This is a genomic window from Lonsdalea populi (genome assembly GCF_015999465.1).
Taxonomy (GTDB): Bacteria; Pseudomonadota; Gammaproteobacteria; order Enterobacterales; family Enterobacteriaceae; genus Lonsdalea; species Lonsdalea populi.
Map to the genome: position 1 here is coordinate 1,672,039 of NZ_CP065534.1, position 57,671 is coordinate 1,729,709.

Genomic DNA, 57,671 nt, shown 5'->3' on the forward strand with positions numbered 1-57,671 from the left:
AAAAAGGCGCGCAAGGTGCTGGATGCGCTGATCGAGGCCAACCAAGGATATTGGCCGGCGTTGGCCTGATGGCTGACGCGAACAAGAGGATTATGGCGTGAAGAGAGGACGCAGCGGCGCGTCGAGGGTAAAGGTATAGCGCCGCTGATTGTAATAAACGTTGGAAAGCTCGAAGGGCCGCTCGTCAGCGAAAAAAGCGACGACGTTCGCGCGCAGCACCGGTTCGTCCCGTGCCAGCCCGAGAGCTTCCAGCACATCGACGGAGGGTAGCTCGGCGAAAATCTGTTTATGGCTGCCGACGGCGTCGTAGCCTTTGGATTTAAGGTAGGCGTACTTGGACTGATTCAGATCATGCTCGCTCAGGTCGGGAAACAGGGACTGAATCATCCAGGATTGTTCATACACAAACGGCGTGCCGTCAATCAACCGCAGGCGCACCATGTAGTGAACCGGCGTCTCTTGGTCTATGAGCAGGGCATGAGCCACCTCGGCGGTGGCGGGTTGCTGAGAAAAATTGAGCAGTTGGTTGACTATCTTGCGCTGCGTGCTGTTGGCGACTTCGCTGGAGGTCAGATGCTGGTCCAGCGGCAGTTGTACTTTTACCCGGGTATCCGGCTGAGCGACGAAGGTGCCGCGTCCGCGAAAGCGTTCAACCAGTCCCTGTCGAACCAGATAATCGACGGCTTTGCGCGCCGTCATCCGTGAAACCTGATATTGCTGACATATTTCCGCTTCGGTGGGGAGCGGGTCGCCGGGTTTCAGCGTGTTGTCATGGATTTGACGGGTCAGGATCTGCTCGATTTGCAGATAAAAAGGAACAAAGGAATGTTTATCAATCATCTTTATTCTTCCTCCATTGGTTTCAGCAGGTTAGATAGTATCGGGGGATAGTTATCTATACAAGCTTCCGCCTTTTTCCTCCACGTTCACGATATACCGCAGAGAACCGTGATTTGAATTTGGGCATCATGCTTATAAAATGGTGCGAGTTAAGAGACCCATTCCGCTCACGCTGCGATCAGCGTTACCCCTCGGCGGCCTCATTCATTGGAAATACTTGTGCGGGGCGATATTCAAGGGCGTAGCGAGGGCTTCGCTCGGAATAAAAACCATGCGCGCGTCATGTCCGCTATCCTCTGTCGGCACACGGAACGAAGCGGTGCTTTAGGCTAATCAGTCAATAACAAACAGACGTCCGGCGCGATTCAAACGGCAGCGGTTTCCCTCCGCGCCCAACTTTTAGGAATGATGAAAATCGATATCAAACAACTTATTTATCTGTGCAACCTGGAAAAGGCTCGCCACTTCGGCCGTGCTGCCGAAGCCAGTTTTGTCAGCCAGCCTACGCTCTCTATGCGACTCAAGAATCTGGAACGTGAGCTGGGACTGTCGCTTATCAATCGCGGCAATAATTTCGATGGATTCACGGCGGAAGGCGAGCGCGTGCTGGCGTGGGCGCGCGAGATGGTGGCGGGTTATCAAGGGCTGAAGCTGGAAGTCGACGCGCTGAAACGGGGCACGAGCGGGCTGTTACGCATCGGCGCCGTCCCACAGTGTGGTATCGCAGTGCCGCAGATGCTGGCCGCAGTGCGCCATATCTATCCTGAATTGGCTTTCCAGGTATCGCTGTTTAGCGCGGATCGGCTTTTGGAGGCGCTGCAGGCGCATAACGTAGATGCCGGGATCGGCTTTTTTAAATCTGCAATGCTCGAAGAACCGCGTTTTCAGGTGATCTCGTTAGGCACGCCGCATATGGCTCTGTTGTTTAATCCGCAGCACTTTCCTTCGTTGCTGGGCGATAAGCCGCTCTCTCTGGCCGAAGTCGCCGAACTGCCGCTGTGTCTCACGGACACCGAACGCTATTTACGCGGGTATCTGGATTTGCTCTGGCAGGACGCAGAGGTGACGCCGAAAGTGGTGGTGGAAAGCGACTCGGTTTTGCAACTCATTCAAAGCGTATTCGTCGGTCTGGGGTGCGGCATTGTGCCTCAAGGCAGCTTGTTGCCGGAAATGACGCCGGGGCTCGCATGGCGTAGCCTGACAATACCTTTGATGCCGCGCACTACGGCCGTGGTCGTCGCCGGACAGGGGAAGGCAACGGCACTGGCCCAGCATTTTTTTAACGTGGCGACAGCGTGGTTAGCGCGACAAAACGCGGGAGGTAACGACGAAGCGACAAACGACGAGTGAGGCATGAAGGGGGAGGGAGAGAAAAAGAAAACAAGCGAGCCCGCAGGCTCGCTTACTCGAGGGATCAATCCAGCTCCAGCTCGTTCATCGCAGCGATGTTGAAACCGCCGTCGACATGCAGAACTTCACCGGAGATCCCGGCAGCCAGATCGGAACACAGGAAGGCGGCGGAGTTGCCGACATCTTCGATGGTCACCACGCGGCGGATCGGCGTCACGGCTTCGCAGTGAGACAGCATCTTTTTAAAGTTCTTGATGCCGGATGCCGCCAGGGTACGGATCGGACCTGCGGAGATCGCGTTTACGCGCACGCCCTGAGCGCCCATGGCGTTCGCCATATAACGCACATTGGCTTCCAGGGACGCTTTCGCCAGACCCATCACATTATAGTTCGGGATGGCGCGCTCTGCGCCCAGGTAGGACAGCGTGACCAGCGCGGAATTTGGGTTCAGCATTTTGCGGCAGGCTTTCGCCATGGCGACGAAGCTGTAGGAGCTGATGTCGTGAGAGATAGCGAATCCTTCACGCGTCACGGCATCAACATAGTCGCCGTCCAACTGGTCGCCCGGCGCGAAGGCGATTGAGTGCACGAAACCATCAAAGTTCGGCCACACTTTCGCCAGTTCGGTGAACAGTGCTTCGATGCTGGCATCTTCCGCAACGTCACACGGCAGAACGATGTCAGAACCGAGCTCGCTGGCAAAACCTTCTACGCGAGACTTCAGCTTGTCGTTCTGATAAGTGAACGCCAGTTCGGCGCCTTCGCGTTGCATCGCCTGTGCGATACCGAATGCGATGGAGCGGTTACTGGCAACGCCCGTTACCAGAATGCGCTTACCATTAAGAAAACCCATAGCAGTATCCTTGTGATCATTATTGCTGCGATCGCCGTTAAAGCATGATTGATTAAGGGGGCGACCGGTGTGAATAAACCGGGCGATTCTAGCATGAGTGATGCCAGATGTAATACTTTGGTCATCACCGCTGCGTCATGCCCGGACGGGATAAGTTAAAGAACGCCGCCGTCGCTTCTCCAGGCGTCGGCGCTCAGTGCTTCGCCGAAATGGCTGGCGATCAGACGCTTGGTTAAATCGTGCAGCGGCGCTGCCAAAACGTCCGCGGTACTCCCGCGCTCGACGACTTCGCCGTTATGCATGACCAGAATCTGATCGCTGATGTGTTTCATCATCCCCAGGTGCTGGGTCACGTAGATGTAGGAGATACCGTGTTTTTCCTGCAACTCCAGCATCAGGTTGATGATTTGCGAACGCATGGACATATCCAGCGCCGCCAGCGCTTCGTCAGCCACAATGACTTTCGGTTGCAGAATGAGCGCTCGCGCCAGCCCAACGCGTTGCTTCTGGCCCGGTGCCAGCGCGTGCGGGTAATAGGAGGCGTGGTCGGCGCGCAGACCCACCTGGCGCAGCGCCAGATAGACGGCTTGTTCCCGCTCTTCGGGACCGAGTTGCGTATTCAGCCGCAGCGGCAGTTCCAGCAACTGACCAATCCGCTGACGTGGATTCAGCGCGTTGCCGGCATCCTGAAAAATCATGCGAATACGCTGGCTGCGGTAGCCGTAATCGCCGTATTCGAGCGGATGGTCGTCAATCACCAACTGACCTGAGGTAGGCGGGAGCACGCCCGCCAGCATTTTCGCCAGGGTCGACTTCCCGGAACCGTTCTCGCCGATAATCGCCAGCGTTTGCCGCTCGCGCAGGGTAAAACTCACCGACTTGACCGCCTCGACGTGCTGCCGACGGAACAGGCCGGTGCGGTAGCGGAACGTCTTGGTGAGATTGCGAGCTTCGAGCAGGGTCTCCACCATCAGGATTCCTCCATATTGAGCGGGAAGTGGCAGGCGTACCAATGGTTTTTCGCCACGATCAGCGGCGGCGTGATCATGCACTCGCGCTGCGAATAAGGGCAGCGCGGGCCGAGACGGCACCCGACAGGCAGATGCTCCAGCGACGGGATCGCGCCGGGCAGCGTATTCAACCGGCTCTTGTGAGGGAGCGCGCGGCCGAAGTCCGGCATCGCGCGGATCAACGCCTGCGTATAGGGATGATGCGGGGTGCTGATCAGCTCGCCGCTGAGCGCGCTTTCGACGGTCTGACCGCAGTACAGCACGTTGATGCGGTTAGCCCATTTACTCATGGTTTGCAGGTCATGGCTGATCAGCAGAATCGTGGTGTTGTTATTTTGATTAAGCCGCGACAGCAGGCGGAAGATCTGTGCCTGCGTGGTGGCTTCCATCGCGTTGGTTGGCTCATCGGCGATCAGCAGCCGGGGCTGATTGGCCAGCGCGATGGCGATCATGACTTTCTGGCACTCCCCCTCGGTCAGCTCATAGGGGTAACTGCGCATGATGTCCTTATGGTCCTTGATCCCCACGCGGTGCATCAGCGCGACGGCGCGGCGTTTACGCCAGTTGAAGCGCTGCCACCAGCGTCCTTTATAGGTCCAGCCTGGAATAGACTGAAGCAATTGACGCCCGATTTTGGCGGAAGGATCGAGACACGACTGCGGCTCCTGAAAGATCATCGATAGATTGTGACCCACCAGCTTGCGTCGTTGTCTGGGCGTGAGCTTTAGCATGTCGATGTTGTCGAAGCGGAAACGGTCGGCGGTCACGCGCCAGTTGTCTTTGGTGATGCCGCAGATTGCCTTGGCGATCAGGCTTTTCCCCGACCCGGATTCCCCTACCAAACCGCGGATTTCTCCTTCGTTCAGGCTGATGCTGACGCGATCGACGGCCTTGACCGGCCCTTCGGCGGTCATGAATTCGATGGTCAGATTACGAATGTCCAGTAACGGCATGTCTTTTTTCCACCACTATTCGGTTTGTGCCAGCAGAGAACGGCGCAGGCCATCCCCCAGCAGGTTGACGATCAGTACGCTCAGGGTAATGGCGCCCCCAGGCAACATGACGATCCAGGGCGCGGCGTAAACCAGTTCCAGCGAATTTCCCAATAGCGTTCCCCACTCGGTCGTCGGCAACTGCGCGCCCAGATTGAGAAAGCCCAGCGCGGCAATATCCAGGACGGCGATCGACAGGGCGCGGGTGAATTCGCTGACCAGCAGCGGCAAAATATTGGGCAGCACGGCATACCAGATGATATAGCGCGTGGACGCGCCATCCAGGCGCGAGGCGATGACGTACTCTTTTTCCAACTCGTCATGCACGGCCGTATAAATGGTGCGCACCATCCTCGGCAACAGCGCTAAACACACGGCGAGCATGGCGTGTTCAAGCTTTGGTCCGATAAAGGCGATGACCACAATCGCGAGCAGCAAAGAGGGGATAGACAGTAGGGTGTCCAGAATATGGTTCAGCACGGCGGAGCGCAGTCCGTGGGTCACCCCCGCCAGCAGACCGACCAAAATGCCAAACAGCGCCGCGCATAGCGTGACCAGCAGCGCAGAGCCAATGGTAGGAGCCGCACCGCTCAGCAGTCGGCTCAGCAGATCGCGGCCTAAATCGTCCGTTCCCAGGAAGAAGGATACCTCGCCATAGTGCGACCACGACGGCGGCAACAGCTGGTAGCCGAGGAACTGCTGGTCTACGGCGTAAGGGGCAAGGTTGTTGCCGAACAGACATAGCGCGATCAGCATCAGAAAGCCATAAAACCCAATCATGGCCAGGTGGTCCTGTTTGAACATGGTCCAGGTATCGCGCCAGCGGCTGGGCTGGTGCTTTTCGCGGTAAATGTTATCGGAGAGCATACCATTCCTTATTTTTCAATGGGTTGGTCATCGCACCCCAGATATCGGACAGCACGCCGATGGAGGACACCATCATACCGATCACCATGACGCCCGCCGAAATTGCAGCGTAGTCCTGCTGGCGAATGGCGTTCACCAGCCAACGCCCGGCGCCCGGCCAACTGAACACCACTTCGGTTATCATCGCCAGCGTCAGCATGGCGGAAAACTGCAGCCCCAGTTTAGGAATGATGGGCGGCAGCGCGTTGTGCAGCAAATGACGGCGAATGATGGTCGTGCGCGACAGCCCGCGCGTGTAGGCCGCCTTGATGTAGCTTTTGCTGATAATTTCGGTGGTGCTTATCCGCATCAGCCGGAACACCTCGGTCGTCGGGGCGACGGACAGCACCGTCACCGGCAGAATCAGGTGGCGAACGGCGCTCATCATCATCTCGTCCCGGTAGGGGGACTTCGCCAGCCAGGCGTCTATCAGCGAGAATCCGGTGACGCGCGGCACCTGATAGAGCAGATCGAAGCGGCCGGAGACCGGGAGCCAGCCCAGGTGCAGCGAGAAGAACAGGGTCATCAGCAGCGCCAGCCAGTAGACTGGCAGCGAGAACCCCAGCAGCGCCAGACCGCTCAAAATCTTGTCCTGCGTTTTGTTTTGCAGGATGCCCGCGGTGATCCCCAGCACGATACCGATGACCAGCGCCAGCGAAAAGGCCAGAACGCACAGCTCTATGGTGGCGGGCAGCACTTCTTTTAGCTGTTCGCTGACCGGCTGTCCGTTGATACTGGACAGCCCGAAGTTCCATTGGAATAGGCCGACGAAATAAAAGCGGTAGGCATCAAACAGGGCCACGCCGCGCAGCGGCGCGTGGGGGGTGAAATAGAGCAGGCTGAAGCCGACCAGCGACAGCAGAAACAGCGTCACCAACAGCAATAGCAGGCGGCGCAAGGCATAGATAATCACGGCTCGACTCCTTCCATTGGCGGCGGTTCAGGCCGTTCCGGCGGCGCAGGCCGTGGCGCATCGCTTTCGCGGTAGACGCCGGCGAAAGAGGTATTACCGAAGGGGCTAAGTACCAATCCTTTCATATCATAACGATAGGCCTGCATACGCAGGGAGGACGCCAGCGGCAGCACCGGCAATTGTTCCGCCAGAATCTGGTGCGCCTGCTGGTAATAATCAATGCGCTTGGAGAGCTGTTGCGAGGCGAGCGCGTCTTGCAGCACCTGATCGAATCGGCTATCGCACCAGTGGGCATAGTTGGTTTGCGAGCGGATGGCGGCGCAGCTTAACAGCGGGCGGAACACGCTATCCGGATCATTGCTGTCGGTGGCCCAGCCCGCGAGGGTCAGGTCGTGATTCATTTCCATCAGACGCGCTTCCTGAAAGCGCCCCTCGACCGGTATCAGCGTCACTTCCACCCCCACCTGAGCCAGATCGGCCTGAATCAGCTCGGCGGTTTTCACCGGACTGGGGTTGTAGGACTGTGACGTACTGGGCACCCACAGCTGAAGGTGCAAACGATTCACGCCCAATTCCTGAAGCATCCGCCGTGACTTCTCAGGGTTGTAGGCGGTGATCTGCGCCTCGCTGTCATAGGCCCATGAGGCGCGGGGCAGAATGGATGCGGCGGTTTCCGCCGTACCGTAATAAATCGACTGCATCAGGCGGTCATTGTTGATCGCCAGCGCCAGCGCATGGCGGACGCGCGGGTTGTCCAGGGGCGGTTTGCGCACATTGAACGCCAGATAGGCGACGTTCATGCCCGGACGCAGCGACAGACGCAGGCGTGGATCGTTACGCAGGATGCTAAGCTGGCTGGCGGCCGGATAAGCCAGAACATCGCACTCGCCGGTCAAGAGTTTGGACAGGCGGCCGGTGCCGCCCGCGCCGAGGTCGAACACAACCTGTTCCATACGCGGCTGGCCACGCCAGTAGTCGTCATTGCGCTGTAAACGCACAAATTGCCCGTAGCGGTATTCGTTCAGCCTGTAAGGGCCGGTGCCGACCGGCAGACGGTCGATCAGCTCCTCTTTATCCTGTCGTTGCAACAGCTGGGCATACTCCGCGGACAGGATGGGCGCATAGTGCGTCGCCAGATGCCACAGGAACGAGGCGTCCGGCTTGTTCAGGCGGATCTCGATGGCATAGTCGCCGATTTTACGAATACTCTGCACCGTATCGGCGAACTGCAGACTGTCGAAATAGGGATATTCGCCGCCGTTGATGTCGTGAAACGGGTGATGGACATCCAGCATTCGCTGGAAGCTGAACAGCACATCGTCCGCGGTCATGACGCGGGTCGGGGCAAACCACGCGGTGTGCTGAAACGGCACGTCGCGGCGGAGTGTGAAGCGATAGGTTGCGCCGTTATCCAGAACTTCCCATCGTTGGGCCAGCTCGGGAACCAGTCGATAGGTATAAGGATCGACGCCCAGCAGGCGATCGTACAGCTGGGCGGCGAGGGTATCCACCATCACGCCGCTGCGCGCCATCTGCGGATTGAACGTCGTCAGTTCATCGTTGACGCAATAGACAAAGCCGCTGTTGCGGATATCTTCCGGTGGCGTCGGGCTTGATGTGGGCGGCAACGGTGCAGCCAGCGCGGAACCTGTCAGGCAGGCCAGCGCGAGCGCAAGAGTGTATTTTCCAGACATACGGGAGTTTTCAGGCAATATGCGATAGACAGAGTGTAACGCACTCTGCGTCGCGTCCCAATTTCTTGTCGCCAAACGTTGCCTTTTTCACCATCGAACGAGCCTGCCATCTCAAGCGGCAGTCACGGATTCAGATCTCATTAACCGTAATGGCGTGTTTTTTCAGCAGCCCGCGCAGCTGGTGGTAGGTCAGCCCCAGTAGTTCGGCGGCCTTGCGCTGATTGAAGCGCGACTGGGCCAGCGCCTGCTGCAACAGCTGGCGCTCTTGCTGACTCAGCCAGCCTCGCATATCCAGCGGCAGCGCGGGCCGCGTATCTGGCGCGGCGTCCTGGACTGACGGAGCCGCCGTCGGTTGAAACGGGTTGATGATGATATGGTCCAACGGTTCGCTGCTGGTGCCGTGGCGATAGACGGAGCGCTCCACCACATTTTTGAGCTCGCGGACGTTGCCGGGCCAGCTATATTCGAGCAGGGTGCGCTGCGCCCGCGCGGTCAGACCGGGGAAGAGTGGCAGTCCCAGCTCCCGGCACATCTGCACGGCAAAATGGTCCGCCAGCAGCATGATGTCCTGCTGACGCTGGCGTAGCGGCGGAAGCTGCACCACGTCGAATGCGAGGCGGTCCAGCAGGTCGGCGCGAAATTTTCCCTGTGCCGCCAGCGCGGGCAAATCATCGTTGGTGGCGCACACCAGCCGCACGTCGACCTGCAACGATTGCCCGCCGCCCACGCGTTCCAGCACGCCATATTCAATGACGCGCAGCAGCTTTTCCTGCACCAGCATTGGCGCGGTCGCCAGCTCATCCAAAAAAAGCGTGCCGCTATCGGCGCGTTCGAAACGGCCGAGATGCCGCTTTTGAGCACCGGTGAATGCCCCGGCTTCATGGCCGAACAGCTCCGAATCCAACAGGTTTTCATTCAAGGCGGCGCAGTTAAGTGAAATAAACGGCCCCTGCCAGCGGGGTGACAGGTAGTGCAGGCGGCTGGCGATCAGTTCTTTGCCGGTGCCGCGCTCGCCGATGACTAATACCGGTTTGTTGAGCTGCGCGAGCTGGGATACCTGTTCCAGCATTTCGAGGAAGCTGTTGGCTTCCCCCAGCAGCGAATCTTGTTCGTAAGCCACGAAATCACCTTGTCATATTGACTAACTGTTAGCGAATTTAATCAGCATAGCAGCCGGGTATAATGACGTAAAAAAGAATAATACTTTTAAATTCAGCTGATTATTCTATTTTGCGACATTGGCATGGAGATTGAATTACCTCATGGAGATAACGTGACCCGATACGCCGGGGCGGATCCACCAGGCGTACCAAGACGCCGGAAATCATTAAGAGGATAACACTATGGGTATTTTTTCTCGTTTTGCCGACATCGTGAACGCCAACATCACCTCCTTGCTGGACAAGGCGGAAGATCCCCAGAAGCTGGTTCGGCTCATGATTCAGGAAATGGAAGACACGCTGGTCGAAGTGCGCTCCACCTCAGCGCGAGCGCTGGCGGAGAAAAAACAGCTGGCGCGCCGCATTTCTCAGGCCCACGCTCAGCAGGCGGAGTGGCAGGAAAAAGCCGAACTGGCGCTGCGTAAAGATAAAGAAGATCTGGCCCGTGCCGCTTTGATTGAGAAGCAGAAGCTGACCGATCTCATCGTCGTGCTGGAGCAGGAAGCGGAGAACGTGGATGAAACGCTGGAGCGCATGAAGCGTGAAATCGGCGAGCTGGAAAATAAACTGACCGAAACCCGTGCGCGTCAGAAAGCGCTGACGCTGCGCCATCAGGCCGCCAGTTCTTCGCGCGATATTCGCCGTCAGTTGGATAGCGGCAAGCTGGATGAGGCGCTAGCGCGCTTCGAGCAGTTCGAGCGTCGCATCGACTCCATTGAAGCCGAAGGGGAAAGCGTGGGTCTGGGTAAACAGAAAACGCTGGACCAGCAGTTCACTGAACTTAAAGCGAACGATGAAATTGACGCGCAACTGGCGGCGTTGAAAGCTAAAGTAAAACCTGCGGAGTAACCGCTACGGGCCGCCACCACCGGCGGCCTGAGATACGCACCATAATTATTAAGGAGAGAAAATGGGCGCTCTGGTTCTGACGATGATACCGCTGACCATTTTTCTGCTATTCGTCGCTCCGCTTTGGCTTTGGCTGCATTACAGTCAGCGAAAAAACCGTGCTCAGTTGGGGACGGCGGATATGCAGCGGCTGCATACATTGACGCAAGACGCGCAGCGTATGCGTGAACGTATTGAAACGCTGGAAGAGATTCTGGATGCGAAACATCCAGACTGGAGGCAATCCTGATGAGACTGAACCGGGGTTTTAAAAAGCTGTATCTGATGCCGGAAGAGGGCATGATCAAAGGCGTCTGCGCCGGGCTGGCTCACTATTTCGATGTGCCGGTGAAACTGATCCGTCTGATTGCCGTGCTGTCGATCTTTTTTGGCCTGTTCTTCTTTACCGTGGTGGCTTACATCGTGCTGAGTTTTATACTGGAGCCGGCGCCGCCTGCCGCCTACGGGACGCCGGACGCTTCTCCCAACCAACTGTTGGATCAGGCGGACGCGCAGCTGATGGAGAGCGAGCGCCGTCTGCGCGATATCGAGCGTTACATCACCTCAGACACTTACGGCGTGCGCAGCCAGTTCCGCCAGATGTAATCCCCTCCGCCACGGTCAAGCCTGCGCCGACACCGTGGCACGTCTGTTACCCCGACACGTGCGCTTTCGCATTTTGCCGTCGGGCACCATAATAGCGTTTACCCACCATCACCCTCTGAAACGACACACAGGGAAAGGAGAGTCATGGCAAACCCCCTAAATCGACTGCAGCAGGACATCGGCGCGCTGGTGAATCGCGGCGTTGATCGTCATCTGCGTCTGGCCGTCACCGGCCTGAGCCGCAGCGGCAAAACCGCGTTCATCACGGCGCTGGTTAATCAACTGTTGTCGGTGCACAACGGCGCGCGTTTACCGCTATTCACGCCCGTCCGGGAGAACCGGCTGCTGGGCGCGCGGCGCATCCCGCAGCGGGATTTGGGCGTACCGCGCTTCGCTTACGACGAAGGCATGGCCTCGTTGTACGGCGAGCCGCCCGACTGGCCGACGCCGACGCGCGGCGTCAGCGAGATCCGGCTGGCGCTGCGCTACCGATCTAATGATTCGCTGCTGCGGCATTTCAAAGACAACGCCACGCTGTATCTGGAAATCGTCGACTATCCGGGGGAATGGCTGTTGGACCTGCCGATGCTGGAGCAGCGCTATCTGGACTGGTCTCACCAAATGAGCGGCTTGTTGCAGGGAGAACGGCTGACGTGGGCACAGCCCTGGCTGTCGCTGTGCGAACAGCTGGACCCGCTGGCACCGGCGGATGAAAACCAGTTGGCGGCGGTGGCGCAGGCCTACACGGATTATCTGCTGCATTGCAAACGGGAAGGCCTGCACTTTATTCAGCCGGGCCGGCTGGTATTGCCCGGCGACCTGGCGGGGGCGCCGGTACTGCAATTTTTCCCCTGGCCGCTGAAGCGCGATGGGCAGGAGTCCGCGCTGGCGCAGGCTGACGCATCGACCAATATCGGTATGTTGCGTCAGCGTTTTGACTACTACTGTCAGCATGTGGTGAAAGGGTTTTATAAGCAGCACTTTGTTCGCTTCGACCGCCAGATTGTGCTGGTGGACTGCCTGCAGCCGCTCAACAGCGGCGTACAGGCTTTTAACGATATGCGTCTGGCGCTGACGCAACTGATGCAAAGCTTTCACTACGGCAAACGTACACTGTTTCGCCGCTTGTTCTCTCCCTGCATCGACAAGCTGATGTTTGCTGCGACCAAGGCGGATCACATCACCACCGATCAGCACGCTAATCTTGTGTCGCTGCTGCAGCAGTTGGTACAGGACGCCTGGCAAAACGCGGCGTTTGAGGGCATCAGCATGGAATGCGCCGGGATCGCCTCCGTTCAGGCGACGCAAAGCGGTTTGGTCGACCACCAAGGGCAGAAGATCCCGGCGCTGAAAGGCCATCGATTAAGCGATGGCAAGCCGTTGACGGTCTATCCCGGCGACGTGCCGTCACGTCTGCCGGGACCGGCGTTCTGGCGCGAGCAAGGTTTCCATTTCGATGCGTTTCGACCGCCGGAAATGAACATTGATACACCGCTGCCGCATATTCGCCTGGATACGGTGATGGACTATTTACTGGGGGACAAAATGCGATGACCGAACCGCTGAAATCACGCATGAGTTTTGAAGAGGAACCGCCGATGGACTTACCGCCGACGCTGCGTCCCAACGTGACTTTCGACGAGCTGGCCGCCCGGCAATTCACGCCCACGCTGGCGGAGATCGAGCCAGAAGACGGCGTAGCGGAAGCCGCCGTGAGCGGCGCGTTGCGCCCACGCCGCAGCCTGTGGCGACGCATGGCTATGGTCGGCGTCGCGCTGTTCGGCGCCAGCGCCCTCGCCCAGGGCATCCAGTCGCTCCATCAGGCGTGGCTGAATCAGGACTGGATTTCTCTCGGAGGGATTGCTGCCGGAACGCTGATCGTCGGCGCGGGCGTCGGGTCGTTGGCGATGGAGTGGCGTCGTTTGTACCGCCTGCGTCAGCGGGCGGAGGCGCGCGACCGCGCCGCCGAGTTATTGCACAGCCACGGGATGGGCGCGGGACGTGCGTTTTGCGAGCATCTGGCGCGGCAGGCGGGGCTGGACCATGGACACCCGGCGATGCAGCGCTGGCTCGCCTCGCTGCATGAAACGCACAACGATCGGGAGGTGGTGGCGCTGTACGCAGAGCTGGTGCAGCCGGTGTTGGACGTTCAGGCGCGACGTGAAATCAGCCGCTCGGCGGCCGAGTCCGCTCTGATGGTCGCCGTCAGCCCGCTGGCGCTGGTCGATATGGTCTTCATCGCCTGGCGTAACCTGCGGCTGGTCAATCGCATCGCCGGTCTGTACGGCATTGAGCTGGGCTATTTCAGCCGGGTTCGCCTGTTTCGTCTGGTGCTGCTCAACGTCGCTTTCGCCGGCGCGTCTGAACTGGTGCGTGAAATCGGTATGGACTGGATATCGCAGGACCTCGCAGCCCGTCTGTCCGCGCGCGCCGCGCAGGGAATGGGGGCGGGACTCCTGACGGCACGTCTCGGCATCAAGGCGATGGAGCTGTGTCGTCCGCTGCCGTGGCTGGACGATAAGCCGCGTCTGGGGGATTTTCGTCGCGAGCTGGTAGGGCAGTTGAAATCAACGCTCGCCGCGAAAAAATAATTCGTCTGACTCTATGTCGCCTACGGCGATCGCAGCAGGGGAAAAGCGTATATTGCACTCACGATGACACTCGGCCGGCCTTTTCATGTGATGCCACTATGCGTAATGATCGACTGCGATTGCCGCTTCTGATTCTGTTCGCTTTGCTTGCTCTTGCGCTCAATCTGCGCAGTCCGCTGACCGCGATTGCGCCGGTCATCGACCAGATCCGCGCCGATTTATCCATCAATGTAACCGTGGCGGGGCTGCTGACCTCAATTCCCGTGCTGTGCTTCGGCCTGCTGACGCCGTTGGCTTCGATACTGATCTCCCGCATCGGCATAGAAAGGGCGATTATGGCGTCGCTGATTGGCGCGGCGCTGGGGACGTTGCTGCGACCACTGGGCGGCGTCACGCTGGCGTTGGTGGGGACGCTGGCGATTGGCGCGTCACTGACCGTTGGCAATATCGTCTGCCTGATGGTGATCGCCCGGGACTTTAATCAGCGCCGCAATATGGCCACCGGACTTTATACGGCGGCCATAAATGTCGGCACCATGCTGACCTCCGCGCTGACCGCGCCGTTAGCACTGCTGCTTGGCTGGCGGGTCGCGCTGGGAATCTGGTGCGTGTTGGCAATATTGGCGCTGGCCGTCTGGGGGAGTGTCATTCAGCGCAAACGCGGCGCGCGTCAGACCGAGGATGACGCACCGGCCGCACTCAAGGTTCAGATGAGCCTGTCGCCGTCGCCATCGCTAGCGTTCTGGCGTCAGCCCATTCTGTGGTATCTGGTGACGGCTTTCACCGTCCATCTCTTTATTTATTACGGTATGACCGCCTGGCTGCCGGCCTATCTGACGCAAGAAGCGGGAATGAGCCTCGCCGAGGCCGGGCTTGTCGCCTCAGTCTTCCAAATCATGGCGCTGATCGGTTCGTTCGGCGTACCGATGGCGGCCTCGCTATGGCGTGTGCCGCGGACGCTATTGCTGACGGTCGTCGGCGTATTCTGGATGCTGACGCCGGCGGGCATGTATTACTGCCCGCATCAATGGCCGATCTGGTCGTTGGCTAGCGGCATCGCGCAGGGCGGCGGGTTTACCGTCATTTTCATGTTGATCATGGATCACGCCCGCGATCTGGATGAAAACCGCCGCTTCTCCTCGGCCGTACAGGGCGTGGGCTATACGCTGGCATCGGTCGGACCGCTGGTCACCGGTGGGCTTCATACATTGTGCGGTAACTGGGCCGTCAGTTTCCTGCTGCTTTCCGCACTCGCCATTCTGATGCAGGCGATGGGCATCGCTATCGGTCTGATGAAGCGGAGCGCGGCGCCCCAGGCCGAAAATCGTGCGTCAGACTAAAGTGTCAACTTTTGCTGACACTCTACTTCATCCGACGACGGCGAATAGGGTATCATTTGGTCTTTATCCCCCGCGCGCCTGATGAAGAAGGTAAGTTGATGCGTCTGGAAGTTTTTTGTAAAGACCGTATGGGCCTGACCCGTGAACTGTTGGATCTGCTGGTGCGGCGCAACATCGATCTGCGCGGCATCGAAATTGCCGCTGCCGGACGAATTTATCTCCATGTTGATTTGCTGCGCGTCGAGGATTTTCAGGCGCTGATGGGGGAAATCCGTCGGACGGACGGCGTCAGCGATGTCCGTACCGTGGCTTTCATGCCGTCCGAACGCGAGCACCGCGCGTTGAAAGCGCTGCTGGAATCCATGCCCGAAGCCGTTTTTTCCGTCGATCTGAAAGGTCACGTCGAAATGATGAACGCGGCGGCGTTGACGTTGTTCGGGCAGACGGCGGAAAAGGTGCCTCAGTTAAACATCAGCCAGCTGATCGGCCGCTACGCTTTCAACCGCTGGTTGGAGCAGGGCACTAAACCGGAAACGGAGCGGGTCGTAGTCTGCGGCCGGGATTTCCTGCTGGAGGTCACGGCGGTCTATCTGGATGACGTTAGCGGGGAACGGGTCGTCTCGGGGGCGTTGGTGATGCTTAAATCCACCGCGAGAATGGGACATCAGTTACAAAACCTGTCTGCGAACGATGACCGCGTTTTCGACAAAGTCGTGGCCGTCAGTCCGACGATGCGTCAGGTGATGGAGCGGGCGCGTAAGCTGGCGCCGCTGGATGCGCCGCTGCTGATTGTTGGCGAAACCGGCACTGGTAAGGACATGCTGGCGCGCGCCTGCCATCTGCGCAGCCACCGTTCAGGACAGCCGTTTTTGGCCCTTAACTGCGCGGCATTGCCGGACGACGTGATGGAAAGCGAGCTTTACGGTCATGCGCCTGGCGCTTATCCGAACGCGCTGGAAGGCAAAAAAGGCTTTTTTGAGCAGGCAAACGGCGGATCGGTGCTGCTGGATGAAGTCGGCGAGATGTCGCCGCAAATGCAAACCAAGCTGCTGCGTTTCCTTAACGACGGCACGTTTCGCCGCGTGGGGGAAGAGCATGAGCTGCACGTCGACGTGCGGGTAATTTGCGCCACGCAGAAAAACCTGCTGGAACTGGTGCAGCGCGGCCAGTTCCGGGAAGATCTTTATTATCGCCTGAACGTGTTGACGTTGGAGCTGCCGCCGTTGCGGGCGTGTCCGGAAGACGTCATGCCGCTGGTTGAATTGTTCGTCGCGCGTTTTGCGGATGAACAGGGAATGCGTCATCCGCGCATTGCCCCCGAAGTCCGGCAACTTCTGCCCCAGTACGGCTGGCCGGGCAACGTGCGGCAGCTGAAAAATGTGATTTATCGGGCGCTGACCCAGTTGGAAGGCGACGCGCTGACGTTACAGGATATCGACTTGCCCGCGTTCTCCTCTGCGCTGGCGCACAGTGAAACGCTGCTGGAAGGTTCACTGGATGACATCACCAAACGGTTTGAACGCTCCGTTCTGACTCGGCTCTACCAGAGCTATCCCAGCACGCGTAAGCTGGCTAAGCGACTGGGCGTCTCTCATACCGCTATCGCCAACAAGCTGCGCGAGTACGGGTTGAGCGCCCGTAAAGCACCGAGCGACGAAGAGTCATCGTCTTAAATACCCAGCCCTGGCGGTAGTCCGTTGATGCGACCTATTTGACGGCTTGCTGCCGTCCTTTCCTTACTCAGCCCCATCCGTATGAGTCAGCACCGCGTCCAGCATTGGCTGCGCGGTCGCCTTCATTCCCTACCTATTTTGATTGCGGGGTGTACCGCGTTCCTCCCCTGTAAATTAACGCGCGGGGATTAGCGAATAAACGGCGGCGTCGGTGGGTTGACCGTGGATGACCAGGCGGTTGTAGGCGATACCCTCGAAACGCGCGCCCGCTTTTTCCGCAATGCGGCGGCTCGGCAGGTTGCACTCGGCCGCAATAATCTCCAGTCGCGTCAGGCCCAGCTGTTCGAAACCGAAGGCGATAATGACCTTGACGGCCTCCAGCGCGATTTGCTGCCCCTGCTCAGACTGACGGACCCAATAGCCGATATTTCCCATCTGATAGCCGGATTGAATGCTGTTGATGCCGACGGAACCCATCAGCCGCCCGGATGTTTGTTCGAAGATGCCGAGATCAAATGCCATGCCTTCATGAATTCGCAGCGCGCTCTGAGCGACCCAGTGTGAAATCTCGGGGACGTTGTATTCATCCGTGCACCATGACAGCCAGCGTCCGACGGTATCTCTGGACTCCCGGACCGCCTCTGCGATCTGCGGAATATCGTCCGCGGTGAAAGGGCGAATAAAGAATCGTGACGTGATTAACGGAAACATCGTGCATTCTCCTGCTTTCCAATAGGGGGCAACCGGTACGGTTCAGACGGGGAAACCCTACGGGGCCAGTTTTCCAGCGTCTGTTTATCCTGCGCTTCCGCAGGCATATAGACCAGCATCCGATCGCCGTTATGGCTGCCCGTCCACCCGTTAATCTGCCGCAGAGCAATGACCCCCAACCGCGGGTGCTGGAAACGCTTCACCTTGTTGATCATGCCCTGGATCTCGTAGCGCTGATGCCACAGTTGCCGGAACTGTTCTGATTGGTTAAGGCCGCGTTTCCCAAAGCGTTTCGCCGCTATGTTCGGCCAGCCGCGCTCGGAACATGGCCACCATGTTGGGCAGGAATTCCTGCAAGTCCGCCAGGCTTTTTTGCCAGTCAGGGTGCGTAAAGGCCAGATAGATGCAGTTGCGATCTTCGTGCGCAATAAGATTCAAATCGATATTGAGCAGCCGGCACCAGGACTGATTGACGGGCGTTAACGATGACGGCGGGATAGGGATTGAGCTGGTTCAGAATCGTCTGGCTGTCTTCGTTGATTTTCTCGCAGCTGGCGCACCGTCGGTGAAAAAGGCAGTTCCGCCAGCATAAACAGGTGTCGGGTCTCCACCTCATTGAATTCTAGCGCCTTGGCGATCGCCAGCAGCACTTTGGCCGACGTTTTGATAGGGCGTCCCTGTTCCAGCCAGGTGTACCAGGTAATACCGACATCGTCCAGCAGGGCGACGTCTTCGCGACGCAGCCCCGGGGTACGCCGCTTACGCGGGGTAGATAGCCCCAGCCGCTTCGGGTCAAGGCTCTCCCTGCGCGTGCGCAGAAATTTTCCAAGCGTGAGCCTGCGGTTTTGTTCGGTATTGTTGAGAGGAGGGGCCGTCGTGAGTTCCGACATATCAGGACTCCAAGCCAGACAGGTGGAATTTATAGCAGGATAATCAAGAATGGGTACCCGTTTTAATTAGCTACGATGCTAGCGCCCGTGGACGATGAATACAATGGGTACGCACAATGAAATAAAGTTCACGGGTGAACGGGTTGAGTCGTATCGGTCTGGTGGTATTACTGGCCGGACAACGCCTGCCGATGATTGATTTTTCCATCGTTAACGTCGCGCCGGAATCTATTACCCGCTCGCTCTCCGCCAGTCCAGCTAAACTCGAATTGATTGTCTCGGTTTACGGTGTGGCCTGCGCCGACGCTGTAAACGCTGTTGTTTGCGGTCTAAGTGGTCGGCTTCGGTCAGGTGTTCATCGTCAGCAGCTTTTATCGCCTCTTTTTATCGAATGTGCCGGTTCCCGATGCTGGGTCGGGCGGCGCGCTGTTGTCCACGTTGCAGCCGATGGCGATGGGAATGGGACCTATCGTATTGGCTCAGTGCTGGTTCACCTGTTGCATTCCACTGAGGTACGCTATGACATCGCGCTAATCGACTTGTTGGGCGTGGAGTGGAGCGTGATGTTGCTGTTGATGGTGGGTGCATGCTGGATGCATTGTCGAAGCACCCGGTCCGAAACGAATCAGGGAAAGAGGACGTTTCAGGTCGTAGGTAAGTGAGGAGTAGCAACCTTCCGGCGTGGATGGCCGGAAGGCTGTGGCAGGAAATTGCGCTTATTTAAGGGAAGCCAACGCCTTATCGTAGTCCGGTTCGGTCGTAACTTCGTCGACCAGTTCGCTGTGCAGGACAACGTCATTTTCATCCAGCACGACAACGGCGCGCGCCGTCAGTCCCTTCAGACCGCCCTCGGCGATAGCCACGCCGTAGTTCTCTTTAAACTCAGCGCCGCGCAGCGTGGACAGCACTTCCACGTTATTCAGTCCTTCAGCGCCGCAGAAACGCGCCTGAGCGAAAGGCAGATCGGCGGAGATACACAGTACGACGGTGTTGTTCAGCTCAGAGGCCAACTGATTAAATTTACGCACGGAGGTTGCGCACACGCCGGTATCAATGCTCGGGAAGATGTTCAGGATTTTACGTTTGCCCGCGTAGTGGCTCAGCGGAATATCAGAAAGGTCTTTTGCCACCAGTGAGAAAGCCTTGGCCTTGCTGCCTACAGCGGGGAATTCGCCGGAAACCGGTAGCGGCTGACCTTGGAAGTGTACATTCTTTGACATCGTTGCGTCCTTTATTACAGGTGGTTAACAAGGCGTTCAGTGTAGGGCAACATCATCAACATTGGTATAAAAAAGTAAGTCTACTTAATTCGACTTAAGTCCCGGTTAAATCACGGTTTAGCATTCTCCCCTTGGGATTATGGACTTTCGGTTCGGCGTTTTGTCTTGGGCGTAGCCCATGCGCGATAACGGCTGGGGCCGTATGCCAAATGTCTGTTTTTGGCGTCATTCCGATAGGCAAAATTTAATTTCAGGCTATGATAATGCATCGCCCGAAAGGGGGATTAATGTTGTTTTTTCAGAGGCATCCGCAGAGAAAATACCGTCGTAGAAGAAAGATTAACCTCGGGGCTCCATACGGAGGTTTTCAGGACCGTTGGGGCCGGTATTTTTTGCGGCCCGCGCAGCCGCTATTTTAAGGAACGTACCCATGATGCCATTTTGCTATTCCGCCCTGTGCGTCGGGCTGCTGGCTGCGCTGACAGGCGCCGTCAATGCAGCGCAAGTTCCCGCCGGAACCGTGCTGGATGCCAAACAGGAAGTGGTCCGCCATATCAAGGATGAACCCGCTTCTCTGGACCCGATCAAGGCCGTGGGCTTGCCCGAAATCCCGGTGATTCGCGATCTGTTTGAAGGTCTGGTGAATCAGGATGAACACGGCAATCCCGTTCCCGGCGTGGCGGAACGCTGGCAGACCAGCGACAACCGCACGTTTACGTTTATTCTGCGCGATAACGCGCGCTGGTCGAATGGCGACCCTGTCACCGCGAAAGACTTTGTCTACAGCTGGCGACGCCTGGTCACGCCTGCCAATACCTCATCCTTCAACTGGTTCGCCAGTCTGGCCGGGATCGTCAATGCAGACGAGATTCTGGCGGGAAAATTGCCGCCGGACCAACTGGGCGTCGTGGCGATGGACGACCACACGCTGAAGGTGATGCTGAGCCGACCCGTGCCGTATTTTGTCAACCTGATGGCGAACTTCAGCCTGTTTCCGGTGCATCAGTCGACGGTGGAAAAGTATGGCGCTGACTGGACTCGCCCCGGCAATCTGGTGGGTAACGGCGCGTTTAAGCTGGACGAAAGGGTGGTCAATGAAAAGTTGGTGCTGACGCCGAATGAGCACTATTGGGACCATGCTCACACGGTACTGCGTAAAGTGACCTATCTGCCGATCAGTCAGGAGTCCAACGCCACCAAGCGCTATCTGGCCGGCGATATCGATATCACCGAATCGTTTCCTAAAAACCAGTATCAGAAACTGCTGAAGACGCTGCCGGGCGAGGTCTATACGCCTGCACAGCTGGGCACCTATTACTATGCGTTCAATACCCAAAGAGCGCCGACCAGCGACCCGCGGGTGCGCAAGGCGTTGTCGTATGCGATTGACCGGCAGGTGATTACACAGAAGGTGTTGGGCACGGGCGAGAAACCGGCCTACCGGCTGACGCCGGACGTGACCAGCGGGTTCACGCCGGAACAAAGCGAGCTGGAGCAGTATTCGCAGGCCGAGCTGAATGCGCAGGCCAAAGCGCTGGTGGGGGCTGCGGGTTATGGTCCGGGTAAACCGCTGAAACTGTCTCTGCTGTACAACACGCAGGAAACTAATAAACAGGTGGCTATCGCCGTCGCCTCAATGTGAAAAAAAACGCTCGGGGTCGACGTCAAACTGGTCAATCAGGAGTGGAAAACCTATATCGACAACCGCAACAGCGGTAATTTCGACGTTATCCGCGCCTCCTGGGTGGGCGACTACAATGAACCATCGACGTTTTTATCGCTGCTGACCACGCAACACAGCGGCAATATTTCGCGCTTCAACAACGCGGAGTACGACCGCCTGATGAAGGATTCGGGCGGCCAAACGGACGGCCAAGGGCTAAATCACGAGTACAATCAGGCCGAACGAATCCTTATGAATGAAGCGCCTATCGCGCCGATTTATCAGTACACCAACGCCCGCCTGATTAAACCCTGGGTGAAAGGCTATCCCATTAACAATCCTGAAGATACCGCCTATAGCCAAATGCTTTACATCATCAAACACTGATCTTGCTATCCCCGTCCCGGTGCCTGCGCGCCGTGGCGTTGCCGTTATGGTCAGAAACGCTAAGATAGTGATCAAGGTGAGTCAATGGGAGAGACCGGTGGAAGCAGACGTGTTTAATGGAAACGCATTGCAGCGCACGGGCGCCGTATTTTCTTATCAGTTGGATGGAAAAGGCGGCGTCGTCCCTATCCATGATGAAGAAATCGTCAACAACACTCAGCCCTGCTGGTTGCATCTGGACTCTACCCACCCTGAGAGCAGCCGCTGGCTGCAGGAAACCCGGCTGTTGCCGGACACGGTGCGCAACGCGCTGTCCGGAGAAAGCGCGCGGCCCCGCGTGAGTCGGCTGGGAGAAGGCACGCTGATCACGCTGCGCAGCATTAATTACAATGGAGACGCGCGGCCGGATGAGCTGGTGGCGCTCCGTATTTACATCACCGACAAACTGATTGTCTCGACTCGCCGCCGCAAGGTGGCGGCTATCGATGCCGTGATGAGCGATCTAAAAGAGGGTAACGGCCCGACAGACAGCAGCAGCTGGCTGGTTTACATCGCCGAGGCGCTGACCGACGATACCAGCGAGTTTATCGACCAGCTTCACGAACGCATCATCGATCTGGAAGATGCGTTGCTGGAGCAGGAGATGCCGGCGCGCGGCGAGCTCTCTCTGATCCGCAAACAGCTGATTGTCCTGCGCCGCTACATGACGCCGCAGCGCGATATTTTTTCTCGTCTGTCGGGTGAAAAATTGTTCTGGCTGCAGGATGACGACCGCCGCCGGATGCTGGAAATTGCCGAACGGTTGGGAAGAGGGTTGGAAGACCTGGACGGCAGCATTGCCCGCACCGCGGTCATCGCGGATGAGATCAACACCCTGATGGCGGAGTCGATGAACCGGCGGACGTATAACATGTCGGTGCTGGCAATGCTGTTTCTACCGATGACCTTTCTGACCGGGCTGTTTGGCGTCAATCTGGGGGGGATCCCCGGCTCAGGCAGTTCGATTGGATTTATCTCTTTCTGCATGATGCTGGTCTTTATGGTGCTGATAATTGCCTGGTGGTTAAAACGAAGCAAATGGATGTAGGGATCGCCGATTTTTTCCAGTGGAAAAGTGCGCCGTTGCCGCCCGGTACTAAAAAACCACCCAACTTTGAGCAACATCAACATTCCAAAACGGCGTGTACGGCAAGATTCCGGCTGCAGGTGAATGCAACGTCAAGCGATGGACGTTGCGCTCCATATTGTCTTACTTCCTATTTTGAATGACTGTATAGCACACTTAATTCACACCTAGCCGGCAAAGTTATGCCGGCTTTTTTTTTCGTCTGTACAACAACCCTCTGCGCCGTAAAAAAACAGCCGGTACTAAGACCGGCCGCTGCAGACGTGTTCTCGCCTTTATTTGACTTCGACGACATCCAACCGCTGATCGGCGGGAGGCGCTATCTCGTCATCCTCAGGCTGCCAGCCTAGCGGCTGTAGGGGGATTGTTTCTCGATCGAACGCCAGATCGCCGCCGTCCACCACTTCGCTGTTGTGGGTAATGGATTTGAAATCGAACAGCGTTTCGTCGGCCAGATGGGACGGCACGACGTTCTGTATGGCGGTAAACATGGTTTCGATGCGTCCCGGATAGCGTTTATCCCAGTCACGCAGCAGATCTTTAATTACCTGACGTTGCAGGTTGGGCTGCGAACCGCATAGATTACAGGGGATAATGGGGAAGTGTTTCGCCTCGGCGAAGCGCTCGATATCCTTTTCTCGGCAGTAGGCCAACGGGCGGATCACCACGTGTTTACCGTCGTCGCTCATCAGCTTGGGCGGCATACCTTTGAGCTTACCGCCGTAAAACATGTTCAGGAACAGGGTCTGCAAAATATCGTCGCGATGATGCCCGAGCGCAATCTTGGTCGCTCCGAGTTCGGTGGCGGTGCGGTACAAAATGCCGCGTCGCAGACGCGAGCACAGCGAACAGGTGGTTTTCCCTTCGGGAACCTTCTCTTTGACGATGCCATAGGTATTTTCTTCAACGATTTTGTACTCGACGCCCAGGCTGTCGAGATACTCCGGCAGCACATGTTCCGGAAACCCCGGCTGTTTCTGGTCCAGATTCACGGCGACCAGAGAAAACTGAATCGGCGCGCTCTGCTGCAGGTTGCGCAATATTTCCAGCATGGTGTAGCTGTCTTTGCCGCCGGAGAGGCACACCATGATGCGGTCGCCGTCTTCGATCATGTTGAACGCGGCGATGGCCTCGCCCACGTTGCGGCGTAAGCGCTTCTGGAGTTTATTCAGGTTGTACTGCTGTTTGGGCGTCACCGATTCAATTTCTGACATTTCACTGTGGCTCACGTTCAGTTTTGGGCAGGGTTAGGGCATAAAGCTTATGGCGGGCAAGTTTATCATCAAGCGCCGTCACAATCGCTATCTCATTGTTCTCATCGTTTTGCCTCAACGCCGGTCGGTGATTTCTCCGTTGTTTTAAAGCGGAGAGCGGCGCCTAATCCGTTTTTGTATGGACATTTTTTCCATTTTCAAAAAAACTTTCACTGCTAACGGCTTGCTGCTCTGCTAACACGCAATAAACTGTGGTAAATAGGATTGGGACTCATTGGGTGGTGAGGGCGGGACATGAAAGTGTGGCAGGGGATGTTGGCAGGGATAATGCTGGTGCTGGCCGGGTGCGGCAGCAGCGAAAAAGCGGCGGAAAAGAACGCGGTCGTGCCGGCAGAGGCCGTCAGGTTATCCGCGCAGGAGATGACTGCCTGGCAGGGTAAGGATTCGGCGGCGGCGTCTTGTACGCTGGCCGGTGGTAAAATTGGCCTAGCTCGTCAACTCAACGGCGCCAGCGTGGGAACGTGTCTGCTGACCAACGGACGTCGCTGCGACGCCCAGTCGCTGGAAGATGGCTCCTGCCTGGCCGGTGGATTACGCTAGCCGACCGGCAGCAACGTTAGGTCAGCGCGAACGGGCAGACTTCGCGGAGGCTAATCTGATGCAAGCTTTGCAGCGTGGTGCCCGCAATGCTGGTCAGCGCTTCCTCCGTCAGAAAAGCCTGATGTCCCGTGAACAGCACGTTATGGCAGGCGGAGAGCCGACGAAAAACGTCATCCTGAACGACATCGTTCGAGTTGTCGCTAAAGAACAGTGCGCGTTCGTTCTCGTAAACATCCAGTCCCAGCGCGCCGATTTTTTGCTGTTTGAGGGCGTCGATCGCGGCCTGTGAATCAATCAACCCGCCCCGGCTGGTATTGATGACCATTACGCCGTCCTTCATCTGCGCAAATGCGGCTTCGTTGAGCAAATGATGATTCTCCGGCGTGATGGGGCAATGCAGGGAAATGACGTCCGATTCCGCGTACAGCGTTTTCAGATCGACATATTCCGCCCCTAACTCTCTTGCCTGCGGATTGGGATAGGGATCGAACGCCAGCAGGCGCATGCCAAATCCTTTCAGGATGCGCAGCGTCGCCACCCCGATTTTTCCCGTACCGATGATCCCCGCGGTGCGCCGATGCATATTAAAACCGATCAGCCCTTCCAAGGAAAAATTAGCATCGCGTGTGCGCTGATAGGCGCGGTGGATCCGTCGGTTGAGGCTCATCATCATACCGACGGTATGCTCCGCCACGGCTTCGGGCGAATAAGCTGGCACGTAAACCACCGCGATCCCCAGCGCTGTGGCGGCGTCGAGATCGACGTTATTGAAACCGGCGCAGCGCAGAGCCACTATCTTCACGCCGAGCGCGGCCAGTTCGGTCAGCACCTCGCGTCCGCCGTCGTCGTTGACGAAAATACACACGGCATCAAATCCCTCAGCGGTTTTCACCGTCTGTGGACTCAGCATGAAATCGTAGTACTCCATCTGGTAGCCGTAGCCCTGATTAACCCGGTCCAAATATTTACGGTCATACTGTTTGGTGCTGTAGACAGCCAGTTTCATTATCGTTTACCCCGCTATTTCTAGGTTAGGCTAGCATAAAATAGTGAGCGCGCCGGAAAGCCACCGCCCATGTCTGTTTCGTGCTGCGACAGCGTTCATCAGAATCATGGGGTTTTTCGAGGTGTCTGCAATCAGCATACCTTATATCCGGCGGTCTGCGTGAAGGGTGGTATCTGTTACGTGAGGGGACTATTATGCAGGCCGATGAATGTTCGCTGTTTTTCGCGACGGAAGTCGTTGAATAGCGAAATACTGCTACTGTTACAGGTGCGCTCAATTTCGCATGGCGCGGGATCTATGCCGTGCTCACCAAAGACTGATATGCATAATGATGGCGAATGATTAAACATTTTCTACCTCGCGTGGGCCTTGGGCTGGGTGCTATCGCGCTGGTGATACTGATCGGCGGGTTGACGTTGCCGCTGTGGCTGCCCCGTTTGCTGACCTTTCTGGCGCCGCTTGGCGTCACGGTAACGTTGGATGAACCGCCTTCCTGGCAACAGGACGGACTCACCGTGCCGGGCGTCGCCATACACTTACCCCAATGTGATTTACTGACCGTCGATAATGGCCGCCTGACGAGACAAAACGGCAACTGGCGTATTCGTATCGCAAACGTGGCGCTGGACGGAAGCTGTCTCGCGCAGTGGCCGCAAAGTGCGGACTCTGCCTCAGAGACGGCAATGAGTTTGTCGAAATGGCAGCGGCGTCTGCCCGCCGGCGAGGTGATCATAGACCGTATGACGCTGACGCCGTGGCTGGATGGCGTCAGCGCGCTGCATCTCACTTCTCGTGATGGGAAGCAATCACTGAACATCGATAATGAACGTCTGAAGCTACAGGCCGACCTCGTCGGCTGGACATTGACACTGCGACGTGCGGAGTTGACCGCGCTGCCCAATCGCCCGCCGCTGTGGATACAAGGCGAAGTACAGCTTTCAGATTCGCTGACGAGCCTTCCGGAATCGGGCCGTTTGCAGGTAAGCCGACTGCCGTTCGATTTACCGGAGCCGGTGATAGCGACGCTAAACTGGCAGGATTCTCAGGGAGAGCTGAGGGTAGCGAAAGAGGCGGACACATCGCCGTTGTTGAGTCTGCCGTGGCGCGTCAGCGCGGACGCTATCACCGTCAGCGAGGGGCGCTGGACGTGGCCGTACAGCGCGCAGCCGGTCTCAGGCGGATTATCGTTGGCGCTGCGCGACTGGCACCAGATATATGGACCGCCCCAACTTGAGGCGCGGGCCAATATGTTGACGCAGGGCCACAACGGCCGCGCCAACGCTGTATTGACGTTAGGGCCGGGTTCGCTCGGGCTCAGCGACAGCAATTTGCGTATCCAACTGGCCGGACAGGCCAATCTGGCGAATCTGTCCTTTTCAGCCACGCTGCCGGGCGTGCTGCGCGGCGCGTTGCTGGATCCCGATCTGGTCTTGCTACCCGGCTCTCTGCTCCGCGCCTGGGGACAGCCCCAGCCGGGCCTGACGTTGGAAGATGCGCGCTGGCCGCTGGCCGGGATCGTGGTCAATACGCAAGGCGTGAGCGGACGTCTGCAGGCGATTGTCAAAGCCAATGACGCCTACTGGGGACGCTTCAACCTGCATATGGACGGCAAAGCGGATCGCTTCTGGCCGGACAACGGTGTCTGGAACTGGCGCTACTGGGGAAAAGGACAGTTGCCTCCGTTGCAAGGGCGGTGGGATATCGCCGGTCGCGGTCGCTGGGAAGACGCATTGCTGGAAGTCAGCACCTTATCCAGCGGGTTGAACCAGCTGCGTTACGGTGCGATGACCGTCGCCAAACCCCGACTGACGTTGGTGCAGCCGTTGCGATGGCAGCGAGATCGGGCGCAGGATGCGTTCGCGGGTGCGTTCCGGTTAGTCGCTGACCGTATCGCATTCAGCTCTGCCGGTGCATTACCGCCCGCCGAGCTGAACGTTCAGGTGCAGGGCGAACATCCCAATCATTTCCTGTGGCGCGGCGCGTTGCAGGCCAAAGAGATCGGGCCGGTTAAACTGGTCGGGCGCTGGGACGGCGAGCGCCTGCGTGGCAGCGGCTGGTGGCCGCCGCAATCGTTGCGCGTATTCCAGCCTTTGCTGCCGCCGGACTGGAAAATCAAGCTGCGCCGCGGGCAGTTTTACGGACAGGGCGCGTTTTCTGCGGCCCGCGTACAGGGTTTTCGCGTCGGCGGTCACTGGGTGGTCAAAAATGGCAGCGCCTGGCTCAACGGCGGCGACGTCAGCGGCGTAGACTTCGTTCTGCCTTATCGCTATGCCGATCCGCGTTGGCAACTGGGGATTTCGCGACCGGTCTCGTTGCGTATCGCCGAGTTGAACAGCGGATTCCGGATACAGAATATCCAGGCCGATGTGTTTGGCGCGTATCCCTACAGCGAACGACACCCGCTCACACTGGACGGGGTAGAGATGGACCTGCTGCGCGGGAAGGTTTCTCTGACGCCGCTGCGTTTCCCGCAGCGTGATGCGGCGCTGCTGAGAATGGACGGAGTTGAAACCAGTGAACTGATGACCGCGATCAAAGTGAAAAAGGTGGCGTTGTCCGGCCGCATCAGCGGCGTATTGCCGATCAATTTCAATCATCCGACGATGCTGGTGCAGAACGGCCGCGTGACCAACGACGGCGCGTTAACGCTGAGACTGGATAAGGATCTCGCGGATGAAGTGGCGCAGAGCGATATGGTCAGCGCCGCGCTGGTGCGCTGGCTGCGCTATCTGGAAATTGACCATTCGGATGCGACGCTGCAACTGAGCAATCAGGGGGAACTGTTGATGAAATCCTCTATCAGCGGCCATAATTCGCCGCGAGATGCTCGGCAGCAGGTCGATCTGAACTATCGTCATCAGGAAAATCTGTTCCAGCTATGGCGTAGCCTGCGCTGGGGCGACACGATTCAGAACGCGCTTGAGCAGCGGTCAACCCAATAAGGAACCACATGATGTATGACAGACGAGCCGCTTTATGGCTGACCGCCCTTGTTCTGACCGGTTGTACGCCGCGCATTGAAGTGACCGCGCCGGAGACACCGATCACCATCAACATGAATGTGAAGATCGATCACGATATTCACATCAAGGCGGATCCAGAAGCCACGCAACTGCTGGAAAAGTCGGATACCGACGTTGCGGAGCAGATAAAAAAAAGCGCGCCTACTGGCGCGCAGAAAGAGTAGTACTGCCAAAGCACTTAACACGAACGAGGGAAGAAAGAGTTTACGCGAAGGCCCGTTGAGTGAGCTGGGCCTTCGCGTCCTGCAAGGCTTTCTGAGCGACTTCCGGGCCGTAGCCAATGCCTTCGGCAAACACGAATTCGACGTCGGTGATGCCGATAAAGCCCAACATCAGCTTCAGATACGGCGCGACCAGATCGCTCGCGGTGTCTTTGTGGATGCCGCCGCGGCTGGTCAGCACCAGAGCGCGTTTTCCTTTCACCAGACCTTCAGGGCCTTGCTCGGTATAACGGAACGTCACGCCGGCGCGGGCGATAAAATCGAAATAGTTTTTCAACTGCGTCGAAATGTTGAAGTTGTACATCGGCGCGTTGATCACAATGAGGTCATGAGACTGCAGTTCGTCGACCAGCGTATTGGATAACGTCAGCGCTTCCTGTTGACGCGGCGTCAGCGGCGTTTCTGAGGGGCGGAGCGCACCGACCAGCTCGCCGTCCAGAACGGGTATCGGCTGTGCGGCCAGATCGCGCACGGTGATGGCGTCATCGGGGTGCGCCGCCTGCCACTCTGCAACAAAATGGTCAGCCATTTGGTTAGACTGAGAGTCATCCGCCAGAATGCTGGATTTCAGCACTAGTACTTTCTTCATTGCCTGTTCCTTGTCTCGGAGAGTCAGTTGGTGGAGTCACCGCGGCGTCGAGCGCCAATGGGTTTCATCATAAGCAGGCTAATAGAAACGCGATAGCGTAATATTTCGAGAACCTTGTTCGATTTAATTGAACAACGCGGCACGGAGGCTGGTTATAGCCAGCGGCGTCAATGTGATACCATGCCCGCCGCCAAATCCAAGCGTGGCATCCAGTCTCTGCGCCACGTCTGCCAGACGTATTTAAGGAACCAACCGTGAAATCACAGCTCACCGCATTTTATCCCCACATCAATGCGTTAATGCTGCGCGACCAGCAACGGCTGCGTCGCCGGGTTCAGGGCGCCCTGAAGGTGAAAAATCCTGAGGCGCAGGCGGCCATCGCCCGCGAAATCGAAGCCGACGTGGCGACGGCCCGCCAGCGGGTGGAAAACCGCCGCGCTTCGCTGCAGGCCATCCGCTATCCCGACGCGTTGCCGGTCAGCCAGAAAAAAGACGCCATTATGAAGGCGATTCGCGATCATCAGGTGGTGATTGTAGCCGGGGAGACCGGGTCGGGGAAAACGACGCAGCTGCCAAAGATGTGTCTGGAGCTGGGCCGTGGCGTGACAGGTTTGATCGGACATACCCAGCCGCGCCGCCTGGCGGCGCGCACGGTGGCGGATCGTATCGCCGCCGAACTGGACATCCCGCTCGGTGGTACGGTGGGCTATAAGGTTCGTTTTAACGATCAGGTCGGCGACAACACGCTGATCAAACTGATGACGGACGGGATCCTGCTGGCGGAAATTCAACAAGACCGGCTGTTGATGCAGTACGACACCATCATCATCGATGAAGCGCACGAACGCAGTCTCAATATCGACTTTATCCTGGGTTATCTGCGCCAGCTGCTGCCTAAACGGCCCGATCTCAAAGTTATCATTACCTCGGCGACGATCGACCCGCAGCGCTTTTCTCGTCACTTTGACAACGCGCCCATCGTCGAAGTTTCCGGCCGCACCTTTCCGGTGGACGTTCGTTACCGGCCGGTGGTGGAAGAGGCCGAGGACAGCGACCGCGATCAGCTGCAGGCCATTTTCGACGCGGTGGATGAGCTGAGTCACGAAGGACCGGGCGATATTCTGATTTTCCTCAGCGGCGAGCGCGAAATTCGCGATACGGCGGATGCGCTGACGCGACGCGATTTGCCGAACACCGAAATATTGCCGCTGTATGCGCGCCTGTCCCATCAGGAGCAAAACCGCGTTTTTCAGTCACATCACGGCAGACGCATCGTGCTGTCCACCAACGTGGCCGAAACCTCGCTGACGGTGCCCGGCATTCGTTATGTCATTGACCCCGGCACGGCGCGTATCAGCCGTTATAGCTATCGCACCAAAGTGCAGCGCCTGCCGATCGAAGCGATTTCTCAGGCGTCCGCCAACCAGCGTAAAGGCCGCTGCGGACGCGTTGCGGCAGGGGTATGCATCCGCCTTTATTCGGAGCAGGACTTCCTGTCGCGCCCGGCGTTTACCGATCCGGAGATATTGCGCACCAATCTGGCGTCCGTGATTTTGCAGATGACCTCGCTCGGTCTGGGCGATATCGCTGCGTTTCCGTTTGTAGAAGCGCCGGACAGCCGCCATATTCAGGACGGTGTGCGGCTGCTGGAAGAGCTGGGCGCGATCCAGACGGCGGAAAACGGCCATTATCGACTGTCTCCGCTGGGCCGACAGCTGGCGCAACTGCCTATCGACCCCCGATTGGCGCGCATGGTGCTGGAAGCGCAGAAAACGCGCTGCGTGCGCGAAGTGATGATCGTGACCGCCGCGCTGTCGATTCAGGACCCGCGCGAACGGCCGTTGGACAAAAAACAGGCATCGGACGAAAAACATCGCCGTTTCGCCGATAAAGAGTCCGATTTCATGGCCTTCGTCAACCTGTGGAACTACCTGCAGGAGCAGCAGAAAGCGCTGTCGTCGAGCCAGTTCCGTCGCCAGTGCCGCACCGACTTCCTCAACTATTTGCGCGTGCGCGAATGGCAGGATATCTATACCCAGCTGCGTCAGGCGGTGAAAACGCTGGGGCTGCCGGTCAATAGCGAACCCGCGGACTACCGCAGCCTGCACTGCGCGCTGCTGACCGGCCTGCTGTCCCACATCGGTCAGAAAGACGTAGAGAAGCCGGAGTTCAGCGGCGCGCGCAATATGCGCTTCTCCATTTTCCCCGCCTCCGGTCTGTTCAAGAAACCGCCCAAGTGGACGATGGTGGCCGAGCTGGTGGAAACCAGCCGTCTGTGGGGGCGCATCGCCGCGCGGATTGAGCCGGAGTGGGTGGAGCCGCTGGCGCAGCATCTGATCAAGCGCAGCTACAGCGACCCGCACTGGGAAAAAGCCCAGGGCGCGGTGATCGCGCAGGAAAAAGTGACGTTGTACGGTTTGCCTATCGTCGCCGCACGCAAGGTCAACTACGGCGCGATCGACCCGGTGGTGTCCCGCGAGCTGTTTATTCGTCACGCGTTGGTGGAAGGCGACTGGCGAACGCGTCATGCGTTCTTCCGCGCCAACTTGAAATTGATGGCCGAAGTCGAGGATCTGGAAAACAAATCTCGTCGCCGCGACATTTTGGTGGACGATGAAACGCTGTTTGCTTTCTACGATCGGCGGATCCCGCACGATGTGGTGTCCTCCCGGCATTTCGACGCGTGGTGGAAGAAGGCTGAAACGGATAACCCCGACCTGCTCAACTTCGAAAAAACCATGCTGATCAAGGAGGGCGCGGGCAGCATCAGCGCACTGGACTATCCCAACTTCTGGCAGCAGGGCAACCTGAAGCTGCGGCTGAGCTATCAGTTTGAACCGGGCGCCGACGCCGACGGCGTTACCGTGCATATTCCGCTGCCGATCCTCAATCAGGTTCAGGACGAAGGCTTTGAGTGGCAGATCCCCGGCGTTCGTCGCGATCTGGTGATTGCGTTGATCAAGTCGTTGCCAAAGCCGATACGCCGTAGCTTCGTGCCTGCGCCAAACTACGCCGAAGCCTTCCTGGCGCGCGCCAAACCGCTGGAGCGTGGTCTGTTGGATGCGCTGGAGCGTGAACTGCGCCTGATGACCGGCGTCACCATTCCTCGCGAAGAGTGGCATTGGGAGCAGGTGCCTGAGCATTTACAGATAACCTTCCGCGTTATCGATGAAAAAAATCGCCCGTTGCGTGAGGGCAAAAGCCTGAGCGCGCTGAAAGAGCAGCTCAAAGAGAAAGTGCAGGAGACGCTGTCCGCCGTGGCGGACGACGGCATCGAACAGAGCGACTTGCATATCTGGAGCTTCGGCGATCTACCCACTCGATACGAACAGAAACGCGGCGGCTACGCGGTCAAAGCCTATCCTGCGCTGGTGGACGAAAAGAACAGCGTGGCGATCCGGTTATTCGATACGCCGCATCAGCAGCAGGAAACCATGTGGAAAGGGCTGCGTCGGTTGCTGTTACTGAATATTCCATCGCCGATCAAATACCTGCATGAAAAGCTGCCGAACAAGGCGAAGCTGGGGCTGTACTTCAACCCTTACGGCAAAGTGCTGGACCTGATTGACGACTGCATCGCCTGCGGCGTGGACAAACTGATCGCCGAGGCCGGCGGCCCGGTGTGGACCGAAGAGGGGTATCAGCGTCTGCATGATAAAGTCCGCGCGGAGTTGAACGATACGGTGGTCGACATCGCCAGTCAGGTGGAGAAGATCCTCACGGTGGTGTTCGCCATCAATAAACGTCTGAAAGGACGGGTGGATATGGCGATGGCGCTGGGGTTGAGCGATATCAAAAGCCAAATGAGCGGTCTGGTGTTCCGCGGCTTCGTCACGGAAAGCGGCTGGCAGCGACTGCCGGACGTCTTGCGTTACTTGAACGCGATCGAACGGCGGTTGGATAAGCTGGCGCAGGACGTCCACCGCGACCGCGCGCAGATGTTGAAGGTGGAGCAGGTGCGTCAGGCGTGGCAGCAGTGGTTGAACAAGCTGCCGCCGGATCGGCAGGAAGAGGAGGAGGTAAAAGCCATTCGCTGGATGATCGAGGAGCTGCGGGTCAGCTACTTTGCTCAGCAACTGGGCACGCCTTATCCAATCTCCGATAAGCGCGTGCTGCAGGCGATGGCGCAGGTGGCGGAGTAACGGCCGGCTACCGGACGCGGCTAAGCGTTGGGCTGGCTTAGCGTCCGGTTTTTCATGCTCTGATAGGCCGTCTTGACCTCCTCCTCACCGTATTTCAGCTCCAGACGTTTTACCGTGAAATGTCCTTTTGCCATGTTTTGATAATGCCGGGTGAAGAGGGTATTGATGGTCGCGCCGCTGGCGGCGCCGATCACCGGTATGATCTGCGCCGCCATTTTTTGCGTCAGCGTCACGCCAAACCGGGCGGCGACCGCGTCAATCACCTTCGCCAGAATCGACGCCGCGTGGCGTGAACTCACCGTGCGCGTCGAACCTTTCTTGCTGACCAGCGCCATGAGCTCGCGCGACGCATGGCGAGTGATATCGGTCAGAATGGCCCGCGACGCGTAATAACCCGAGTCCGTTGGGTCCAGCGTCTTGTCTCGCCCGCCTAACGCAAAGACTTCCACACAGGCGCCTTTCACGTCTTCATCCGCCAGCGAAAACCCTTCGCTGCGGGCAATATCCGCCACCGCGCGCATCATGATGGCCGTGCTGATGGGCAGTTCCACCAGCAGTCCGGCAATCCCGAAGAATCCTGATACCGCGCCGGACGTGGCGGCGGCGATCCGGTGCAGCCCCTGTGACGGAGCGTGGTGCGGGTTATCCTCCAGCGTATAGAGCGCGGCATCCACCGCTTTATGCAGCGCGGCTCTGACGCTCTGCTGGATTTTGCGTTGCAGGCTCTGCGGTAGCCTCGCGAGGCTCCAGGTCAGCGGTTTTCCAATCACATCGGCAATTTGCAGCGTCAGCGCCGGGGCTTCCAGCAGCCTGACGGCCTGTTGGAGCGCACGCAGATCGTCGGGGTGTTCTATGAGGGTCATGAGCAGCTCGCATAATGGCGGAGGGTGATCTAGGTGTAATAAATGATGCTGAAATATGCAACGTGGAGACGGTTGTTATCTGGCACGACCCAAGCTAGGCTAACCAGCTTTAAATGCAATTTAAATGCATAAATATTCAATCGATACAGGAGTCATTTCATGATAGTCAGAACCTGGCACGGTTGCGTTCCTCTCGAACACGCTGAGGGATTCGCCCGCCATTTACAGCGCACCGGCGTCGATCATGCGCGGAGCGTTCGCGGCAACCGCGGGGTGGAAGTGCAGCGGAGAAGCCAGGGAGCCTATGAGCACTTTTTTCTGGCGACTTACTGGTGCGACCTGCCTGCGATCAAGGTATTCGCAGGCAAAGACTATCCGCTGGCAGTCACTTACCCCGACGACGAACAGTTCGGGCTGATCTCCGATCCTCTGGTGCTTCACCATGAGGTGGAGGCCATCCAGCCCCTGTTGCCGCAGACCTGATCAAGGCGCCGGGCGTTGGGATAGTGCATTCAACGACTGGCGGATGGCCGGGACGGCGACCGCCTGATTATCCGCCCGATCCCGCTCGCTGGCGTCCGGCGCGGAGCTTTGGATCGCCACCAGCGCCCAGCTATCTGCGGTTTTCAGAATCAGCGGCGAGCCGCTGTCGCCGGGCAGGGTATCGCAGCGGTGCGTTAATACCGCCTGATTTTTCCAACCGGTAATGAGGCAATCCTGATGCCGGTAGAGTGTATCGGGATGATCTTCGGGGTATCCGGCCTGCGTCACCTTGCGGTCCTCCTGTTTCAACGCCGATTTCAGATCCTGCGCGGTCCCTTGCCACAGCGGCAGCGGGACGATGCCCGGCGGCGTTTTTTCCAGCCGGATCAGCGCGTAGTCCAGTGGCGCCGCCGAGGGGGGAACGATCCACCCGTCGCCGTCCGCCTTGAGCTGTTTCGCCAACCGTTTGTTGACTATCGCTTCCAGTTTGTGCGTTTCATATTTCCATCCCGATGGCGTGGCGTGAAACCGCAGCGCCACCGGTTTGTCGGCCACGCCGGGCGGCGCCAACACGCAGTGTCCGGCGGTGAGCGCAAGGTGCGCAGAAATCAGCGTTGCGGTGCAGAGATTGCCGCTGGCGGTTTCTACCTGACCAATGGCCTGCCATGGCCACTGCGCGGTATTCGGCACGGTATCGCGGTCATCATGGTTGAAGAACAGAATACGTTGCCGCTGCAGGACGTCTTTCGGCGGGGTCGCGTCGACGCCTGCCGATAACAGGGTGAAAGAACAGAGCAGCCAGGCCGATATGCGCATGAAATAATTCGCCTTTAACAAAAATTTTCTGTTAACAGTATGGTTAAATTCCCTGATTTTGGAAACGACGCACAAAATTCCGTACTGAACGGGGCCACGGTGTTTTGGCGTTGGTCGGCGGGCGATGAGGAAGGCGCTATCGGGGTGTTGAAAACGCTATCGTGTGATCGAAAGTTAAAGAAAAAAAAGCATGATGATCAATGCGCCGAGCAGCAGAAGCGATAATACAATTTCAAAGGAGTAACGACTTAACATCATCCTGCCTCCATGAAATCGACGCCCGTGAGATGGGGTGCCGGACGGTGGATAAACGCGCCATTGACTCAACATGATGAATCCGCTCGCTCAGTCATCTATTTTTTATATCAGACCGTTATTTCAAAATAGATCCCCGCTCGCGCGGGGATTGAGTCAGGGACTGTGGTGTGACCTATGACCTATGACCTATGACTTATGCAGCCGGAGTCGCTACGGCTTTTTTGGCTTTCTTCACGTGTTTTTTAGCGGCCTGAGCTTTCTGTGCAGCCGGTTTTTTCATGTGTTTTTTCTTGGCAGCCTGCGCTTTCTGAGCCGGTGCTACCGCTTTTTTCTTAGCCGCTTTTTTCGTAGCCTGAGCTTTCTGCTCGGTTTCTTTCTTCGCCTGTTTTTTCACGTGTTTTTTGGCGTGGTCGGCTTTGGTCTGAGTGGTGGTGGTGGTAGTCGGTGCGTTTGCAGCAGGCGCGGTGGTGGTGTCAGCAGCAAAAGCTACGGAGGACAGACCCAGTGTTGCGCCAGCGATCATCACTAATACTTTATTCATCATCAATTCCTCATTGTCCGTTTACGTTTCGAGCCACAGTAGTGGGCCGATGTAAGGAGCATAGGGAATGATGCGCTAGCGGTCTGTGAGTGTTTGGTTTCCGCGTGTAACCGTTTGTACACCGTTGGCCGTAAGGCTATCCGCCGCCGCGCTGGTGACGATAGGCCAGCGGAACGTCATTTTAGCGCCGCCCAACGCGCTGGGCTCCGCGCGGATGGTGCCGCCGTAAGCACGGACAATTGCGTGGACGATAGTGAGCCCCATTCCACAGCCGCCACCGCTGTTCTGTATGCCTGCTTCCAGGCGCACGAACGGCTCGAAGATGCTCTCCCGGTCCTGCGGCGCAATGCCGGGGCCGTCATCCTCTATCTGCAGACAGGCGACGCCGCGATCGAGCGTCAGCCCCACGCGAATGCTTTGTTGGCAAAAGCGCAGCGCGTTATTGACCAGATTATTCAGCACACGCTCCATCAAACGCAGGTCCACGTAGCCGAAGTGCTGATGGCGGGGCGCGTTCAGCTCCAGCCTCTTATCGGCATGGACCAGCCGAAAGTCTGCCATCCTCTGCTCCAACCACGCGGGCAGATCGATCTCTTCGAGATGCAACGTCACCTGAGGGCGGTCCAGCCGGGCATAGGTCAGCAGTTCGTCGATAAGAGACTCTAGCTGGCCGATATCCCGATGAATCGCCTCTTGCTCGTCTTCCGGCAGGTTTTCGCTCATCGCGAGACGATAACGCAGGCGCACCAGCGGCGTGCGCAGTTCGTGCGCGATGTTGTCGATGAGCTGTTTTTTACTGGCGATCAGCTGATTGAGGTTATCCGCCATCAGGTTGAATGCCACGCCGAGACGAAACAGGCTGGAGGTATCGTCGAAGTGGGTGCGCTCCTCCAGATGACCGTCACCGAGCCGCTGCGCCGCGGTTTCCAACTGCAACATTGCCTTCCAGTGCGGCCGCATCCACAGGAAGACCGGCAGCGCCAGAGAAAGCCCGATGATGACCAGCATCAGCAGGTTCAGCATCCGCATTTCGTGCAGGAAAAACAGGTAAGGAATCGGGCCGACCGCCAGCACATAGTGGCTGCGGGGGATGCGCTGAATGAAGGTGTATTCGTCGTCCAGCGCGATGATTTCGCCCTGCGTCAGGCGCTGCTGCGCCTTAGTGCCGAGCTTGTATTTGTTCATCGGCTCGATATGCATTTTGAACGACAGATTGAGGTCCAACTGGCTGATGGTCTTGTGCCACTCACGCGGCGGCAGGGTGCGCAATTCGTTGCGGATCAGATAGAGCGAGCTTTTCATCAGGTCGTCCATCGACTGACGTCCCGCACGCTCAGCCGTGACCTTGTAGACCAACCCGACCAGCAGCGTCATGACCAGAAAGCTGGCGAACAACAGGAGAAAGAACTGTATAAACAGTTTTTTCATGGCGCGTGGGTCTCCCAGGCGTTGGGCGCGAACAGATAACCCTTATTGCGGATGGTTTTGATGCGCACCGCTTCCGGCGCCGTGTCGTAAAGTTTTTTGCGCAGGCGGGAGATCGCCACATCAATGCTGCGATCCATGCCGTCGTAGCTGACGCCGCGCAGGTTTTTAAGCAGCGCGTCGCGGTCCATGATTTGTCCTGCATGGGTCGCCAATTGCCACAGCAGGTCGAAATCGGCCGTCGACAGGGGAATATCTTGGCCGGCCAGCAGAACCTGCCGGTTCACCGGATCGATGCATAGCAGGCCGAAGTTCAACGACTTGTGCACCTGTACCGGCGCGTTGGTTTCGCGCGTCGGCTGGGGCGACGTGGCGTACTGCCGAAAATGCAGACGAAGACGCGCCAGCAGCACGGCGGGCGGGGTTGTTTTCAGGATGTAGTCGTCGGCGCCCATTTCCAGGGCGAGGATATGATTCATGTCGCTGTCCAGCGAGGTCAGCAGTACGATGGGACCGGAGAAACAAGGACGCAGCTCCCGGCACAGCGTCATGCCGTCTTTGCCCGGTAGCATGATATCCAATAAGACCAGATCGGGTTTCTTTTGCGCGATAATCGCCAATGCGGTGTCGCCGCGCGGCTCGATATGCACATCGATATCGTGTTTGCCCAGATAGGCGGCGATCAGTTTTCCCACTTCGGGATCGTCTTCAGCAAAAACAATCTTATACATACCTGCGAACTCTTTTTTTGTTATTCGGATACAGCATAACGCGTGTCACTTTTTGTCACCATGCGCGAAGCGTAAGCGGGTGTTAAAAGCCGCCGGATGAACGCGGAGGGGTAAGACGCTTTACGAGCGAGGGATTAAGGAAAAAAAGCGTATTGAGGATGGATAAAGAAAAGCGTTGTCATTTGAGAAAGAAACCGAGCCAGCCTCGCGGCTGGCTCGGTGAACGGACCACGGCGGTCAGGCGGTCAGCGGAAGCGGCGTCAAGGGTGCCGCTTCAAGCGCCTGTTCCAGCGTCCGATAGAACGCCAGCCGGTTTTCTATCGGCACCACGTTGGCGCGAGCCAGCGTCTTCAACGGCTGGAATGGGATGTCGGTAATGAGCAGCCGCTTTTCGGGCGGCAGCAGTTCGATGAAACGTAACAGCGCGTTCAATCCACCCGCATCCAGTACCGGCACGGCATCCCATTGCAGGACGACGGTCTGGTACTCGTTACTGCTGACCAATAGTTCGCCGAAGATACGCTCGGCGGCGGCAAAGAACAGCGGGCCGTTGATACGAATCACCAAACGCTGCCCTTGCACGGTGGCGGGTAGTTCGCTAAGGCGCGTCATTTTCGCTATCCGACGCATGAACAGGATAGAGGCGAGAACGATGCCGACGGTGATTGCAATCACCATATCGAACAGCACCGTCAGGGCCAGGCACAGCACCATCACGATAATGTCGTCTTTCGGCGCATGACGCATCAGGTCGATAACTTTGTGTGCTTCGCTCATGTTCCAGGCGACCAACAGCAGCAACGAGGCCATCGCCGCCAGCGGCAGATAAGACAGCCAGGGCGCCAGCACCAGCAGCGCCAGGATCACCAGCAGCGCATGCACCACGGCCGAAATCGGCGACGTGGCACCGGCGCGCACGTTGGCGGCGGAACGGGCAATTGCGGCCGTCGCGGTGATGCCCCCAAAGAATGGCGTCACAATGTTGCCGATACCCTGACCGATTAGCTCGGTATTGGAGTTGTGTTTGCGTCCGGTCATACCGTCAAGCACCACGGCACAGAGCAGGGACTCGATCGCGCCGAGGATCGCCATGGAGAAGGCGGCGGGCAGCAGGGCGGAAACGGTGCTCCAGCTCAGGGGCACGACGCTGCCGTCACTCCCCGGCATATTCCACGGCAGGACGAACTGAGGCAGGATCGGTGGAATACCGTGTCCCGACGTGCCGTCAGCCAGCAGATAGCTGAAACGTGAACCGATAGTAGCGACGTGAATGTCCACCAGCGACAGCAGACCCATCACCGTTGTCCCCGCTAATAGCGCAGGCAGATGACCGGGCAGGCGAATGCCGAGCTTGGGCCAAGTCACCAGCACGGCCAGCGTGACGATGCCGATCAGCGTATCGCCCAAGTGCATGGACGGCAGCGCGCTGCCCAGCGCCAGCACTTTTCCGACGTAATGCTCCGGCATCACCGGAATGGTCAGACCGAAGAAATCCTTGACCTGCATCGTGGCAATAGTGATCGCGATACCCGAGGTGAAGCCCAGAGTGACCGACACCGGAATATATTCAATCAGCCTCCCCATGCGACAGAGTCCGAGGATAAGCAGGAACACCCCGGAAAGCAGCGTGGCGATCAACAGACCGGAAAGACCGAACTGCTGGGAGACCGGATAGAGAATGACGACGAACGCCGCCGTGGGGCCGGATACGCTGTAACGTGAGCCGCCGCATAACGCGGTGATCAGGCCGGCGACTGCGGCTGTATACAGGCCAAATTGAGGAGGAACGCCGCTGGCGATCGCCAGCGCCATCGCCAGGGGAATAGCAATAATGCCGACGGTGATACCGGCGATAAAGTCTTGGGAAAAACGGTTGAACGTATATTTTTCCCGCCAGCAGGCGTCAAGAAACGCGCTGAACGGTTTAATGCCGTTAAATAGGTATGATTTCATCTAAGACTAGGACCAACAAAATGAAAACAGATGGCGGGTCGGCAGGAGGCCCGTCGCGGGTTAAAGCATTACGATACGCCCATTGTTCAATGAAGATCCAGATATAAATCAATAGAAAAGCATTATGTATTACCTTTACTTCCTACTGGGACTTTTGGACATGCATCAAGGCTAACTCATTGAGCGCCAGCAAAAAATGCTTACCGCCGCGCGAACGGGATGAAGGCAATAAGCAGGAAAAAAGCACGTTGGCCGGCGCGAACGGGCTTATCGGGTAAAACCAGGGAAACCGTGAAGGGTCAGGCCGGAGAGTCGGGGAGCGGAAAAAGGGCATCGACGCATCGTGACGATGCCTTTTAAGGACGGGATCACAGCATGATGGTCATGATGTAAGCGGCAAACAGCGCCAGATGCGCGCTTCCGTTAAGGACGTTGGTGCGGCCGGTGGAAAATGAAATGTGGCACAGGACCAGCACGGTTAACATCACCACGATGTGCGGCATATCCAGCGCGAAGTTAAGCGTGTTGCCGGTGATCATAGCAATCAGCGTGACGGCGGGGACGGTTAGGGAGATCGTCGCCAGCACAGAGCCAAAGAACAGGTTCATCGCGCGTTGAACCTGGTTTTTCATAACGGCTCTGATCGCCCCCAGACCTTCCGGCGACAGAATCAGCAGTGCGACGAGGAAACCGGTGAACTGGGACGGCGCGTTCATGCGTTCAAGCAGTGTCTCCAGGAGTTTGGAGTCCATTTTGGTGACGCTGATCACGGCAATCAGATGAACTACCAGCCATAGCGCATGCCAGAGCGAACTGTGGGCCGACGGTTTGCCGTGATGGCTGTCTCCTTGGCCGTCGCTCTCATCTTCGTGTTCATAAACGAACAGACTCTGGTGAGTGCGGGTCTGAATTTTCAGGAATACGCCGTACATCGCTGCGGAGATCAGCGCAATCATCAGCGACTGCGGCACGGAGAAATTACCCGCCGGCAGCGCGGCGGGAAATACCAGCACCAGGACGGCAAGGGGAAAAATCGCCATCAAATACTGCTTGATACCGCCCAGATTGACGTACTGCGTTGCAAATTTACGTCCGCCCAGAAGTAGAGCGAACCCGACCAGCCCGCCGGTGACGATCATGATAATGGAGTAAAGTGTGTCGCGCATCAGGTGCGGGCCTGCATCGCCGGTCGCCATCAGGGCGGAGATCAGACTGACTTCCAGAATGACCACGGACAGGCTGAGAATCAGCGATCCAAAGGGCTCACCCAGACGATGGGCCAGCACGTCGGCGTGACGCACCACGCTGAAGGCGCTGGAAAGAATCCCGACCAGCGCCAGGGCGTTGATCGCAATAATGCCCCCCAGACTGGAGGTGTCGCCCCACATGACCAGCACCAGTAGCGTAATGAGAGGAAGAACGAGCGTATATTCATGGTGACGGGTTTTTACCGTCTCGGCGGATGAGGTCATTCTTGAAGGTTCCTTAGTTGTGTCGCGAACTTGCTGATAAAATAACGTATAACGTCGTTAGGGAATATTCGCCATGCCAAACACACCGTGCCAGTAAAGCCTGATATGTGATCAAATTTATGCATTTGATGCATAAATAAATATCAATACAGTGTTTTTATTTTTTAACTTTTATCCATCTAATAGTAAATGGATTTGCCACAACTCGTCACTACTTTATCACCTGATAAAAACGATTTTTGAACATATTAAAGTCATGGTTATAAAATCAATGTGCTGAAAAACGTGCAAGGAATGTATTTATATGGTTTTTTATCAATAATGACGGACATTGCAATCGGTTGGCATAAGCTTGTCGACAGGGATAGGACGCCGCGCCCTTATGCGAAGACATGGCAATATCTTCGAAACAGGGAATGAAAAATTAACATTATGTTTCATGATGTTAAATCAACTCGTGATCAACGTGAACACTTTTGCCATGCTGGGAAAATAATCAACGTTCGCGTTGATTGTACGGTTGATGATCGTTCAGAATGGCGTGTGACGCCATTCAGCAAGAAAACGTATAAGGGGTGAGGAAAGAGAACTCGTGTTAACGCGTGATTTTTTACAGAAAGCCGATTGCCGGACGTCGTTCGGCCATATTGACGAGCATTTATTGCTGACTCCGCAGCAGCGAGCCGACTCTCTGGAAACCACCTTATCCTGCCGCCCCAATCATGAGGGCGTCTGGATTTTTGGCTACGGTTCTCTCATGTGGAACCCGGCGTTTGATGCGACAGAGAGTTGTCTGGCCACGCTCAAAGGATGGCAGCGCGCGTTTTGCTTACGTTTGACCGCAGGGCGTGGCACCACTGCAGAGCCCGGCCGCATGCTGGGACTCACGCCAGGAGGGGAAACGACCGGTCTGGCCTATCGTTTACCGGAAGATAGCCTGCGCGAGGAGTTGGAGCTGTTGTGGAAACGGGAGATGCTGACCGGCTGTTATCGCCCACTGTGGTGTGAGTTGGAATGCGCCGAAGGTGGTTATCTGACGGCGTTGGTCTTTGTCATCAATCCCGACCATCCGCTGCTGGAACAAGATACCTGTATTCAAAGCGTAGCGCCGCTGATCGCCCGAGCCCGAGGGCCGCTGGGCACTAACGCGCAATACCTTTTCTCATTAGAGCGTGAACTTCAGCATTACGGGATGCCGGACGATCATCTGATTGCGCTGGCACAACGGGTAAGGGAGCTACTGAGTGTGTCATCCCTCGGAGAATAAGCTGCTACATTCCTATCGAGTAATACCATTTCAGCGCTTTTAACATCCCGCCTACTCTCCGGGCCTTTTTCAAGCCCGGCAAATGGGATTAGGCAGTGCTTACAATTCATGAATATCTCCACGCCGGGTGGCAACGAACGGAAACTGCGCTGAACCATTCGCGGGGCAGGTGTTGCCAATACGGTGAGCGGGCCGCAAAACAAAACACCATCGACCACAAGGCCGATGGTGTTTTTACGTCGTTAGATAAGGGTTCTTTACCGCAAGCGCGGAACGCTTGCATTACCAGCCGACGCCCAGACCCAGCGAATACAGGGTGTCGTTGACGTTGCCCTGAACACTTTGAGTACGGTTGCGCACCACCTGCATGCTGACGGAAGACCAGTTGGTAAGCTTATAGCGCAGACCCGCACCGGCTTTAAAGTACAGTTCGGTGGTATTGTCGAAGGAACGTCCGACTTCACCCGTGGTGAAGAGCTGCGTTTTCTTACCTGAGAAGTAACGGCTGTAGTCCCATTTCAGCGCACCGGCCAAAAAGTCGTCCTGACCTTCTTCCTGATAAACGAACTGCTGGCTGCTCACCAGCGCGGTCACTGAGAAGGCGCCCAAATCGTTATCCCAGAACTGATAACCTGGACCGGTACCGATCGCGCGGCTGATTTTGATTTCTTCTACCCAGTCGCGTTTATATTGGTAGCGGCCCTGCCAAAACCAATTCTCATCGATAAATTTATCCAGCGCATATTCACCCCCGACGTTTTTGGTGCTGTCGACGTTATCCTCTTCGGCCATGTGGTAGCCGGCGTCCAGATTATGGCGCCAAGTACCGTGCAAAAGTTTGGTGCTCAACACCACGTCGTGGTTGTTGGTCGTTGTAGAACTTTTTTTATGCGACAGGCTGGCATCGATGTTGCCTTTCCAGGAGAGATCCTGCACCAGCGGCTTAGGGACGACCATAGAGTTGATGTCGCTCAGCGCCAGCGTGGCTTCGTTCGACGTTCCAGCCTGATCGCCGCCGTCGCTCAGCGGCTTCTGGACCACAATCCCACGGGTTTCCGCCGGTTTGATGGCCGGGTAGAGAACGCCTTCTTCATAACGGTGGCCCTGAATGACCATCGCGTGGTCGGTCTGGAAGGTTTTAACCTTATCCCAGGAAACGGACAGCGTATCGGCATAGTCCGTTTTGATGAACAGCTTGCCGCTGTCCAGCAGAGTAATCTGCCCAGTGATTTTGTCACCATTGGTCAGCCACAGATTATCGGCGGCATAACTGGTGGAAACACCCGCGACACTCAGGCCGACGTACAGGTAGAGAGTGGATAGTGCAAATTTGGAATATGTCATGTTATGAAATAAACAAATGGTGACTGATGTTGAAAGACGTCCTTGAGACGTTCGGCCGTTAGAACACCGGTTGGAACCGGCGGCGCAAACATTAACAGGAAACGAGTCGCGTCTCTAGGCATAAGTGAATATCAATTAGAATGTAAATCGTTATAAACGAGATCATTAATGATTTACCGGTATAACCGTGTAGGAAGCCGAGGCCCCCCACGGCGAAACGATTAAGCTGCGCTGTTCGACTCCGTGAGTCGTCGGCTCAGAAAGCGGTCCGTCAGCGCGTTACGAATGCGCACCACAACCTGTTCCTGAAATATGACGCACAGCGCCACCGTCGTTAATAGGAAAATGCCGTAACCGGTCATAGAGAGCTGTACCTGACCCGCGGTGGCGACGCACTGAGACCAGCTAGTGAAGCAGATCATAGGATTGGCACGGATCAATTGCTCCAGAGTTCGGTAAAAATTAAATAACGGCACGTGCAGCGCGAAGATGGACAAGGAGGCGGCACCCAGTCGTGGAGACCATGTTCTGATCCATTCACTGCGAGGATCGCGTGCCTGCGCCGACAGGCAGACCAACAGGACCTGCGAAGGCAACAAAAGGCCGTTGTGCAGCAGGAAATACCAGTGAGCGCGGCCACGGGTAAACAGCACGGTGGCGGTGATAAAGCAGAACACAATAAACGCCACCAGCCCGTTGCGCTGGCGCGCCGTTAGCGCCGGGACGATACCGTCTTTATACTGCCGGAATAGGGAGTAGCCGAGAATACCGGCCAGAAACTCCGGCAGCCGGAAAACAGGTCCGCGTTGCAGCAGACCGGTATACGGCATGCCGTACAGCTTGTGCCAGACCACCCATAATGCAGGCAATAGATACAGCACGAAGACGAACGTCAGCCAGCGGCGCGGGTAGCGGCTGTTCATCAGCCGGGGCGCCAGCAGCGGAAATAGCAGATAAAAGAAAAATAGGGTGGACAGTGACCACAACGGCGCATTGAAGGTCAGAAAATAAGGGTTCCACGCCTGTAACAGTAAGAGTTGCAGCAGGCTGTTAAACGTGAGCTGGGCATTATCCATATAGTGGCGCAGCGACGCCGGATCGACGCCGGGCTGATTACTGTCGTATATGACGAACCGCGCACTGGCTACCTGACCTTCCGGTGGGATAGCCAGCCACTGCATTAACATGACGACCAGGATTGAACTGACCAGACCGATGATGTGAATGGGGTAGAGATTGAACAGACGCTTGGCCATAAAACGTCGGGCCGGCTCGCGCAGTTGACCGTCCCGAATATACACATGGGCGAGCAAGAAACCGGACAATACAAAGAAGGTGCTTGTTGCAAAGAACCCCATGCTGGTCAACTCATCCAGAAACGGGATTTTGAATCGCTGGGGATAGACGTGCAGCGTGTGGTAAATCATAACGTAACATCCCAGCAGAAAACGGAGCCATTCCAGTCCGATAAACCGCTCTTTGCTGACTTTCATCTCTATCCTCCGTGTGCCTGACTGCCGAGGCGTGAACAGTATAGTTACTTAGTTTAGGAAAAGAACGCGGAAATTTATCTAGGAATAGGGCGAAAAATGCTTTAGATACAACGCTAAGTCTCACTTTCTGCGTGATGGCGGCGTTATAACTAAAGGAATTATTGCGGCCTCACGGAACGGTAATGCGAGGAGGTCATTAACCAATAAAAGGGCATCCCGGTCTAGCCGTTTTTTTTTTGCGATTTGACGCGACTTCGCCGCCTTCTGCATCCGCGTTGTGTTGGCCCTAACAGTATTTGGTCAACAAACAAGCAGTCAGAAGAGTCGTGCATTGCAAAGTTAAATTTTGGCTATACTTATCTACGGTTTTGATTCGCGATGGGTAATCAACAATCAAGCGGTGATCCATTTTGATGGGCAAACAGGTCAGTCACTAACTAGATGAGGTAGGTATGGGCATTCTTTCTTGGGTTATCTTCGGTTTAGTCGCGGGTATCCTCGCCAAGTGGGTCATGCCGGGCAATGATGGCGGTGGCTTTTTCATGACGATACTGCTGGGCATTATCGGTGCGGTTGTTGGCGGATATATCAGTACCTTTTTCGGATATGGCCGCGTAGACGGTTTCAACTTCGGCAGCTTCATCGTCGCTGTTATCGGTTCTTTGGTGGTGCTTTGGATCTACCGTAAGATCCGCAGTTAGCCTATAGCGTTTGTTGTCCGCATCTGATCGGGTGCGGACGTAAATAATTCCTCTTTTTTATCGTCTTTCATCCCTCATTGCCGTCCCTTTCGTTGCTATCATTTACTTTTGTTGATTAAATTTATTATTTATTTTTATTAAAATAATCTCCGCAGCGGTAAACTTCCCGTCATTCAACGCTATTACGCGGATCTCGGCGGCATTCTTGTTTCTTTTGATACCCTTCGGGATTCGAAAATAATTATCATGTTATTAACAAGCTCACGCTAATAATTGATGTTCATCATAATCTCCCTCTCAATTGCGATAGGATCAGTAGATTTAAGTTGTTTTAAATCAATTTAACCCGTATGCCTCGGTGATAGGATTGCCGCCAGTTAACATTTCAAATCAATGGATATGGTGAAACCCTATGAGTAGCGCATTTTATATTCCGGCAGTAAACCTGATGGGAGAAGGCTCTTTACAGGAAGCCGCTAAGCAGATTCAGGCACAGGGCTTCAAACGAGCGCTGATTGTGACTGATAGCGTGTTGAACAAAATCGGCGTGGTCGCCACGGTTCAGACGCTGCTGAATGAGCATCAGGTTTTCAGCGCTGTTTATGATGGCGTGCAGCCTAACCCGACGGTCAAAAACGTGGACGAAGGACTGAACTTGCTGAAGTCCAACGACTGTGACTGCATCGTTTCTCTGGGCGGCGGCTCTTCACATGACTGTGCGAAGGGGATTGCGTTGCTGGCGACCAACGGCGGCCAGATTGCAGATTACGAAGGCGTCGATAAATCACATCGTCCGCAGCTGGCGCTGTTTGGCATCAACACCACGGCGGGTACCGCTTCCGAAATGACGCGCTTCTGCATCATCACTGATGAAGTGCGCCACGTGAAAATGGCTATCGTCGATCAAAACGTCACCCCGCTGATGTCTATCAACGATCCTGCATTGATGGTCGGAATGCCGGCGTCTCTGACGGCGGCTACCGGTATGGATGCGCTGACGCATGCTATTGAAGCCTACGTATCCACAGCGGCCGATCCGATTACGGATGCCGTCGCGATCAAAGCGATTGAGCTGATTCGCGACCATTTGAGCAACGCGGTACACGACGGTAAAAACATGGAAGCGCGTGAGCAAATGGCGTATGCGCAGTTCATGGCGGGAATGGCTTTCAACAACGCGTCTCTGGGCTATGTACATGCAATGGCTCACCAACTGGGCGGTTTCTATAACCTGCCTCACGGTGTCTGCAACGCCGTACTGCTGCCGCACGTTGTGCGTTATAACGCTGCTGTTGCCGCCGCTCGCCTGAAAGACGTGGCGAAAGCTCTGGGCGTTGACGTCATTAATCTGAGCGACGCCGAAGCGGCCGAAGCGGCGATTGCGGCTATCGTCAAGCTGTCCAGCGACATTGGTATTCCTACCGGTCTGAAAGCGCTGGGCGTAAAAGAAGAAGACTTCAATACGCTGGCGGACAACGCTCTGAAAGATGCCTGCAGCCTGACCAACCCGAGACAGGGTACGCATGCTGAGATCGTATCCGTCTTTGCAGCCGCGATGTAATTCAGGTTTCATGTCCCCAAGAGGGCGGCGAAAGCCGCCTTTTTTTATGGCGAGGAAACGCGGACGAAGATGCCGCAGCCCGAGAGTCCGGCTGGCGACATAGCCTGAAAGAAGTTATCAATGGCAACCTTGCTTCACGAACGTTGCGAAGGACTGGAAGCGCTGGCGCGAAACAAGCAAGCGGCAACCACCGCGCCAGCCTGACTGTCTTAAACCCAGGTGGTTTTCAGGATGGGGGTGGAAGACACTAATGTGCCGTGATCACATCCAATGCGCGCAGATTTTCCGGCATCCAGGACAGTTTCACGCCGGTGCCGACCTTCCAGGACGGATCTACCTCGCACGCCGGCAGTTTGACCATAAACTGGGATTGTCCCGCCACGTCCGTCATCATCCGCACGTGGTCGCCCAGATAGATAAACTGACTGATACGCGCATTCACCTGTTGAGCCCCGGGCTGCAGAGTGTCGGCATTGATTTTGACGCGTTCCGGACGGATGCACACCGAAATGGTTTTACCCGGGGAACTGGGGCGGACCTTCAGTGCTTTTAGCATGGTGCCATCATCCAACATCACATTGTAATAGTCGCCGTCACTGCCTGACTGTGTTCCGATCAGCGTATTGTTCTCACCGATAAACTGTGCCACGAACGCATTTTGCGGACGCTCGTAGATATCGCTTGGACTGTCCATCTGCTGGATGATGCCGTCATTAAATACCGCCACCCGGTCAGACATCGTCATCGCTTCGCTCTGGTCGTGGGTTACATAAACCACCGTCAGCTCCAACGCGCGATGCAGCTCTTTAATCTCCAACTGCATATGTTCGCGCAGCTGTTTGTCGAGCGCACCCAACGGTTCATCCATCAGCACCAGACGCGGCTCAAACACCAACGCGCGCGCCAGTGCCACGCGCTGCTGCTGCCCACCGGACATCTGCGCCGGATAGCGGTCGGCCAGGCTGGTCAGCTTTACACGGTCCAGCACGCGATCGACTTTCTCTTTGATATCGCTGCGGTTCAGGTGACGGATGGAGAGCGGAAAGGCTAGGTTTTCCGCCACCGTCATATGTGGAAACAGCGCGTAATTTTGGAATACCATGCCGATACCGCGTTGATGCGCGGGCTGATTATGCAGCGGAATATCTCGCAGCAGTATTTCTCCCTGTGTCGGGGTTTCGAATCCGGCCAGCATCATCAAACTGGTGGTTTTACCCGAGCCGGACGGACCGAGCATCGTCAGAAATTCGCCTTCCTGAATATCCAGATTCAGGTTTTTGACGACCAGCCGATCGCCGTCGTAGGTCTTTTGAATATTTTTGAAGCTGACAAAGTTTTTCATTAAGCCACTCTCTCACTGTGTCTGTATTCAACAGGCTATGCATAAATCATGCCTGTATGAAAATAGAGGGTGATGCGGCGAGATGAGCAAAGAGATTTGTGTGCAGATACGCGGCGATCGGGACGGTTATCTTAAGGTGATTACGAGGAAAATAATTCTGCGGCGTAGTTATATCCATGGCTGAGCAATTGGGCAGAGTGAACAGTTTTTCGACATGGAAAATACTCTATTAGAAAAGTTGATGCCTCATAATGGTGAGGTGGTTGATGAGGAAAAGCACTAAAATAGTGCCTCCTGAGTTTACCATTAAGTCTGTTTTGTGAGAGTGCGCAACTCCTTCAAACAGCTCACGACAACGGAGAAAGCCCGTGCCATATCCTCCTCCTTGACGCAGGCGTATCCCAGCAGCAGTCCACGCTGGGGGCGAGGACGGAGATAGTAGCTGGACAGGGGTTTCACCATGACGCCGCGCTGGATGATGCGGCTGCTGAGCAGCACGTCATCGGTCGCCTCGGGCAGCCGTAAAATCAGGTGCAGGCCGGCGTTGCTGTTATAGCCCAGAGAGTCCTCGCCCAGATGTTCTACGATCAGCTCGCTGAGCAATGCCCTGCGGCGGCCGTAAAGCAGGCGCATTCGTCGAATATGCGCGGCATAGTGGCCTTCGCGCAGAAACTGGCTCAGTGTCAGTTGCGTCAGCATGTGGCCGCCGCGGTACAGCTCGTCGTGCCCGGTTTTGAGCTCTCGCGCCAGATGCATCGGCAGCACCATGTAGCTGACCCGCAGACCCGGATAGAGCGTCTTGCTGAACGTACCGATATAAATCACCGGCGGCTGATTTCTTAAGCCCTGTAGCGCCGGGATTGGGCTGCCGGAAAAGCGAAATTCGCTATCGTAGTCGTCCTCGATAACCCAACTGCCGTGCTCCTGCGCCAGCGCGAGAAGACGCTGGCGACGCGCCAGGCTCATCACCGCGCCCAGCGGATACTGATGCGACGGCGTAACGCAGATGAGACGCGGTACTAACTTGGGCGAGATCGTTTCTGGCGGCACCATGCCTTGCTCATCCACCTCGACAGGCGCAATGCGCAGTCCGTTAATGGTCAGCACGTTGCGCATTCCCCAGTAGCACGGCTCTTCCAGCCAGGCCAGATCCCCAGGATTGCAGAGCATTTTCGCCAGCAAATCCATTGCCTGATGCGTGCCTTCCGTGATGAGAATCTGTTCGGGGCGGCACTCAACCGAGCGGGCGACGCGCAGATAGTCGACCAGCGCCTGCTGGAGTTCGGGGCTGCCGCCTTTTGGAGAGTAGGAAAGCTGTTCCGGCTTCATACGACGGGTGATACGCGTTTGCAGCCTGCGCCATTGGTCGTGAGGAAAACAGGTGATATCGGGAATACCCGGCATGAATGCGCCCCACTGACGTGCTGATGCGCCGGTATAACCCAGCAGGTTTGTACCGCGTCGCGACAGCTCTTGAACGGCTGGCCGAACGGCGCTTTCGCTATTGTCCCGCAGAGGGAGAACGGCGATGGACGGCAGTTGCTCGGTGACGTATGTTCCGCTGCCGGCGCGTGTTTCGATATAGCCCTCCGCCAACAGCTGTTCATAGGCGGCGATCACCGTATTGCGCGACAGCGACAGCTGCTGCGCCAAATCCCGTGATGAAGGCAGGCGACGGCCGGGTGCGATGGCGCCTTCCAGGATCGCCAGCCGAATGGCATCGTTCAGCCGTTTGTTCAATGTTCCTTCCTGCTGGTTTTCCAGCCCCTGTAAGAGCAGGTCTGTGAGTAGCGAGCGCAAATTGGATCCCTCAAATTTTATAAACTGGCACTGGATTATAGAACCATGCAGGAGGTAAATAGCAACAACAGACGTCAATCGTCAGCCGCAAGCAATGCGTAAGTTTATCGAATCGGAGCAAACAAAATGAAAAATAGCGAACTCAATCAACGTCGTTTGGCGGCTACACCGCGCGGTGTCGGCGTCATGTGTGATTTTTTTGCGGCCAAGGCGGAAAATGCGACGTTGTGGGATGTGGAAGGTAATGAATATATTGACTTTTCTGCGGGTATCGCCGTACTCAATACCGGCCATCGCCATCCAAAATTGCTGGCGGCTGTGCGCGACCAGCTGGAATGTTTCACGCATACCGCTTATCAAATCGTGCCCTACGGCAGCTATGTCACCCTCGCGGAGCGCATCAATGAACTGGCGCCTATCGACGGCGCGGCTAAAACCACCTTTTTCACTACTGGCGCAGAAGCCGTTGAAAATGCGGTAAAAATCGCACGCGCGCATACTAAACGTCCGGGAGTTATCGCCTTCGGCGCCGCTTTTCATGGACGCACGCTGCTGACGATGACGTTGACCGGTAAAGTGGCCCCTTATTCCACAGGATTCGGGCCGTTCCCCGGATCCATTTTTCATGCGATGTATCCGAATGAGCATCAGGGCATCAGCGTTGAACAGGCGATGGAGAGCCTCGACCGCCTGCTGCATACGGACATTGCCGCCGATCAGGTCGCGGCTATCATTCTTGAACCGATTCAGGGCGAAGGCGGCTTCAACGTGGCCCCACCTGAATTCATCAGCGCGCTGCGCAAGCTGTGCGACCAGCACGGCATGCTATTGATCGCCGACGAAGTACAAAGCGGTTTTGCGCGTACCGGCAAAGTCTTCGCCATGGAGTACTACCAAGACAAAGCGGACCTGATCACGATGGCGAAAAGCCTTGGCGGCGGCTTCCCGATCTCCGGCGTCGTAGGACGTGCCGATGTGATGGATGCTCCGGGTCCTGGCGGTCTGGGCGGCACTTACGCGGGTAATCCTTTGGCGGTGGCTTCCGCGCTGGCGGTGCTAAATGTTATCGAAGAAGAGCAACTGTGCCAACGTGCGCAGAAGCTGGGCGCTACTCTGGTAGAGACGCTGGAACAGGCGAAAGCGAACTGCCCGGCAATCGTGGATATTCGCGCTCGCGGTTCGATGGTGGCGGTGGAATTTAACGACCCGCAGACGGGCAAACCGAGCGCGGAAATCACCAAAAAATATCAGCAAGCGGCGCTGGCACAGGGGCTGCTGCTGCTGACCTGCGGCGTGCATGGTAACGTCATCCGGTTCTTGTACCCGCTGACGATCCCCGATGCCCAGTTCAAACAGGCCCTGACGCTTCTGTCCCGCGTTTTGGCTCAGTAAAGGTGGCTTCATGCAATTGAAAAATAGAACGTTATTTCGTCAGTCTTGCCTCATAGACGGTCAATGGCAGGACAGCCTGAGCGGCGAAACGCTCAGCGTCAACAACCCGGCAACCGGGGAGACGCTGGGCTCCATCCCGCTGGTGACGGCGGAACAGACTCAGCAGGCGATCGACGCGGCGGAAAAAGCGCTGTCGTCATGGCGTCAGCGCACGGGTAAAGAGCGCGCCGCAGTGCTGCTCGAATGGGCGCGTCTGATTCGCGAAAATCAGGCCGATCTGGCGGCGTTATTGACGGCCGAGCAGGGGAAATCCCTGGCGGAAGCGTCCGGCGAAATCGGCTATGCCAATGCGTTTATCGAGTGGTTTGCGGAAGAGGCCAAGCGCGTCGAGGGCAGTGTGCTGCAGTCTCCGCAGGCTAATCAGCGTTTGCTGGTGCTGAAACAGCCTATCGGCGTGACGGCGGCCATCACCCCGTGGAACTTCCCGGCGGCGATGATTACCCGCAAGGCTGCGCCAGCGCTGGCGGCAGGCTGCACCATGATCGTCAAACCCGCCGAACAGACGCCGTTTACCGCCTTGGCGCTGGGTGAACTGGCCATCCAGGCCGGTATTCCCGCCGGCGTATTGCAGGTGATTACCGGCGAAGCGCCGGCGGTGGGCAAAGTACTTTGCGATAGCCCGGTGGTGCGCAAACTGAGTTTCACCGGCTCGACGGAAGTCGGCCGTATCCTGATGGCGCAAAGCGCACCGACGGTGAAAAAACTGTCTCTGGAACTGGGCGGCAACGCGCCGGTCATCGTGTTTGACGACGCCGATCTTGAGCTGGCGGTGAAAGGCATCATGGCCTCCAAGTTCCGTAACAGCGGCCAGACCTGCGTCTGCGCCAATCGGATCTACGTACAGCGTGGTATTTATCCGGCGCTGGCGGCACGGCTGGTTGAGGAAGTGAAAAAACTTAAGGTCGGCGACGGGACTAAGCCAGGCGTCATGCAAGGGCCGCTGATTGATGAGCAGGCCGTCGACAAAGTGCGTCAGCACATCGACGACGCGTTGACGAAAGGCGCTACGCTGCTGCTTGGCGGCGAGTCGCACGAGCTGGGCGGCACGTTCTTCACCCCCACGGTGATTGGCGACGTCACGCGCGATATGCGGTTTGCTCGTGAAGAGACTTTCGGTCCGGTCGCTCCGCTATTCCCGTTTACGGACGAAGCGGAAGCCATTGCGATGGCGAACGACACTGAGTTTGGACTGGCGGCGTATGTCTTCACGCGTGACGCCGTTCGTCAGTGGCGCGTGCCGGAAGCGATTGAGTACGGCATGGTCGGCATCAACACCGGGCTTATCTCCAACGAAGTCGCGCCGTTTGGCGGCGTCAAACAGTCCGGGCTGGGTCGCGAAGGGTCGCGCTTCGGCATCGAAGAATATCTCGAGATGAAATACCTTTGCGTGGATCTCACGCCGTCAGCCTGATGCCGTACTGACACGGAGAATAACGCCGTGTCATCTCTCCGTAATATTATGGTGCATCTGAATTCGCTGGATGCACCACATCAAAGCAAACGGTCCCCCAAAACTTTCCTCTTTAAAAAAGTGCGTATTGCACAGGTTCGCGCTGTGTCCTTATCTTCCGGTATATCGCCTTATTTCACCCTTTTATACCCGAAGTGGCACGAAATATGCTTTTACAAAGAGAGGATGATTCACCACAGCAACGACCGTTCAGACAACTCTAAAGTGCCGCCGTTTGGCATTGCGTTCACACTTTTACCAGGAGCCAGATTATGTTGAAAAAATTTGCTTTATCCGCGCTGATTGTCGCCATGAGCTCTCAGGCCTGGGCCGAAAACCTGACCGTGATTTCTTTTGGCGGCACCAATAAGGACGCGCAGGATAAAGCGTTCTACAAGCCATTTATGGCCGCAGGCAAGGGCACGATCGAATCCGGGGAATACAACGGCGAAATGGCGCGCCTGCGTGCCATGGTGGAAACCGGTCAAATCAGTTGGGACATTGTCGAAGTCGAAGGGCCGGAGCTGCTGCGCGGCTGTAACGAAGGGCTGCTGGAACCGCTGGACTGGAAAAAATTGGGAGACCCGTCTCAGTTTGTGAAAGGTTCCGTTTCCGAATGCGGCGCCGGGATCTTCGTCTGGTCGACGGTGCTGACCTACAACGCCAACAAATTGAAGCAGGCTCCTACCAGTTGGGCCGATTTCTGGGATGTGCAGAAGTTCCCCGGCAAACGCGCCTTACGTAAAAGCGCCAAGTTCACGCTGGAAATCGCCCTGCTGGCCGACGGCGTGAAGCGCGAAGATCTGTATACAGTGCTGGCAACGCCCGCCGGCGTGGATCGCGCGTTCAAGAAACTCGATCAAATCAAGTCCAATATCCAGTGGTGGGAGTCCGGCGCACAGCCGTTGCAGTGGCTGGTTTCCGGCGATGTCGTGATGACCTCCGCCTACAACGGTCGCGTGGCCGTGGCGCAGAAAGAAAAGCCGGGCATCAATATCGTCTGGAAGGACAGTATTTACGATCTAGATAGCTGGGCCATCGTAAAAGGCTCGAAACACAAAGCGTTGGCGGAACAGTTTATCGCCTTTGCCAATAAGGCGGAAAATCAGAAGGTCTTTGCGGAAAATATCGCCTACGGTCCGACCAACATCAAAACCAACGAACTGCTGCCTGCCGCCATTCGCTCCAACTTGCCGACAGCGCCGGAAAACCTGGAACAGTCTCTGGCAGTGGATACCGAATTTTGGATCGATCACGGGGAAGAGTTGGAACAGCGCTTCAATTCCTGGGCCGCCCAGCAGTAATCCCGAGACGGTCTGAAAGAGTAAGGAGAAAATCGATGACCCAGAGCGAAAGGGTGGCCGCCGCGCCACCGGCCGAGCACCTGGAAAACGCCAGCCTGAAACAACAGCTGCGTCATGCACAGTCGCGCTATAAAAAACGTTCGCTGCTGCTGATCGCGCCGCTGTTCCTGTTTATCCTGGTTAGCTTCCTGTTTCCCATTTTTTCGATTCTGGGCAAGAGCGTATCCAACCCTGAACTGCGTACCCACATGCCCGCCACGCTTGCAGCGATGCAGCAGTGGCCGGGCAATGAGGTTCCCAATGAGGACGTATTCAAGGCGCTGATTACCGATCTCCGTCAGGCTCGCAGCGGTGGGCAGGTGGCGGCGATCACCAAACGGCTGGGGTATGAAGATGGCCAATACCGCACGCTGATCAACCGCACGCTGCGCAAAATGCCGCCGGCCGACAGCGGTTCGGTCCGGGAACAGCTGATCGCCGATCAGCCGCTGTGGGGTGAACTGAATACCTGGAAAACCCTCCAGCGCGCTTCACGACCTTTCACCAGCTATTACCTGCTTGCCGTGTTTGACCATCGGGTAGATCCGCATACTGGTTCGATTACGGCGCAGTCGCCGGAACAGTCGCTGTATGTGGATGTGCTATTGCGCACGCTGAAAATGGCTGGCGTGGTCACGCTGCTGTGCGTTGGGCTGGGCTATCCGCTGTCGTACTGGCTGGCCAAACAGCCGTCTAATCGCGCTAATCTACTGATGATCCTCGTATTGCTGCCGTTCTGGACCTCGCTCATCGTCCGCACGGCGAGCTGGATTGTGCTGTTGCAGTCCGGCGGGCTCATTAACCGTTCGCTGATGGCGCTGAGTATCATCGACCATCCGCTGATGCTGGTGTTCAACCGCGTTGGGGTGTACATCTCGATGACGCATATCCTGATGCCTTTTTTCGTCCTGCCGCTCTACGCGGTAATGAAGGGGATTTCGCCCAACTATGTTCGCGCCGCCATTTCACTGGGCGCACATCCGTTTATCGCCTTCTGGCGCGTCTACGTGCCGCAGACCTATGCCGGAGTAACGGCAGGCGCGCTGCTGGTGTTCATGATGGCAATCGGCTACTACATCACGCCCGCGCTGCTGGGCGGGCCGGGCGATCAGATGCTGAGCTACTTCGTGGCGTTCTTCACCAACACCACCATGAACTGGGGGATGGCGGCGGCGCTGGGAACGCAACTGCTGGTGATCGTCACCTTGCTGTATGTGGTCTACATTCGTGTGACCCGCACCAATGCTGAAATTGCCGCGCAATAACTGGAGGACAGGGAAATGAGACAACAAGGCGCGCTGGTTATCCGTTTATGGAATGCGTTCTTTAATTTTTACGGCGCGGCAATGCTGCTGTTCCTGATTGTTCCCGTGCTCGTGATTGTGCCGCTATCGTTCAATGCAGGCTCGTTTCTGAGCTATCCGCTAGCCGGTTTTTCGCTGCGCTGGTATCGCGAGTTTTTCCACTCCAGCGAGTGGCTCAGTTCTCTTGGCAACAGCCTGCTGATCGCGCCGCTGGCGACGCTGTTAGCGACCTCGCTGGGCGTTCTCGCGGCGGTCGGGCTGGTGCGTGGTGAATTTCGAGGTAAATCGCTGGTAATGGCGGTGCTGATTTCACCGATGATTGCGCCCGTGGTGATCGTCGCCGTCGGGATGTTTTTCTTCTTCGCCAAACTCTCGCTGCTAAACAGCTATTTGGGGTTGGTGCTGGCGCATGCGATGCTGGGCGTGCCGTTCGTGGTGATTACCGTCACGGCCGTGTTGAAAAA

Annotated in this window: 48 protein-coding genes and 2 pseudogenes (2 of these 50 only partly in view); 25 read left to right on the plus strand and 25 right to left on the minus strand. The window is 56.9% G+C overall.

Going from position 1 to position 57,671, the window contains the following annotated elements; genetic code table 11:
* On the plus strand, window positions 1-69 hold the final stretch of the coding sequence (locus I6N93_RS07265) for a 6-phospho-alpha-glucosidase (RefSeq protein ID WP_085684331.1). The gene continues 1,257 nt to the left of window position 1, outside the view; 69 of the gene's 1,326 nt are visible here — the last part of the coding sequence; its start codon lies off the left edge, out of view; the stop codon is at window positions 67-69.
* A gap of 21 nt (window positions 70-90) precedes the next feature.
* Here the strand turns inward: I6N93_RS07265 and I6N93_RS07270 are convergent, their stop codons facing one another.
* Window positions 91-840 carry a GntR family transcriptional regulator gene (locus tag I6N93_RS07270; protein WP_085684329.1) on the minus strand — a complete coding sequence of 250 codons (750 nt, stop codon included), beginning with the start codon at window positions 838-840 and terminating at the stop codon, window positions 91-93.
* A gap of 414 nt (window positions 841-1,254) precedes the next feature.
* Between I6N93_RS07270 and I6N93_RS07275 the strand changes: the two genes are divergently transcribed.
* Window positions 1,255-2,190: a LysR family transcriptional regulator gene (locus I6N93_RS07275; RefSeq protein ID WP_085684511.1), complete on the plus strand. Its 936-nt coding sequence runs from the start codon at window positions 1,255-1,257 to the stop codon at window positions 2,188-2,190.
* Window positions 2,191-2,254: 64 nt separating this feature from the next.
* On the opposite strand, the gene fabI is transcribed toward I6N93_RS07275, so the two are convergent.
* From fabI to pspF, 7 genes are all read right to left on the minus strand, one after another.
* A complete protein-coding gene (gene fabI, locus I6N93_RS07280; RefSeq protein ID WP_085684327.1) occupies window positions 2,255-3,043 on the minus strand; it encodes an enoyl-ACP reductase FabI in 789 nt (262 codons plus the stop codon).
* 155 nt (window positions 3,044-3,198) lie between these two features.
* Window positions 3,199-4,014, minus strand: a complete 816-nt coding sequence (sapF, locus tag I6N93_RS07285; protein ID WP_085684325.1) for a putrescine export ABC transporter ATP-binding protein SapF — start codon at window positions 4,012-4,014, stop codon at window positions 3,199-3,201.
* Entirely contained in the window at window positions 4,014-5,006 is a 993-nt protein-coding gene (gene sapD / locus I6N93_RS07290; RefSeq protein WP_085684323.1) for a putrescine export ABC transporter ATP-binding protein SapD, read from the minus strand. The genes sapF and sapD overlap by 1 nt, the downstream gene beginning before the upstream one ends.
* A 15-nt stretch (window positions 5,007-5,021) precedes the next feature.
* Window positions 5,022-5,912: a putrescine export ABC transporter permease SapC gene (sapC, locus tag I6N93_RS07295; protein WP_085684322.1), complete on the minus strand. Its 891-nt coding sequence runs from the start codon at window positions 5,910-5,912 to the stop codon at window positions 5,022-5,024.
* Entirely contained in the window at window positions 5,899-6,864 is a 966-nt protein-coding gene (gene sapB, locus I6N93_RS07300) for a putrescine export ABC transporter permease SapB (RefSeq protein ID WP_085684320.1), read from the minus strand. Before sapB ends, sapC begins: the two co-directional genes overlap by 14 nt.
* The gene (gene sapA, locus I6N93_RS07305) at window positions 6,861-8,558 is read right to left on the minus strand and encodes an ABC transporter substrate-binding protein SapA (protein ID WP_085684318.1); all 1,698 of its coding nucleotides are present in this window, start codon (window positions 8,556-8,558) and stop codon (window positions 6,861-6,863) included. The genes sapB and sapA overlap by 4 nt, the downstream gene beginning before the upstream one ends.
* A gap of 130 nt (window positions 8,559-8,688) precedes the next feature.
* Window positions 8,689-9,678 (minus strand): phage shock protein operon transcriptional activator, encoded by a 990-nt coding sequence (gene pspF, locus I6N93_RS07310; protein ID WP_112103557.1) that lies wholly within the window; start codon window positions 9,676-9,678, stop codon window positions 8,689-8,691.
* A gap of 223 nt (window positions 9,679-9,901) precedes the next feature.
* Here pspF and pspA point away from each other — a divergent pair, with 223 nt between their 5' ends.
* The 7 genes from pspA (at window position 9,902) to tyrR (ending at window position 16,816) form a co-directional block, all read left to right on the plus strand.
* Complete coding sequence (gene pspA / locus I6N93_RS07315; RefSeq protein WP_085684316.1) at window positions 9,902-10,567, plus strand: phage shock protein PspA; 666 nt, start codon at window positions 9,902-9,904, stop codon at window positions 10,565-10,567.
* 61 nt (window positions 10,568-10,628) lie between these two features.
* Window positions 10,629-10,856, plus strand: coding sequence for an envelope stress response membrane protein PspB (pspB, locus tag I6N93_RS07320; protein ID WP_085684314.1), 228 nt, complete (start codon window positions 10,629-10,631; stop codon window positions 10,854-10,856).
* Complete coding sequence (gene pspC / locus I6N93_RS07325) at window positions 10,856-11,212, plus strand: envelope stress response membrane protein PspC (RefSeq protein ID WP_085684312.1); 357 nt, start codon at window positions 10,856-10,858, stop codon at window positions 11,210-11,212. Before pspB ends, pspC begins: the two co-directional genes overlap by 1 nt.
* Window positions 11,213-11,356: 144 nt before the next feature.
* Window positions 11,357-12,766: a YcjX family GTP-binding protein gene (locus I6N93_RS07330; protein ID WP_085684310.1), complete on the plus strand. Its 1,410-nt coding sequence runs from the start codon at window positions 11,357-11,359 to the stop codon at window positions 12,764-12,766.
* Window positions 12,763-13,803, plus strand: a complete 1,041-nt coding sequence (locus I6N93_RS07335; RefSeq protein WP_085684308.1) for a YcjF family protein — start codon at window positions 12,763-12,765, stop codon at window positions 13,801-13,803. Before I6N93_RS07330 ends, I6N93_RS07335 begins: the two co-directional genes overlap by 4 nt.
* Window positions 13,804-13,901: 98 nt before the next feature.
* Complete coding sequence (locus I6N93_RS07340; RefSeq protein WP_085684306.1) at window positions 13,902-15,143, plus strand: MFS transporter; 1,242 nt, start codon at window positions 13,902-13,904, stop codon at window positions 15,141-15,143.
* A 98-nt stretch (window positions 15,144-15,241) separates the two neighbouring features.
* Window positions 15,242-16,816, plus strand: a complete 1,575-nt coding sequence (gene tyrR / locus I6N93_RS07345) for a transcriptional regulator TyrR (RefSeq protein WP_085684304.1) — start codon at window positions 15,242-15,244, stop codon at window positions 16,814-16,816.
* A gap of 174 nt (window positions 16,817-16,990) precedes the next feature.
* Here the strand turns inward: tyrR and I6N93_RS07350 are convergent, their stop codons facing one another.
* Together I6N93_RS07350 and I6N93_RS07355 are read right to left on the minus strand one after the other, a co-directional pair.
* A complete protein-coding gene (locus I6N93_RS07350; RefSeq protein WP_085684302.1) occupies window positions 16,991-17,527 on the minus strand; it encodes a GNAT family N-acetyltransferase in 537 nt (178 codons plus the stop codon).
* Window positions 17,515-18,417, minus strand: a pseudogene (locus I6N93_RS07355) (helix-turn-helix transcriptional regulator). The gene I6N93_RS07350 and the pseudogene I6N93_RS07355 overlap by 13 nt, the downstream one beginning before the upstream one ends.
* Before the next feature lie 143 nt (window positions 18,418-18,560).
* Between I6N93_RS07355 and I6N93_RS17450 the strand changes: the two are divergent.
* Window positions 18,561-19,079: a hypothetical protein gene (locus tag I6N93_RS17450; RefSeq protein WP_373853575.1), complete on the plus strand. Its 519-nt coding sequence runs from the start codon at window positions 18,561-18,563 to the stop codon at window positions 19,077-19,079.
* A gap of 54 nt (window positions 19,080-19,133) precedes the next feature.
* On the opposite strand, the gene tpx is transcribed toward I6N93_RS17450, so the two are convergent.
* Window positions 19,134-19,637 carry a thiol peroxidase gene (tpx, locus tag I6N93_RS07365; protein ID WP_085684298.1) on the minus strand — a complete coding sequence of 168 codons (504 nt, stop codon included), beginning with the start codon at window positions 19,635-19,637 and terminating at the stop codon, window positions 19,134-19,136.
* A gap of 433 nt (window positions 19,638-20,070) precedes the next feature.
* Between tpx and I6N93_RS07370 the strand changes: the two are divergent.
* Together I6N93_RS07370 and zntB are read left to right on the plus strand one after the other, a co-directional pair.
* Window positions 20,071-21,687 (plus strand): annotated as a pseudogene (locus I6N93_RS07370) (peptide ABC transporter substrate-binding protein).
* 46 nt (window positions 21,688-21,733) lie between these two features.
* Window positions 21,734-22,774, plus strand: a complete 1,041-nt coding sequence (gene zntB / locus I6N93_RS07375; RefSeq protein ID WP_085684296.1) for a zinc transporter ZntB — start codon at window positions 21,734-21,736, stop codon at window positions 22,772-22,774.
* 314 nt (window positions 22,775-23,088) lie between these two features.
* Here the strand turns inward: zntB and ttcA are convergent, their stop codons facing one another.
* Entirely contained in the window at window positions 23,089-24,027 is a 939-nt protein-coding gene (gene ttcA, locus I6N93_RS07380; RefSeq protein WP_085684294.1) for a tRNA 2-thiocytidine(32) synthetase TtcA, read from the minus strand.
* Between the two features lie 294 nt (window positions 24,028-24,321).
* Here ttcA and I6N93_RS07385 point away from each other — a divergent pair, with 294 nt between their 5' ends.
* The gene (locus tag I6N93_RS07385; protein ID WP_085684292.1) at window positions 24,322-24,627 is read left to right on the plus strand and encodes a putative hemolysin; all 306 of its coding nucleotides are present in this window, start codon (window positions 24,322-24,324) and stop codon (window positions 24,625-24,627) included.
* A gap of 16 nt (window positions 24,628-24,643) precedes the next feature.
* On the opposite strand, the gene I6N93_RS07390 is transcribed toward I6N93_RS07385, so the two are convergent.
* Window positions 24,644-25,633 (minus strand): 2-hydroxyacid dehydrogenase, encoded by a 990-nt coding sequence (locus tag I6N93_RS07390; protein WP_085684290.1) that lies wholly within the window; start codon window positions 25,631-25,633, stop codon window positions 24,644-24,646.
* A 338-nt stretch (window positions 25,634-25,971) separates the two neighbouring features.
* On the opposite strand from I6N93_RS07390, the gene I6N93_RS07395 reads away from it, so the two are divergent.
* Complete coding sequence (locus I6N93_RS07395) at window positions 25,972-28,575, plus strand: YdbH family protein (RefSeq protein WP_085684288.1); 2,604 nt, start codon at window positions 25,972-25,974, stop codon at window positions 28,573-28,575.
* 8 nt (window positions 28,576-28,583) lie between these two features.
* Window positions 28,584-28,820 (plus strand): YnbE family lipoprotein, encoded by a 237-nt coding sequence (locus I6N93_RS07400; protein WP_085684286.1) that lies wholly within the window; start codon window positions 28,584-28,586, stop codon window positions 28,818-28,820.
* Window positions 28,821-28,860: 40 nt separating this feature from the next.
* On the opposite strand, the gene I6N93_RS07405 is transcribed toward I6N93_RS07400, so the two are convergent.
* Window positions 28,861-29,466 (minus strand): FMN-dependent NADH-azoreductase, encoded by a 606-nt coding sequence (locus tag I6N93_RS07405; RefSeq protein ID WP_085684284.1) that lies wholly within the window; start codon window positions 29,464-29,466, stop codon window positions 28,861-28,863.
* Between the two features lie 254 nt (window positions 29,467-29,720).
* Between I6N93_RS07405 and hrpA the strand changes: the two genes are divergently transcribed.
* Window positions 29,721-33,608: an ATP-dependent RNA helicase HrpA gene (gene hrpA, locus I6N93_RS07410; RefSeq protein WP_085684282.1), complete on the plus strand. Its 3,888-nt coding sequence runs from the start codon at window positions 29,721-29,723 to the stop codon at window positions 33,606-33,608.
* A 20-nt stretch (window positions 33,609-33,628) separates the two neighbouring features.
* Here hrpA and I6N93_RS07415 read toward each other — a convergent pair whose 3' ends face one another.
* The gene (locus tag I6N93_RS07415; RefSeq protein WP_085684280.1) at window positions 33,629-34,471 is read right to left on the minus strand and encodes an EcsC family protein; all 843 of its coding nucleotides are present in this window, start codon (window positions 34,469-34,471) and stop codon (window positions 33,629-33,631) included.
* A gap of 159 nt (window positions 34,472-34,630) precedes the next feature.
* Here I6N93_RS07415 and I6N93_RS07420 point away from each other — a divergent pair, with 159 nt between their 5' ends.
* Complete coding sequence (locus tag I6N93_RS07420; RefSeq protein ID WP_085684278.1) at window positions 34,631-34,954, plus strand: hypothetical protein; 324 nt, start codon at window positions 34,631-34,633, stop codon at window positions 34,952-34,954.
* Here the strand turns inward: I6N93_RS07420 and I6N93_RS07425 are convergent, their stop codons facing one another.
* From I6N93_RS07425 to chaA, 6 genes are all read right to left on the minus strand, one after another.
* The gene (locus tag I6N93_RS07425; RefSeq protein WP_085684276.1) at window positions 34,955-35,770 is read right to left on the minus strand and encodes a trypsin-like serine peptidase; all 816 of its coding nucleotides are present in this window, start codon (window positions 35,768-35,770) and stop codon (window positions 34,955-34,957) included.
* Window positions 35,771-36,221: 451 nt separating this feature from the next.
* Window positions 36,222-36,569 (minus strand): acid resistance repetitive basic protein Asr, encoded by a 348-nt coding sequence (gene asr / locus I6N93_RS07430; RefSeq protein ID WP_085684507.1) that lies wholly within the window; start codon window positions 36,567-36,569, stop codon window positions 36,222-36,224.
* Between the two features lie 75 nt (window positions 36,570-36,644).
* Window positions 36,645-37,997 carry a two-component system sensor histidine kinase RstB gene (gene rstB / locus I6N93_RS07435; RefSeq protein ID WP_085684274.1) on the minus strand — a complete coding sequence of 451 codons (1,353 nt, stop codon included), beginning with the start codon at window positions 37,995-37,997 and terminating at the stop codon, window positions 36,645-36,647.
* Window positions 37,994-38,725 carry a two-component system response regulator RstA gene (gene rstA, locus I6N93_RS07440; protein ID WP_085684272.1) on the minus strand — a complete coding sequence of 244 codons (732 nt, stop codon included), beginning with the start codon at window positions 38,723-38,725 and terminating at the stop codon, window positions 37,994-37,996. The genes rstB and rstA overlap by 4 nt, the downstream gene beginning before the upstream one ends.
* Before the next feature lie 237 nt (window positions 38,726-38,962).
* On the minus strand, window positions 38,963-40,678 hold the full coding sequence (gene dauA / locus I6N93_RS07445) for a C4-dicarboxylic acid transporter DauA (RefSeq protein WP_085684270.1): 1,716 nt from the start codon (window positions 40,676-40,678) through the stop codon (window positions 38,963-38,965).
* 368 nt (window positions 40,679-41,046) lie between these two features.
* A complete protein-coding gene (chaA, locus tag I6N93_RS07450) occupies window positions 41,047-42,150 on the minus strand; it encodes a sodium-potassium/proton antiporter ChaA (protein ID WP_085684268.1) in 1,104 nt (367 codons plus the stop codon).
* 592 nt (window positions 42,151-42,742) lie between these two features.
* Here chaA and I6N93_RS07455 point away from each other — a divergent pair.
* Complete coding sequence (locus I6N93_RS07455) at window positions 42,743-43,417, plus strand: gamma-glutamylcyclotransferase (protein WP_085684266.1); 675 nt, start codon at window positions 42,743-42,745, stop codon at window positions 43,415-43,417.
* A gap of 282 nt (window positions 43,418-43,699) precedes the next feature.
* Here I6N93_RS07455 and I6N93_RS07460 read toward each other — a convergent pair whose 3' ends face one another.
* Together I6N93_RS07460 and I6N93_RS07465 are read right to left on the minus strand one after the other, a co-directional pair.
* Window positions 43,700-44,761 (minus strand): DUF481 domain-containing protein, encoded by a 1,062-nt coding sequence (locus I6N93_RS07460; RefSeq protein ID WP_085684264.1) that lies wholly within the window; start codon window positions 44,759-44,761, stop codon window positions 43,700-43,702.
* 221 nt (window positions 44,762-44,982) lie between these two features.
* Window positions 44,983-46,254, minus strand: a complete 1,272-nt coding sequence (locus I6N93_RS07465) for an acyltransferase family protein (protein ID WP_085684262.1) — start codon at window positions 46,252-46,254, stop codon at window positions 44,983-44,985.
* A 452-nt stretch (window positions 46,255-46,706) separates the two neighbouring features.
* On the opposite strand from I6N93_RS07465, the gene I6N93_RS07470 reads away from it, so the two are divergent.
* Both I6N93_RS07470 and yiaY read left to right on the plus strand, forming a co-directional pair.
* On the plus strand, window positions 46,707-46,955 hold the full coding sequence (locus tag I6N93_RS07470; protein ID WP_085684260.1) for a GlsB/YeaQ/YmgE family stress response membrane protein: 249 nt from the start codon (window positions 46,707-46,709) through the stop codon (window positions 46,953-46,955).
* 412 nt (window positions 46,956-47,367) lie between these two features.
* Window positions 47,368-48,516: an L-threonine dehydrogenase gene (yiaY, locus tag I6N93_RS07475; RefSeq protein ID WP_085684258.1), complete on the plus strand. Its 1,149-nt coding sequence runs from the start codon at window positions 47,368-47,370 to the stop codon at window positions 48,514-48,516.
* Between the two features lie 247 nt (window positions 48,517-48,763).
* Here yiaY and I6N93_RS07480 read toward each other — a convergent pair whose 3' ends face one another.
* Window positions 48,764-49,858, minus strand: coding sequence for an ABC transporter ATP-binding protein (locus I6N93_RS07480; RefSeq protein ID WP_085684257.1), 1,095 nt, complete (start codon window positions 49,856-49,858; stop codon window positions 48,764-48,766).
* Window positions 49,859-50,164: 306 nt separating this feature from the next.
* Complete coding sequence (pdxR, locus tag I6N93_RS07485) at window positions 50,165-51,658, minus strand: MocR-like pyridoxine biosynthesis transcription factor PdxR (protein WP_085684255.1); 1,494 nt, start codon at window positions 51,656-51,658, stop codon at window positions 50,165-50,167.
* Window positions 51,659-51,784: 126 nt separating this feature from the next.
* On the opposite strand from pdxR, the gene I6N93_RS07490 reads away from it, so the two are divergent.
* From I6N93_RS07490 to I6N93_RS07510, 5 genes are all read left to right on the plus strand, one after another.
* Window positions 51,785-53,050: a 4-aminobutyrate--2-oxoglutarate transaminase gene (locus tag I6N93_RS07490; RefSeq protein WP_085684253.1), complete on the plus strand. Its 1,266-nt coding sequence runs from the start codon at window positions 51,785-51,787 to the stop codon at window positions 53,048-53,050.
* A 10-nt stretch (window positions 53,051-53,060) separates the two neighbouring features.
* Complete coding sequence (locus I6N93_RS07495) at window positions 53,061-54,521, plus strand: NAD-dependent succinate-semialdehyde dehydrogenase (RefSeq protein ID WP_085684251.1); 1,461 nt, start codon at window positions 53,061-53,063, stop codon at window positions 54,519-54,521.
* Window positions 54,522-54,832: 311 nt separating this feature from the next.
* A complete protein-coding gene (locus I6N93_RS07500; RefSeq protein ID WP_085684249.1) occupies window positions 54,833-55,864 on the plus strand; it encodes an ABC transporter substrate-binding protein in 1,032 nt (343 codons plus the stop codon).
* A 35-nt stretch (window positions 55,865-55,899) separates the two neighbouring features.
* On the plus strand, window positions 55,900-57,168 hold the full coding sequence (locus I6N93_RS07505; RefSeq protein ID WP_085684247.1) for an ABC transporter permease: 1,269 nt from the start codon (window positions 55,900-55,902) through the stop codon (window positions 57,166-57,168).
* Window positions 57,169-57,183: 15 nt separating this feature from the next.
* Window positions 57,184-57,671, plus strand: the 5' portion of a protein-coding gene (locus tag I6N93_RS07510; RefSeq protein WP_085684245.1) for an ABC transporter permease. 334 nt of this gene lie beyond the right edge of the window; 488 of the gene's 822 nt are visible here — the first part of the coding sequence; the start codon lies at window positions 57,184-57,186; its stop codon lies off the right edge, out of view.

Bases quoted from the DNA above. Each gene is read 5' to 3' on its own strand.
- I6N93_RS07330 (WP_085684310.1), top strand. From the start codon at position 11,357: ATGGCAAACCCCCTAAATCGACTGCAGCAGGACATCGGCGCGCTGGTG.
- pspA (WP_085684316.1), top strand. From the start codon at position 9,902: ATGGGTATTTTTTCTCGTTTTGCCGACATCGTGAACGCCAACATCACC.
- I6N93_RS07340 (WP_085684306.1), top strand. From the start codon at position 13,902: ATGCGTAATGATCGACTGCGATTGCCGCTTCTGATTCTGTTCGCTTTG.
- I6N93_RS07490 (WP_085684253.1), top strand. From the start codon at position 51,785: ATGAAAAATAGCGAACTCAATCAACGTCGTTTGGCGGCTACACCGCGC.
- sapC (WP_085684322.1), bottom strand. From the start codon at position 5,912: ATGCTCTCCGATAACATTTACCGCGAAAAGCACCAGCCCAGCCGCTGG.
- I6N93_RS07425 (WP_085684276.1), bottom strand. From the start codon at position 35,770: ATGCGCATATCGGCCTGGCTGCTCTGTTCTTTCACCCTGTTATCGGCA.
- yiaY (WP_085684258.1), top strand. From the start codon at position 47,368: ATGAGTAGCGCATTTTATATTCCGGCAGTAAACCTGATGGGAGAAGGC.
- tpx (WP_085684298.1), bottom strand. From the start codon at position 19,637: ATGTCAAAGAATGTACACTTCCAAGGTCAGCCGCTACCGGTTTCCGGC.
- I6N93_RS07405 (WP_085684284.1), bottom strand. From the start codon at position 29,466: ATGAAGAAAGTACTAGTGCTGAAATCCAGCATTCTGGCGGATGACTCT.
- fabI (WP_085684327.1), bottom strand. From the start codon at position 3,043: ATGGGTTTTCTTAATGGTAAGCGCATTCTGGTAACGGGCGTTGCCAGT.
- I6N93_RS07350 (WP_085684302.1), bottom strand. From the start codon at position 17,527: ATGTTTCCGTTAATCACGTCACGATTCTTTATTCGCCCTTTCACCGCG.
- sapD (WP_085684323.1), bottom strand. From the start codon at position 5,006: ATGCCGTTACTGGACATTCGTAATCTGACCATCGAATTCATGACCGCC.
- I6N93_RS07470 (WP_085684260.1), top strand. From the start codon at position 46,707: ATGGGCATTCTTTCTTGGGTTATCTTCGGTTTAGTCGCGGGTATCCTC.
- ttcA (WP_085684294.1), bottom strand. From the start codon at position 24,027: ATGTCAGAAATTGAATCGGTGACGCCCAAACAGCAGTACAACCTGAAT.
- pspC (WP_085684312.1), top strand. From the start codon at position 10,856: ATGAGACTGAACCGGGGTTTTAAAAAGCTGTATCTGATGCCGGAAGAG.
- I6N93_RS07395 (WP_085684288.1), top strand. From the start codon at position 25,972: ATGATTAAACATTTTCTACCTCGCGTGGGCCTTGGGCTGGGTGCTATC.
- I6N93_RS07390 (WP_085684290.1), bottom strand. From the start codon at position 25,633: ATGAAACTGGCTGTCTACAGCACCAAACAGTATGACCGTAAATATTTG.
- dauA (WP_085684270.1), bottom strand. From the start codon at position 40,678: ATGAAATCATACCTATTTAACGGCATTAAACCGTTCAGCGCGTTTCTT.
- tyrR (WP_085684304.1), top strand. From the start codon at position 15,242: ATGCGTCTGGAAGTTTTTTGTAAAGACCGTATGGGCCTGACCCGTGAA.
- rstB (WP_085684274.1), bottom strand. From the start codon at position 37,997: ATGAAAAAACTGTTTATACAGTTCTTTCTCCTGTTGTTCGCCAGCTTT.
- I6N93_RS07460 (WP_085684264.1), bottom strand. From the start codon at position 44,761: ATGACATATTCCAAATTTGCACTATCCACTCTCTACCTGTACGTCGGC.
- I6N93_RS07400 (WP_085684286.1), top strand. From the start codon at position 28,584: ATGATGTATGACAGACGAGCCGCTTTATGGCTGACCGCCCTTGTTCTG.
- asr (WP_085684507.1), bottom strand. From the start codon at position 36,569: ATGAATAAAGTATTAGTGATGATCGCTGGCGCAACACTGGGTCTGTCC.
- sapF (WP_085684325.1), bottom strand. From the start codon at position 4,014: ATGGTGGAGACCCTGCTCGAAGCTCGCAATCTCACCAAGACGTTCCGC.
- I6N93_RS07420 (WP_085684278.1), top strand. From the start codon at position 34,631: ATGATAGTCAGAACCTGGCACGGTTGCGTTCCTCTCGAACACGCTGAG.
- I6N93_RS07495 (WP_085684251.1), top strand. From the start codon at position 53,061: ATGCAATTGAAAAATAGAACGTTATTTCGTCAGTCTTGCCTCATAGAC.
- I6N93_RS07335 (WP_085684308.1), top strand. From the start codon at position 12,763: ATGACCGAACCGCTGAAATCACGCATGAGTTTTGAAGAGGAACCGCCG.
- chaA (WP_085684268.1), bottom strand. From the start codon at position 42,150: ATGACCTCATCCGCCGAGACGGTAAAAACCCGTCACCATGAATATACG.
- I6N93_RS07480 (WP_085684257.1), bottom strand. From the start codon at position 49,858: ATGAAAAACTTTGTCAGCTTCAAAAATATTCAAAAGACCTACGACGGC.
- I6N93_RS07505 (WP_085684247.1), top strand. From the start codon at position 55,900: ATGACCCAGAGCGAAAGGGTGGCCGCCGCGCCACCGGCCGAGCACCTG.
- I6N93_RS07465 (WP_085684262.1), bottom strand. From the start codon at position 46,254: ATGAAAGTCAGCAAAGAGCGGTTTATCGGACTGGAATGGCTCCGTTTT.
- zntB (WP_085684296.1), top strand. From the start codon at position 21,734: ATGGTCAGAAACGCTAAGATAGTGATCAAGGTGAGTCAATGGGAGAGA.
- I6N93_RS07270 (WP_085684329.1), bottom strand. From the start codon at position 840: ATGATTGATAAACATTCCTTTGTTCCTTTTTATCTGCAAATCGAGCAG.
- sapA (WP_085684318.1), bottom strand. From the start codon at position 8,558: ATGTCTGGAAAATACACTCTTGCGCTCGCGCTGGCCTGCCTGACAGGT.
- I6N93_RS07500 (WP_085684249.1), top strand. From the start codon at position 54,833: ATGTTGAAAAAATTTGCTTTATCCGCGCTGATTGTCGCCATGAGCTCT.
- pspB (WP_085684314.1), top strand. From the start codon at position 10,629: ATGGGCGCTCTGGTTCTGACGATGATACCGCTGACCATTTTTCTGCTA.
- I6N93_RS07385 (WP_085684292.1), top strand. From the start codon at position 24,322: ATGAAAGTGTGGCAGGGGATGTTGGCAGGGATAATGCTGGTGCTGGCC.
- rstA (WP_085684272.1), bottom strand. From the start codon at position 38,725: ATGTATAAGATTGTTTTTGCTGAAGACGATCCCGAAGTGGGAAAACTG.
- I6N93_RS07415 (WP_085684280.1), bottom strand. From the start codon at position 34,471: ATGACCCTCATAGAACACCCCGACGATCTGCGTGCGCTCCAACAGGCC.